Annotated in this window: 48 protein-coding genes and 2 pseudogenes (2 of these 50 only partly in view); 23 read left to right on the top strand and 27 right to left on the bottom strand. The window is 71.6% G+C overall.

The window, feature by feature from the left end; all coding sequences use genetic code 11:
* Together ACZ561_RS17955 and ACZ561_RS17950 are read right to left on the bottom strand one after the other, a co-directional pair.
* On the bottom strand, positions 1-30 hold the 5' portion of the coding sequence (locus tag ACZ561_RS17955; RefSeq protein ID WP_470995688.1) for a hypothetical protein. The gene continues 582 nt to the left of window position 1, outside the view; only the first 30 of its 612 coding nucleotides appear in the window; it begins with the start codon at positions 28-30; its stop codon lies beyond the left edge, outside the window.
* A 169-nt stretch (positions 31-199) separates the two neighbouring features.
* A complete protein-coding gene (locus tag ACZ561_RS17950) occupies positions 200-943 on the bottom strand; it encodes a class I SAM-dependent methyltransferase (RefSeq protein WP_470995685.1) in 744 nt (247 codons plus the stop codon).
* Positions 944-1156: 213 nt separating this feature from the next.
* Here ACZ561_RS17950 and ACZ561_RS17945 point away from each other — a divergent pair, with 213 nt between their 5' ends.
* Complete coding sequence (locus ACZ561_RS17945; RefSeq protein ID WP_470995682.1) at positions 1157-1942, top strand: sulfite exporter TauE/SafE family protein; 786 nt, start codon at positions 1157-1159, stop codon at positions 1940-1942.
* A gap of 89 nt (positions 1943-2031) precedes the next feature.
* On the opposite strand, the gene ACZ561_RS17940 is transcribed toward ACZ561_RS17945, so the two are convergent.
* The gene (locus ACZ561_RS17940; protein WP_470995679.1) at positions 2032-3423 is read right to left on the bottom strand and encodes an MFS transporter; all 1392 of its coding nucleotides are present in this window, start codon (positions 3421-3423) and stop codon (positions 2032-2034) included.
* Between the two features lie 124 nt (positions 3424-3547).
* On the opposite strand from ACZ561_RS17940, the gene ACZ561_RS17935 reads away from it, so the two are divergent.
* Positions 3548-4483, top strand: coding sequence for a LysR family transcriptional regulator (locus ACZ561_RS17935; protein WP_470995676.1), 936 nt, complete (start codon positions 3548-3550; stop codon positions 4481-4483).
* Positions 4484-4507: 24 nt separating this feature from the next.
* On the opposite strand, the gene ACZ561_RS17930 is transcribed toward ACZ561_RS17935, so the two are convergent.
* The 5 genes from ACZ561_RS17930 to ACZ561_RS17910 form a co-directional block, all read right to left on the bottom strand.
* Positions 4508-4966 carry an SSI family serine proteinase inhibitor gene (locus tag ACZ561_RS17930; RefSeq protein ID WP_470995673.1) on the bottom strand — a complete coding sequence of 153 codons (459 nt, stop codon included), beginning with the start codon at positions 4964-4966 and terminating at the stop codon, positions 4508-4510.
* A gap of 322 nt (positions 4967-5288) precedes the next feature.
* Positions 5289-5585 (bottom strand): hypothetical protein, encoded by a 297-nt coding sequence (locus ACZ561_RS17925; protein ID WP_470995670.1) that lies wholly within the window; start codon positions 5583-5585, stop codon positions 5289-5291.
* Positions 5582-7192, bottom strand: coding sequence for a transporter (locus tag ACZ561_RS17920; RefSeq protein ID WP_470995667.1), 1611 nt, complete (start codon positions 7190-7192; stop codon positions 5582-5584). Before ACZ561_RS17920 ends, ACZ561_RS17925 begins: the two co-directional genes overlap by 4 nt.
* Complete coding sequence (locus tag ACZ561_RS17915) at positions 7189-8034, bottom strand: ABC transporter ATP-binding protein (protein ID WP_470995664.1); 846 nt, start codon at positions 8032-8034, stop codon at positions 7189-7191. The genes ACZ561_RS17920 and ACZ561_RS17915 overlap by 4 nt, the downstream gene beginning before the upstream one ends.
* A 57-nt stretch (positions 8035-8091) precedes the next feature.
* The gene (locus ACZ561_RS17910) at positions 8092-8778 is read right to left on the bottom strand and encodes a bifunctional DNA primase/polymerase (RefSeq protein WP_470995661.1); all 687 of its coding nucleotides are present in this window, start codon (positions 8776-8778) and stop codon (positions 8092-8094) included.
* A gap of 263 nt (positions 8779-9041) precedes the next feature.
* Between ACZ561_RS17910 and ACZ561_RS17905 the strand changes: the two genes are divergently transcribed.
* The 3 genes from ACZ561_RS17905 (at position 9042) to ACZ561_RS17895 (ending at position 13473) form a co-directional block, all read left to right on the top strand.
* The gene (locus ACZ561_RS17905; protein WP_470995658.1) at positions 9042-10424 is read left to right on the top strand and encodes a transcriptional regulator; all 1383 of its coding nucleotides are present in this window, start codon (positions 9042-9044) and stop codon (positions 10422-10424) included.
* A 179-nt stretch (positions 10425-10603) separates the two neighbouring features.
* The gene (locus ACZ561_RS17900) at positions 10604-12133 is read left to right on the top strand and encodes a hypothetical protein (RefSeq protein ID WP_470995655.1); all 1530 of its coding nucleotides are present in this window, start codon (positions 10604-10606) and stop codon (positions 12131-12133) included.
* Positions 12134-12258: 125 nt separating this feature from the next.
* A complete protein-coding gene (locus tag ACZ561_RS17895; protein WP_470995652.1) occupies positions 12259-13473 on the top strand; it encodes a glycosyltransferase in 1215 nt (404 codons plus the stop codon).
* 10 nt (positions 13474-13483) lie between these two features.
* Here ACZ561_RS17895 and ACZ561_RS17890 read toward each other — a convergent pair whose 3' ends face one another.
* Positions 13484-14770, bottom strand: coding sequence for an ABC transporter substrate-binding protein (locus ACZ561_RS17890; protein ID WP_470995649.1), 1287 nt, complete (start codon positions 14768-14770; stop codon positions 13484-13486).
* Between the two features lie 204 nt (positions 14771-14974).
* Here ACZ561_RS17890 and ACZ561_RS17885 point away from each other — a divergent pair, with 204 nt between their 5' ends.
* Both ACZ561_RS17885 and purU read left to right on the top strand, forming a co-directional pair.
* Positions 14975-15421, top strand: a complete 447-nt coding sequence (locus ACZ561_RS17885) for an SCO4402 family protein (RefSeq protein WP_158994551.1) — start codon at positions 14975-14977, stop codon at positions 15419-15421.
* Positions 15422-15467: 46 nt separating this feature from the next.
* Positions 15468-16319 carry a formyltetrahydrofolate deformylase gene (purU, locus tag ACZ561_RS17880; RefSeq protein WP_329117428.1) on the top strand — a complete coding sequence of 284 codons (852 nt, stop codon included), beginning with the start codon at positions 15468-15470 and terminating at the stop codon, positions 16317-16319.
* 441 nt (positions 16320-16760) lie between these two features.
* Here the strand turns inward: purU and ACZ561_RS17875 are convergent, their stop codons facing one another.
* Positions 16761-18044 carry a maleylpyruvate isomerase N-terminal domain-containing protein gene (locus ACZ561_RS17875; RefSeq protein WP_470995645.1) on the bottom strand — a complete coding sequence of 428 codons (1284 nt, stop codon included), beginning with the start codon at positions 18042-18044 and terminating at the stop codon, positions 16761-16763.
* Positions 18041-18622: a sigma-70 family RNA polymerase sigma factor gene (locus ACZ561_RS17870; protein ID WP_376432063.1), complete on the bottom strand. Its 582-nt coding sequence runs from the start codon at positions 18620-18622 to the stop codon at positions 18041-18043. The genes ACZ561_RS17875 and ACZ561_RS17870 overlap by 4 nt, the downstream gene beginning before the upstream one ends.
* Positions 18623-18843: 221 nt before the next feature.
* On the opposite strand from ACZ561_RS17870, the pseudogene ACZ561_RS17865 reads away from it, so the two are divergent.
* Both ACZ561_RS17865 and ACZ561_RS17860 read left to right on the top strand, forming a co-directional pair.
* Positions 18844-19209: pseudogene (locus ACZ561_RS17865) on the top strand (STAS domain-containing protein); the annotation flags it as partial.
* A gap of 153 nt (positions 19210-19362) precedes the next feature.
* A complete protein-coding gene (locus ACZ561_RS17860; protein WP_470995642.1) occupies positions 19363-19881 on the top strand; it encodes an EF-hand domain-containing protein in 519 nt (172 codons plus the stop codon).
* Here ACZ561_RS17860 and ACZ561_RS17855 read toward each other — a convergent pair.
* Positions 19868-21391, bottom strand: coding sequence for a class I adenylate-forming enzyme family protein (locus ACZ561_RS17855; protein ID WP_470995639.1), 1524 nt, complete (start codon positions 21389-21391; stop codon positions 19868-19870). The genes ACZ561_RS17860 and ACZ561_RS17855 overlap by 14 nt on opposite strands.
* Positions 21392-21542: 151 nt before the next feature.
* On the opposite strand from ACZ561_RS17855, the gene ACZ561_RS17850 reads away from it, so the two are divergent.
* From ACZ561_RS17850 to ACZ561_RS17835, 4 genes are all read left to right on the top strand, one after another.
* Positions 21543-22733 (top strand): amidohydrolase family protein, encoded by a 1191-nt coding sequence (locus tag ACZ561_RS17850; RefSeq protein ID WP_376432057.1) that lies wholly within the window; start codon positions 21543-21545, stop codon positions 22731-22733.
* Positions 22733-23869 carry an acyl-CoA dehydrogenase family protein gene (locus ACZ561_RS17845; RefSeq protein ID WP_470995636.1) on the top strand — a complete coding sequence of 379 codons (1137 nt, stop codon included), beginning with the start codon at positions 22733-22735 and terminating at the stop codon, positions 23867-23869. Before ACZ561_RS17850 ends, ACZ561_RS17845 begins: the two co-directional genes overlap by 1 nt.
* A gap of 14 nt (positions 23870-23883) precedes the next feature.
* Complete coding sequence (locus tag ACZ561_RS17840) at positions 23884-24747, top strand: acyl-CoA dehydrogenase family protein (RefSeq protein WP_470995633.1); 864 nt, start codon at positions 23884-23886, stop codon at positions 24745-24747.
* Positions 24748-25137: 390 nt separating this feature from the next.
* Entirely contained in the window at positions 25138-25596 is a 459-nt protein-coding gene (locus ACZ561_RS17835; protein ID WP_470995630.1) for an ATP-binding protein, read from the top strand.
* Positions 25597-25821: 225 nt separating this feature from the next.
* Here ACZ561_RS17835 and ACZ561_RS17830 read toward each other — a convergent pair whose 3' ends face one another.
* Complete coding sequence (locus tag ACZ561_RS17830; RefSeq protein WP_470995627.1) at positions 25822-26790, bottom strand: cyclase family protein; 969 nt, start codon at positions 26788-26790, stop codon at positions 25822-25824.
* A 71-nt stretch (positions 26791-26861) separates the two neighbouring features.
* Here ACZ561_RS17830 and ACZ561_RS17825 point away from each other — a divergent pair, with 71 nt between their 5' ends.
* Both ACZ561_RS17825 and ACZ561_RS17820 read left to right on the top strand, forming a co-directional pair.
* Positions 26862-27776: an SDR family NAD(P)-dependent oxidoreductase gene (locus tag ACZ561_RS17825; protein ID WP_470995624.1), complete on the top strand. Its 915-nt coding sequence runs from the start codon at positions 26862-26864 to the stop codon at positions 27774-27776.
* 110 nt (positions 27777-27886) lie between these two features.
* Entirely contained in the window at positions 27887-28936 is a 1050-nt protein-coding gene (locus ACZ561_RS17820; protein ID WP_470995621.1) for a Zn-dependent alcohol dehydrogenase, read from the top strand.
* A 22-nt stretch (positions 28937-28958) separates the two neighbouring features.
* Here ACZ561_RS17820 and ACZ561_RS17815 read toward each other — a convergent pair whose 3' ends face one another.
* Positions 28959-29930 carry a GlxA family transcriptional regulator gene (locus ACZ561_RS17815; protein ID WP_470995618.1) on the bottom strand — a complete coding sequence of 324 codons (972 nt, stop codon included), beginning with the start codon at positions 29928-29930 and terminating at the stop codon, positions 28959-28961.
* A gap of 96 nt (positions 29931-30026) precedes the next feature.
* Here ACZ561_RS17815 and ACZ561_RS17810 point away from each other — a divergent pair, with 96 nt between their 5' ends.
* Positions 30027-31295 carry an MFS transporter gene (locus ACZ561_RS17810; protein ID WP_470995914.1) on the top strand — a complete coding sequence of 423 codons (1269 nt, stop codon included), beginning with the start codon at positions 30027-30029 and terminating at the stop codon, positions 31293-31295.
* Between the two features lie 88 nt (positions 31296-31383).
* On the top strand, positions 31384-32703 hold the full coding sequence (locus ACZ561_RS17805; protein WP_470995615.1) for an MFS transporter: 1320 nt from the start codon (positions 31384-31386) through the stop codon (positions 32701-32703).
* A 43-nt stretch (positions 32704-32746) separates the two neighbouring features.
* On the opposite strand, the gene ACZ561_RS17800 is transcribed toward ACZ561_RS17805, so the two are convergent.
* The 5 genes from ACZ561_RS17800 to ACZ561_RS17780 all read right to left on the bottom strand — a co-directional run bounded on the left by ACZ561_RS17800 (position 32747) and on the right by ACZ561_RS17780 (position 41696).
* On the bottom strand, positions 32747-33346 hold the full coding sequence (locus ACZ561_RS17800; RefSeq protein ID WP_470995612.1) for a flavin reductase family protein: 600 nt from the start codon (positions 33344-33346) through the stop codon (positions 32747-32749).
* 165 nt (positions 33347-33511) lie between these two features.
* Positions 33512-37192, bottom strand: coding sequence for a hypothetical protein (locus ACZ561_RS17795; protein WP_470995610.1), 3681 nt, complete (start codon positions 37190-37192; stop codon positions 33512-33514).
* A gap of 161 nt (positions 37193-37353) precedes the next feature.
* A complete protein-coding gene (locus ACZ561_RS17790; protein WP_470995911.1) occupies positions 37354-38157 on the bottom strand; it encodes an enoyl-CoA hydratase/isomerase family protein in 804 nt (267 codons plus the stop codon).
* On the bottom strand, positions 38148-40379 hold the full coding sequence (locus ACZ561_RS17785; RefSeq protein WP_470995607.1) for an acetate--CoA ligase family protein: 2232 nt from the start codon (positions 40377-40379) through the stop codon (positions 38148-38150). The genes ACZ561_RS17790 and ACZ561_RS17785 overlap by 10 nt, the downstream gene beginning before the upstream one ends.
* Positions 40380-40541: 162 nt before the next feature.
* The gene (locus tag ACZ561_RS17780) at positions 40542-41696 is read right to left on the bottom strand and encodes a flavin-containing monooxygenase (RefSeq protein WP_470995605.1); all 1155 of its coding nucleotides are present in this window, start codon (positions 41694-41696) and stop codon (positions 40542-40544) included.
* Between the two features lie 191 nt (positions 41697-41887).
* On the opposite strand from ACZ561_RS17780, the gene ACZ561_RS17775 reads away from it, so the two are divergent.
* Entirely contained in the window at positions 41888-42340 is a 453-nt protein-coding gene (locus ACZ561_RS17775; RefSeq protein ID WP_470995603.1) for a DoxX family membrane protein, read from the top strand.
* Positions 42337-42741 (top strand): Zn-ribbon domain-containing OB-fold protein, encoded by a 405-nt coding sequence (locus tag ACZ561_RS17770; protein ID WP_470995601.1) that lies wholly within the window; start codon positions 42337-42339, stop codon positions 42739-42741. The genes ACZ561_RS17775 and ACZ561_RS17770 overlap by 4 nt, the downstream gene beginning before the upstream one ends.
* Here ACZ561_RS17770 and ACZ561_RS17765 read toward each other — a convergent pair.
* Complete coding sequence (locus ACZ561_RS17765) at positions 42730-44652, bottom strand: serine/threonine-protein kinase (protein WP_470995599.1); 1923 nt, start codon at positions 44650-44652, stop codon at positions 42730-42732. The two genes, ACZ561_RS17770 and ACZ561_RS17765, sit on opposite strands and share 12 nt — an antisense overlap.
* 356 nt (positions 44653-45008) lie before the next feature.
* Here ACZ561_RS17765 and ACZ561_RS17760 point away from each other — a divergent pair, with 356 nt between their 5' ends.
* Together ACZ561_RS17760 and ACZ561_RS17755 are read left to right on the top strand one after the other, a co-directional pair.
* Positions 45009-45398, top strand: coding sequence for an SSI family serine proteinase inhibitor (locus ACZ561_RS17760; protein ID WP_470995597.1), 390 nt, complete (start codon positions 45009-45011; stop codon positions 45396-45398).
* 263 nt (positions 45399-45661) lie between these two features.
* Positions 45662-46042 carry a VOC family protein gene (locus ACZ561_RS17755; protein ID WP_470995595.1) on the top strand — a complete coding sequence of 127 codons (381 nt, stop codon included), beginning with the start codon at positions 45662-45664 and terminating at the stop codon, positions 46040-46042.
* Positions 46043-46110: 68 nt separating this feature from the next.
* Here the strand turns inward: ACZ561_RS17755 and ACZ561_RS17750 are convergent, their stop codons facing one another.
* The 3 genes from ACZ561_RS17750 to ACZ561_RS17740 form a co-directional block, all read right to left on the bottom strand.
* Positions 46111-48336, bottom strand: coding sequence for an FG-GAP-like repeat-containing protein (locus ACZ561_RS17750; protein ID WP_470995593.1), 2226 nt, complete (start codon positions 48334-48336; stop codon positions 46111-46113).
* Positions 48337-48440: 104 nt separating this feature from the next.
* Positions 48441-50672, bottom strand: coding sequence for an FG-GAP repeat domain-containing protein (locus ACZ561_RS17745; RefSeq protein WP_470995591.1), 2232 nt, complete (start codon positions 50670-50672; stop codon positions 48441-48443).
* Between the two features lie 158 nt (positions 50673-50830).
* Positions 50831-51337, bottom strand: coding sequence for a mycothiol transferase (locus ACZ561_RS17740; protein ID WP_470995589.1), 507 nt, complete (start codon positions 51335-51337; stop codon positions 50831-50833).
* A 370-nt stretch (positions 51338-51707) separates the two neighbouring features.
* On the opposite strand from ACZ561_RS17740, the pseudogene ACZ561_RS17735 reads away from it, so the two are divergent.
* A pseudogene (locus ACZ561_RS17735) lies at positions 51708-52927 on the top strand (RNA-guided endonuclease InsQ/TnpB family protein).
* Between the two features lie 37 nt (positions 52928-52964).
* On the opposite strand, the gene ACZ561_RS17730 reads toward ACZ561_RS17735, so the two are convergent.
* On the bottom strand, positions 52965-53381 hold the full coding sequence (locus tag ACZ561_RS17730) for a MarR family winged helix-turn-helix transcriptional regulator (protein WP_470995586.1): 417 nt from the start codon (positions 53379-53381) through the stop codon (positions 52965-52967).
* A 52-nt stretch (positions 53382-53433) separates the two neighbouring features.
* Between ACZ561_RS17730 and ACZ561_RS17725 the strand changes: the two genes are divergently transcribed.
* Positions 53434-54081, top strand: coding sequence for a TIGR03086 family metal-binding protein (locus tag ACZ561_RS17725; RefSeq protein ID WP_470995583.1), 648 nt, complete (start codon positions 53434-53436; stop codon positions 54079-54081).
* A 16-nt stretch (positions 54082-54097) separates the two neighbouring features.
* Here the strand turns inward: ACZ561_RS17725 and ACZ561_RS17720 are convergent, their stop codons facing one another.
* The 3 genes in view from ACZ561_RS17720 to ACZ561_RS17710 are tightly spaced (each overlapping or abutting the next) and all read right to left on the bottom strand, a layout consistent with a single transcriptional unit that may run on beyond the window.
* On the bottom strand, positions 54098-54619 hold the full coding sequence (locus ACZ561_RS17720; RefSeq protein WP_470995580.1) for a hypothetical protein: 522 nt from the start codon (positions 54617-54619) through the stop codon (positions 54098-54100).
* Complete coding sequence (locus ACZ561_RS17715) at positions 54616-56679, bottom strand: hypothetical protein (RefSeq protein ID WP_470995577.1); 2064 nt, start codon at positions 56677-56679, stop codon at positions 54616-54618. The genes ACZ561_RS17720 and ACZ561_RS17715 overlap by 4 nt, the downstream gene beginning before the upstream one ends.
* Positions 56679-57112 carry the 3' portion of a hypothetical protein gene (locus tag ACZ561_RS17710; RefSeq protein WP_470995574.1) on the bottom strand. It continues 10 nt past the right edge of the window, so only the last 434 of its 444 coding nucleotides appear in the window; its start codon lies off the right edge, out of view — the gene reads right to left on this strand; the stop codon is at positions 56679-56681. Before ACZ561_RS17710 ends, ACZ561_RS17715 begins: the two co-directional genes overlap by 1 nt.

The raw sequence follows: 57112 nt of genomic DNA, 5'->3' as shown, positions 1-57112 counted from the left end.
CTGCGACCAGTCCGGTACGGGGTGTGTCATGCGACCGCATTCTTCCCGGGCCCGCCCCACGAACCGGTGTCGGCCCCTCCACCGCCGCAGGCGCCACTGCCTGGCTGCCCCGGACGGCCGACCTGATCCGAAGCAAGCGCCCAGCGGCTGAGCGCCGGGACGAGGACACGCCGTTGCGGCCGACCGGCCGGTCAAGCGGTCAGGCGCGGCAGCGCAGCATCTCCAGCGGCGGGTGCGCGAGGAGGTCCGCCCAGAACTCCTCGCCGTACTCACGGATGCCGGCTTCGGACACCGTCAGCGGAACCCACTCCACCGCACCGAACCCGGCCGCCTCCAGACACTCCTCGTAGACCTCCCGGCGCGGGGCCGCGGCGACGATGCTGATCGGCCGCGGGTCGAGGAGAGCCGTGACCCGCACGCGCGGCCCCGTCTCGAGCTCCTCGCCGAGCGGCTCGCAGAGGAACCCGTACGTGTCCAGGGACGCGCAGTCGAACGCGTAGTCGGGCTTCTGGGCGAACACGAAGAACTCCCCACCCGGGACAAGGCTCTGGTGGATGTTGCGGCACATCCGCTTCATCGCCGCGATGTCCTCGGCGTAGTTGAGGCACTGCACTGCCAGCGCGATGTCGAAGCGCCGGTCGAGGGACCCCAGCTCCTCCACGGCACCGACCTCGTACCGCACACCCAGCGGGTCGCGCTCCTCGACCTTCCGCGCGGCGGCGATCATCTCGACGGAGATGTCGACACCGAAGACGTCCGCGGCGCCGCGCCGCTTGAACTCCCTGCTGTAGAAGCCGGTACCGCACGCCAGGTCGAGAACCGACTTGCCACGCACGTCCCCGACCATGCCCAGGAAGCTCGGCACCTCTCCGTATCGCGTCAGCGGCAGGGACTTGAACCCTTCGAATGCTTCGCCGATCTGGTCGTACTGCTGCACGCTCACGTGCCGCCCCCTCGTGTCGCTCGGTCTGTACGTGGCCACGCCGGCCTTCGGGTCGTCAGTGGCTCAGAGTCTCCTCCGCCACCTCCGGGTGCCTGTACTGGCTGATGAACCAAAGAAGTTGGCCTGGTGAACCCCGGATCACCCAAGGCCCACCCGACGGCAGGCCGGGCAGCGACGCCATACTGATCCGATGATCTGCGCAGCGGTCGCACCATGACCTGGACGTCCGGCCTCCTGGGCTTCGCCGCCGGGCTGGTCATCTCCGTGGTCACCGCGCCCGCAGGCGTCTCCGGGGCGGTGTTCCTGCTGCCCGTCCAGGTCAGCCTCCTCGGTGTCCCCTCGCCCGCTGTCACACCGACGAACCTGCTCTACAACGTCGTCGCCGGACCGGGCGCCCTCCTGCGGCATGCCCGCGACGGACGGCTCGGCGGGCCGTTGAGCCGCCTGCTGCTGGCCGGGACCGTCCCCGGAGTCGTGATCGGCGCGATCATCCGCGTGTTCGCCGTCCCCGGCCCGGCCGTCTTCCGCCTCCTGATCGCCGTCTTCCTGCTGCCCCTCGGCCTGTGGCTGAGCTGGCGCACACTGCGACCGGCCCCCGCGGAGCGGCCGGTGCGGCCGCTGTCCGCGCGGTCGACCGGCGGCCTGGCTCTGGTGGTCGGGGCCGTCGGCGGGATCTACGGCATCGGCGGCGGTTCCCTCCTCGGCCCGATCCTCGCCGGACGGGGGACACCCGTCGCCGAGGTCGCCCCCGCCGCGCTCGCCACCACCTTCGTCACCTCGGTCGTCGGCGCCGGAACGTACGCGCTGCTGTCTCTGACCGCCGAGGGTTCCATCGCCCCCGACTGGTCGCTCGGAATCGCCTGCGGTCTTGGCGGACTCGTCGGCGGCTACCTCGGCGCCCACCTCCAGCCCCGCCTTCCCGAGACCTTCCTACGGCTCCTGCTCGGCGCCCTCGCCACCGCCATCGGCGCCCTCTACGCCGTCCAGGTCCTGACCTGACCCCGGATGACGAGCAGGCACCTCCGCACGCTGCCGTTCCATGGGAAATCGCGCGACGGGGCCGGGAGTTGCGCGGGTGGCATCGCCGATCACGACGTCGACCCCGCGTGCCCGGCGTCCGCTCCCCGAGCGGTACGTCTCCGGGCGAGGACGACGGGAGTACGGCCCACCTGCTCACCGGCCGCCCGCCCGCGACCGGCCCGACGTCCCCCGCCCGAGCGCGGCAGCAGGAACGGGGTGGCCAGGAGCAGCACGCCGCCGATGCCGATCGCGACGCGTGCGTCGGTGACGGCGGCCAGGGCGCCCCACAGGCCGGTCAGTACGGCGACGGCGCCGGTACCGGTCACTTTCCAGGCCACCAGGACCCGGCCGATCCGGTCGGCCGGCACCCGCTGGAGGCGCTCGGTCGCGAACAGCGGGTTGAACACTCCCATGCAGGTGATCAGGGCCAGTTCGACGGCGATGACCAGGACCACACCGGCGGCCCCGGGCATGACGAAGAACAGCCCGACGGGCCACAGAGCACGCAGGACCCCGGAGACGATCAGGACGCGGCTGCGCCCGTGGCGCTCCGCCAGGCGCGGGGAGAGGCGAGCGCCGACGAACCCGCCGACGCAGGGCAGGCCGAACGCGAGCCCGTACTGCCAGGCCGCCCAGCCCAGGTCGTCCAGGAGAAGGACGGCCAGCAGTGGTTCGGTGGCCATGATCAGCGCGTTGACGGCCACGGTGTTCCAGAACAGCGGGCGCAGCCGCCGGTCGCCGTGGATGAGCGTCCAGCCCGTGACCAGGTCCGACGCCCGGCACTTCCCGCTCCCGACGCGCTCGCCCTCGCCCCGCTCGCCCTCGCCCCGCTCGGAGTCACCTTCACCCCGCGCGGAGTCGCCCTCGCCCCTCTCGGGCCGAGCTTCCTTCTGCCGGATCGCGCCGATCCCGAGCGCGGACAGCAGAAATCCGACCGCATTGGCGATCACCGTGACCGCCGGGCCCAGCAGGCTGATCGCCGCCCCGCCCAGGGTCGGGCCGACCGCCGTGGCGGTCCAGGTGGTCGACTCGAAGCGGCCGTTGGCGACCAGCAGGTGGTCCGGGCGCACGAGCTGCTTGAGGTAGGCGCCACTGGCGGAGGTGAACGCGATGTTCGACGCCGCACCGATCACGGAGACGACCAGCAGCTGGGTGTAGGTCAGACGGTCGGTGACGTACGCGGCCGGGATCGTCAGCAGGGCCCCGAACCGCACCAGGTCGGCGGCGATCATGACCGGCTTCTTCCGCCGGGCGTCGACCCATGGGCCGAGCGGGAGCGCGAGGAGCGCGCCGACCGCCAGGCCGGCGGCCGTCAGCGCCGAGACCGCGGCCGGGCCGACGCGGAGCACCTGGATCGCGATCAGGGGGAACGCGCCGAACCCCAACCAGGTGCCGACCGTGGACGCGGCGTACGCCGACCACAACCATCCGAACGAGCGGCCGAGCCTCTGCCGTGCCATGGAGCACCCTTCGTCACAACCCGTCGTTGACGGCGAGGATTGGACCAGGGGGACCGGCCTGCGATCCAACAACCACGGCATCGGTGAGCCACAACCACAGGTTGTGGACGCATAGGCTCGAAGTGTGGACATCGAAGCCGTGCGCACCTTCGTCGCCGTCACGGAGGCCGGGCAGTTCCAGGAGGCCGCCGTGGAGCTGCGCATCACTCAGCAGGCGGTTTCCAAGCGGGTGGCGAGCCTGGAGCGCGCGCTCGGGGTGACGTTGTTCGTCCGTACCGCCCGCGGCGCCCGCCTCACCCTGGACGGGCAGGCGTTCCTCCCGCACGCCCGCGAGGTCCTGCGGGCCGTGGAACGGGCGGCGGCTTCGGTACGGCCCGGCGAGCGGGCACTGCGCGTGGACGTGCTGCAGCGGCGCATCTCCCCGGCCTTGGCCCTGCGTGGCTTCTACGAGTCCCACCCGGGCACGGATCTGGACGTGGTCACGCTCTCGGACGCGAACGCGACCAGGGCGATCGAGGCGGTGCTGGCGGGCGAGGTCGACGCGACCTTCCGTGCCGTGGCCCCGGACGACCTGCCCGAGGGGATCAGCGCCGAGCGCGTCCTGGACGATCCGCTGCAACTGCTCGTCGGACCGCGCCACCCGCTGGCCTCGGCCAGGTCCCTGACCCCGGCGGAGCTGTCCGGGCACCGGATCTGGATCCCGGGCATCAAGCCGGGCACCGAATGGGGAGCCTTCTACGACGAGCTCACGGAGGCCTTCTGCCTCCGTATCGACGCGGTCGGCCCCGATTTCGGGAGCGAGGCACTCATGGACTCGATCGCCGACTCCGCCGCCCTGGCCACGCTCGTCGGCAGCGGAGACAGCTTTGTGTGGCCGACGGGCCATGACCTGCGGCGGATCCCGATCGAAGGGCCGGCGCCGGTCTATCCGCATTCGTTCGTGTACCGGACGGCCAACCCGCACCCGGTGCTCGCGGCGCTGCGCGGGCATCTCGTGCAGGCCCGCCCGACGCCACCGGCCGACGCCTGGACGCCGAGCTGGGCCGGCTCGGGCTCCTGACGTCGGCCGCGGCCTGTCGAGGCGTCAGAACGAGAAGACCGAGCTCCTCGCCATGCCGACGTTCATCTCGCACGCGTTGCCGTACGTGGCCGTCCAGCTGATCCGCTTGCCTTCCCATACGCCGTCGCCGGTGAGCGTGACCGGGTCCCAGATCTTCGTACAGGGGCTGTTGCTCCAGGCCACGGTCAGTTCGGCGAGGTCTCCGTCGACCGACGTCAGGTCGGCGCAGGCCAGTTCGGGAGCCGGGTGGGTACCGCTGGGCGTGGGGGCGCAGTTGAGCGTGACCGCCCTGGCGACCGTCGCCGTCGCCGCGTCCTCGCCCCTGCCGATCGCGAGCACGAGCGCCGACGGCGGGTAGAGGCCGGTCGGCGCGGCGGTCGGAGGAACGGGCTCGGCCTGGGCGGGGCTTGCCGCGACGCCGATGAGGGCCAGGCCGGTGGCGAGAGCGGTGGTGAGAGCGGTGTTGCGGAGGACGTAACGCACGGGGGTGTCCCTTCGAGGCGGGTGCTACCTGATTGCGCGCCGGAGTCTTGCCGATGCGGAGGGTGATCGCCAATCGCCCGCCACTTTCCGGCCGCACCCCCTTTCCCGCACCCGACCGACCGGTCGTTCAGGCAGTTGGGAAGGGGTGCGGCGAGCCGCCGGCAGCCGCCGAAAACGGCTCCGCGCCTTATTGGTACAAGCGCGAACGACCCTTTGACCTGCGGGGATCCGAAATTGGTTCTCCATTGGAGCAAATGCGAAGGGTCCCGTTCGACTGGAAGGCCTCCAGTCGAACAGGACCCGCGTCCGCTTGTTCGCGCTCTCAGAGCGCCATGTGCCTCTTGTACTCCTCCGGCGGCTCGGCGAGTTCGGGGCGGTCCCGGTGGTAGAAGTCGCCGAAGACCCGGCCCATCGCCCAGTGCCACGCCTCGTCGTGGAAGACGAGGCCCCGGTACGGCCTGTCCGGAGGCTCGTACGCGTAGAACTCCACAGCCTCCGCCCCGGCCTGCGCCTTCGTGAGGCCCCCGTACCGGTGCAGCACCCAGGCGAAGCCGCGGCGCTCGCTCGCCAGAATCCGGACGTACTCCTCCTCGTCCTCGGACCAGGGGGAGGTCGTCACTTGCTCACCGCCGCCAGGATCTCCGGCAGTCGCCGCGCCGTCCTGGGCGCCGCGATCTTCAGTCCGGCCCAGGCGATCAGCGCGCCGTACAGCGCGCCGCCCGGGAGCAGGAGCCAGAGCAGGGAGTCCTGGTCCGTCACGTTGAGGTAGATCGTCGCCCCGATCACCGGGCCGCACAGCAGAGCGCCCGCGATCATTCCGCCGAAGATCGACATCCAGGCCAGCCCGCCCTGCCCCGGAGCGACGTTCTTGTACGCGCTGTCCTGGGGGATCGAGTACGGGAACATCGCCGAGCTCACCGCGCCCGTCGCCAGCATCGCGCCGAGCAGGGCGAGCGCCACGCCGAGTGCGTCCGGGAGGGAGGACCAGTCGCCGAGGAGCGCGGCGGTCCCCGTCGTCACCAGGACCGTGAACGGCAGCGTGACCAGCAGCAGGGCCAGGGCCCGCGCCCGCAGTTCGGCGTACGCGTCCTCCGTCGTGGAGATCGTCTGCGCGACCATCCAGAACGCCGAGGTGTCCTGCCCGAACTGGTTGTACATCTGGATGCCGAGCATTCCCGAGGCGAAGCACGCGAAGTAGAGCGAGCCCGTGCCCTGGAGGGCGTTGAACAGCGGCACGATCGCCCCGACCGCGAGCGAGGAGACCCACGCCCCCTTCGTCTTCGGGTCGCGCCACATGTAGCGCAGGCTGCGCTCCATGACCGTGCCCGTACGCCCGCCCGGCAGCATCCGCCCCAGGAGTCCCGTACCGGCACGCTCCCGGCCCGCGTCGGACGCCGCGCCGATCGTCGAACCGTCAGGCGTCGTCATCAGCTGCACCAGACTCCGCTGCCACCAGTACAGCAGCGCCCCCAGCGCCACAACGGTCATCAGCAGTTGGGCCGCGGCCATCGTGTAGTCACCCTTGCTCGCCGAGTCCACCGCGGCGATCGCCGACGAGGGCGGCAGCCAGCTCACGACCGCGGCCGCCGGTTCGAGGGAGGACATGCCCCCGGCCCGACTGAGCTGCTGGGCGCCGAAGTTGACCACCTGCATGCCGACCGCGATCATCAGGCCGCTCAGGATCGCCAGGTCACGGCCCTTGCGCGAAGTCAGCAGCCGTACGTTGGCAGCGGCGACCGCCCGCGACAACGCCACGCACACCACGACCACCAGCGGCACCGCGAGCACCGCGGCCGCCACCCCCGCCGCGCCGTGCGCCAGCGCCAGGCAGGCGCCCAGCGCTATGCAGAGCGTGAACAGGGGCCCGACGCCGACCAGCGAGGCCACGAGCAGCGCGCGCACCAGCGGCCGGGGCCGCAGCGGCAGCATCACGAGCCGGGACGGGTCGAGCGTCTCGTCCCCGCCGGGGACGAACAGCGGCATCACGGTCCACGACAGTGCGAGCACCGCGGTCAGCAGCACCACGATCGAGCCCGTGTCCGCGTTGCCGCGCATCAGCACGAACGCGAGCAGCATCGCCGCCGCGAAGACGGCCGTGATCACGATCGAGGTGATGTACGCGGCGGTACGGCCGGCCGACTGCCGCAGCCCGTTGCGCAGCAGCGACAGCTTGAGCCGTACGAAGACCGAGGTCAGGGAGGCAGGGGCCGGAGCGACCGCGGTCATCGGGCGGTACCGCCGCCCAGCCAGTCCAGGGAGTCGCCGGCGGCCTCGCGCCCGTTCGCGCCCACCAGCTCCAGGAACGCGGCCTGCAACGAGGGCGCGTCGCCCCGCACCTGCGCCAGCGGGCCCTGGGCCCGGATCTGCCCGGCGGCCATCACCGCGACCCAGTCGCACAGCGACTCCACCAGCTCCATGACATGGCTGGAGAAGACGACGGTCGCACCCGAACCGGTGTACCGCTCCAGAACGCCCCGGATGGTCTGCGCGGACACCGGGTCGACGCCCTCGAACGGCTCGTCCAGGAAGAGCACCTCGGGGTTGTGCAGCAGCGCCGCGGCGAGCCCGATCTTCTTGCGCATGCCGGTCGAGTAGTCCACGACCAGCTTGTTCTGCGCCCCGGAGAGGTCCAGGACGTCCAGCAGCTGGGCGGCCCGCTTGTCGACCTCGGCGCCGGGCAGCCCCCGCAGCCGTCCGCTGTACGCGAGGAGTTCACGGCCCGAGAGCCGCTCGAAGAGGCGCAGCCCCTCCGGCAGGATGCCGATCCGGGCCTTCACCTCGGCCACCGACTCCGGGTCGCGCCACACGTCGTGACCGGCGACCAGGATGCGCCCGGCGTCGGGCCGCAGCAGGCCGGTGATCATGGACAGGGTGGTGGTCTTGCCGGCGCCGTTGGGTCCGACGAGACCGATGAACTTGCCCGCGGGCAGCACGAGGTCGATGCCGTTCACCGCGATCTGCTGTCCGAAGCGCTTCCACAGCCCCTCGACACGAACGGCGGGCACCGCACCCGATCCCGGTGCGCTGCCCGCCTGTTCGAACACGCCGTCAGATGCCTGGTCAGGCATTTTCCGTCAACCCCTTGGTCGTCCCCGTAAGTACGAGCACACCCTAAGGGGGACCGCCTACGGCCGACGCGCCCTGGCAGCCGCCGCTTCCCGGCCGCACGCGTAGGCGAGCGGACTGATCAACTCGTCGGCGTCCGGCAGCCAGCGGTTCGCCGCGGTGGGCCGCCGTGCCCACTGCACGGCCCCGGACCCGCCGACCCGGGTGGGCGGCGCCGCGACGTAGTGACCCTCGCCCCGGGTGACCAGGTCGATCGAGGCGGGGGCCCAGCCCAGCTTGCGGACCAGGTCCGGGACCTTGGTGGCGGCGCCGGGCAGGACGAAGAAGAGCATCCGTCGGTCGGGGGTGCAGGTCACAGGGCCGAGTGTGAGCTCCATGCGCTCCATCCGGGCCAGCGCCAGGAAGCCGGCCGACTCGGGCACGTCGATCGCGTCGAAGGTGCGGCCGGTCGGCAGCAGGATCGACGCCTTGGGCTGCTTCGACCACATGCGCCGCGCCCCGACGGCGCTGCCGGTCGCCTGTGTCGACCAGTCGGGCCTGGCCGGGTGGGCGCCGGGGGTGGCGCAGCTCTCGACGCCGCAGGAGCAGCGCTCCCTGCCCTCCACGGCTTCCAGCCAGGTCCCGGGGAACACGTCCCAGTGCCGCTCTTCCGCGTACCGCACGGCGCAGTCCAGCAGCAGCTCGCCTCGCTGCTTGGGGATGTGTGCGGCTTCCGTGACTCCGATGGTCTCTTCCACGGTGAGCACAACTCCCGCCGTCACCTGGGGTTACGGGCGCGGTGACGAGCGGTGTGGAGCATCGATCCTGCATGCGGGGCGCATGGGTGCACGGGTGGGGGCGCGCGTGGGCCCGGGAAGCGGCGGGTGGGTAGCCACCATCGGGGGGTGTCGCCCAGGGTTCTGCACGACTGGGTGACGCGTCCGGTTTCGCGTGTTCACATCGGCATTGACCGGATATCCGCCGGGCAGTGATCAGTTCTCGGATCGCTCTCCGGCCTCAGGGGGTACTCATGGCAGCCAGGCCACTCGTTGCCCGTCAGCCGAACGAACGGCTGCAGGCGCTGATTCAGGAGGCCGCGTGTTCCAATGCCGGCCTCGCCCGCAGGGTGAACATGGTCGGGACCGAGCGCGGTCTCGATCTGCGCTACGACAAGACGTCGGTGGCGCGCTGGCTGCGCGGGCAGCAGCCGCGCGGCCGGGCGCCGGGGATCATCGCGGAGGCGCTGGGCCGCAAGCTGGGCCGCACGGTCACCATCGACGAGATCGGAATGGCGAACGGCAAGAACCTGGCCTCCGGCGTCGGGCTGCAGTTCGCGCCGACCGTGCTCGGTGCGATCGAGCAGGTCTGCGAGCTGTGGCGCAGCGACGTGGGGCGCAGGGACTTCCTGTCCGGTTCGACGGTGGCGGCCTCCGCGCTGGTGGAGCCCAGCCGGGACTGGCTGATCACGGGCGCGGACGCACAGGTGGCCCGGTCGGCCGGATCGCGGGTGGGCGTCTCGGACGTGGAGGCGGTCCGGGCGATGACGAGTGCGCTGGTCGACCTGGACCGGCGGTTCGGCAGCGGACACGTCCGGCCCGTGGTGGTGCACTACCTGAACAGCGTGGTGGCGGGGATGCTGTCGGGCTCGTACCGGGAGGCGGTGGGCCGGCAGCTGTTCGCGGCGGTGGCGCGGCTCACGGAGCTGGCCGGGTACATGGCGGTGGACACCGGGCAGCCGGGGCTCGCCCAGCGGTACTACATCCAGGCGCTGCGGCTCGCGCAGGCGGCGGGCGACCGGGGTTACGGCGGGTATGTGCTGGCGGCCTCGATGAGTCATCTGGCCGCTCAGCTCGGGAACCCGCGGGAGATCGCGCAGCTGGCGCGGGCGGCCCAGGAGGGCGCGCGGGGGCGGGTGACACCGAGGGCGGAGGCGATGTTCTGCGCGGCGGAGGCCCGGGGGCACGCGCTGCTCGGGGACGTCCACTCCTTCGAGGCGGTCGCCGGACGGGCCGTACGGGCGCTGGAGCAGGCCGATCCGGAGTCGGGTGACGACCCGGACTGGATCGCGCACTTCGACCACGCGTATCTGGCGGACGAGCTGGCCCACTGCCACCGGGACCTGGGCCGTTCGGAGGCGGCGGCGCGGGCGGCGGAGGAGTCGCTGAGCGGCCATCCGCAGACGCGGGCGAGGCGCAGGGCGATCGGTCTGGTGCTGCTGGCCTCCGCGCAGGTGCAGCGGCGCGAGGTGGAGCAGGCCTGTCACACCGGGACGCAGGCGCTGGAGCTCCTGGCCACACTGCGGTCCTCGCGCGGGGCGGAGTATCTGGACGATCTCAAGGAGCGGCTGGAGCCGTACGCGGGGGAGCCCTCGGTGCGGGAGTTCGGGGCGCGCATCGAGCTGTTCGCGGCCTGACGCCGTGTGACCACGGTCACCGTTCCGGTCACTCCGCGGGTCCGATCGGCCACGGTGGTGCGGCAGTTGTGTGTGGGGTTGTTGTGGGTCTGTTACCGGACTCACACGTGTGTGCGCGGCCCCGGACGCACCCGGTAGCGTGAGCCGACGATTCCGTAGGTCCATCAGTAGGAGTCCCGGTGACGCAAAGCGGACAGGGTCCGGAGCCGCAGTATCCGGCGGTACGGCCCACGCACGAAGGTGTCGTGCTGCCCGCCGAGGGTGGCGTGGAGACCGGCCCGGCCGCCGGCCCGGCCGGCGGACAGCCGTGGGGCGGCGCCTGGGGTCCCGGTGGGGCGCCGCAGGGGCAGCCCCTGCCGCCGGCCCAGCCGCTGCCGCCGGAGGCCGTGCCGGGCGGGGCCGCGGACATGCAGGCGACGCAGTACATCGCGCCGGTCCCGCCGCAGGGCGCGCCGCCTGCCGCCGGACCGGGGTCGCCGCCCGGCCCGATGCCGGGCGCCATGCCCGGGGCGAACGGGGACATACCGGGCGCGCACCCGCTGCCGTCCCACCGTCCGCCGGAGGGCGGCTACGGCTTCCCGCCACCGGCCTCCCCGCAGAGCGGTTACGGATACCCTCCCGCGGCTCCCGGACAGGGCGGCTACGGATACCCTCCGGCGGTACCCGCGCAGGGCGCCGGAGACATGCAGGCGACTCAGCACATCCCGCCGGTCGCCGCGGCACAGGGCGGGCCGGACACGCAGTTCCTCGGCACCGGGCCGCTGCATCAGCAGCCCGGCGCTCCCGCCCAGCCGGCCGGCGCATCCGACGCGACCCAGTACATCGCTCCCGTGCCGCCGCAGCTGCCCGGCGAGCGGCAGCCGCCCGCCGAGTTCGACAACCTCTTCCGCAGCGACGCGACGCAGCACCTGCCGCAGCCGCCACAGCACACCCAGCCGCCGCGGGCGCAGCAGCAGTACAGCCCCCAGCCGCCCCCGCAGCAGCAGTTCCACCAGCCCGCCCAGCCGTCCCCGTTCCAGGGCGCCTATCAGCAGGACGCGTACCAGGACGCGTACGACGACGAGCCCGAGCCGCGCCGTAAGTCGCCCGTCGCCCTCATCGCCGCCGTCGTCGTCGGCTGCGCGATCGTCGGCCTCGGCGCCGGCGCGCTGCTCAGCGGCGGCGACGACGACAAGAAGGAGAAGGACCCCGGCCAGAACGTGGCCGCCACCTCCGGAGCCCCGTCCACGGGCACGACGGAGAAGGCCGCCGACCCCGCCGAGTCGCAGGCGAAGGCGCTCGACAAGCTGCTCGCGGACAGCAACAACAGCCGTGACGCGGTGATCCGTTCGGTCGAGGCCATCAAGCAGTGCAAGAACCTCGACCAGGCCGCCGCCGACCTGCGTGGCGCCGCCCAGCAGCGCCGGGATCTGGTGACCCGGCTGCAGGCGCTGTCGGTCGACCAGGTGCCGGACAACGCCGCCCTGACCACCGCCCTCACCAAGGCGTGGCAGGCCTCGGCCGCCGCCGACGACCACTACGCCGCCTGGGCCGACCAGATGAAGCCCAAGAAGGCGTGCAAGGGCGGCAAGGCCCGCTCCACCAACCAGACGGTGGCGGCGACGAACAAGAGCGGGGAGGCGACGACCTCCAAGCGCCAGGCGGCCACGCTGTGGAATCCGACCGCCACGAAGTACGGGCTGCCGCAGCGGACTCCCACCCAGCTGTAGAGGAAGGGGAGTTGCCACCCTTTCCATGATCAACACATGACGCGCCGGGGGCCTTGCGGCAAGGCCCCGCCCGTGGCGCACAATCTCCGGGCTGGGTAGGGGAACGCCGGAACGGGGAGTCGCGCATGCGCGTGTTGGTGACGACGTACGGGGCGCGTGGCAGCGTCGAACCGATGGTGGGGCTCGCGGTCCGGTTGCGGGAGCTCGGCGCCGAGGTGCGGGTCTGCGCGCCGCCGGACGACGAGTTCGTGGAGCTCCTGGCCGGTGCCGGCATTCCGCTGGTGCCTGTCGGCCGGCCGGTGCGTCCGATGGTGACCACGGTCGTGCCGGGTTCGGCGGTGGGTCTGGCGCAGCGTGCCGCCGAGTTGATCGCCGCGCAGTTCGGCCCGGTCGCCGCGGCGGCCGAGGGGTGCGACGCGCTGGTGGCGTGCGGCCCGCTGCCGGTCACGGCCGGCGCGCGGTCGGTGGCCGAGAAGCTGGGCATCCGCTATGTGCACGCGAGCCACCAGCCGGTCATCCTGCCGTCGCCGCACCAGCCGCCCCCCGCGCGCCGGGGCCGTCCCTTGCCGCCGGGGGTGAGCGACAACCTGGAGCTCTGGGACATGGACGCCCGGAACGCGAACGACATGTTCGGCGAGATGCTCAACTCCCACCGGGCGGCGATCGGCCTGCCGCCGGTGGACAACGTCCGCGACTACGCCTTCTCCGACCAGCCGTGGCTGGCGACGGACCCGACACTCGGCCCGTGGCCGCCGACCGGCCTCGATGTCGTACAGACCGGCGCATGGTTCCGGCCGGACGAACGCCCGCTCCCCGACGCGCTGTTGTCGTTCCTGGACGCCGGAGCACCGCCGGTGTACCTGGGCTTCGGCAGTACGCCCGTCGGTGCCCCGGAGGATGTCGCCCGGGTCGCCGTCGAGGCGATCCGCTCACAGGGCCGCCGCGCGATCGTCTCGCGCGGCTACGGCGGCCTGGTCCCGATCGACGAGCGGGACGACTGCTTCGCCGTGGGCGAGGCCAACCACCAGGCACTGTTCGCCCGGGTGGCCGCGGTCGTGCACCACGGCAGCTCGGGCACCACGACGACGGCCGCCCGGGCCGGCGCGCCTCAGGTGGTGATCCCCCAGGGGGCGGACCAGCCGTACTGGGCGGGCCGGGTGGCGGAGTTGGGCATCGGCGTGGCGCACGACGGACCGACTCCGACCGTCGCGTCCCTGTCGGCCGCGCTCGCGACGGCCCTCGCCCCCGAGGCCGGCGCGCGGGCGAAGGCCGTGGCCGACCTGATCCGTACCGACGGGGCGACGGTCGACGCGAGGCGGCTGCTCGACGGAGTCCGCTGAGCGAGGAGGGTCAGGGGGCGCTGAGCACGGTTGCGCCGACGTCGACGAAACCGGGCTTCTGCGCCACGAGCTGCCCCTTGCGGACCACCTGGAAGGTCACCTCGTGGTTGACGATCCGGGGGAAGCGAGGGGCGCCGAGCATGTCCTCGTAGTGCCAGCGAAGTTCGGGGGTGAGGCCGCCGGTGTCGATCTGGACACCGCGGTCGAGGGCGTGCGCGACGGCCCCCGCGGTGATCGTGTCCTTGTCGAGCGACTCGATCACCTTCTTCAGGACGGTGTACGCGATCCAGGTCGTCTGCACGCCCGCGTCGGCCGGGTCGACCCGGTTGTCGGCGAACGCGTGCTCCTTGATCACCTTGCGCATCGGGGTCCAGCGCGCGTCGTTGGCCTCCGGGTACCAGCCGGTGACGTACGCGCCCTCGAAGGGGCTGTGCGCGCCGCCGGTGCGGTCGATGACGGGTTGGCTGACGCTGCCGAGGACGGAGGAGATCCGCACCCGCTCCTCGCTGTTCCCGTCGTCCCCTTCGCCGCCGGACTCCTCGTCCTCGGGCAGGCGCCGGAAGGAGTCGAAGAACGTCTGGGTGCGCTCGCCGAGGACGGCCGCGACACAGCCTTCCTCGCCGCCGGCCTTGGCGCGGGCGCGGCCGGCCTGCTCGGTGTACTCGGCGGCGTCCTCAAGCGCCGGGATGTCGGTGGCGTTCTTGTGACGGCCCTTGCTCAGGCCGGAGTTGAGGAGATCGGGCAGCTTGTCGCCGGCGAGCGTGTCGGGCCGCACGAGGGAGACCTTGCGGCAGGACTCGGCCAGCTGCATCCCGTGGCCGGCCAGGAGGGAGGCCTGGCCGCCGTTCACCGGGTAGGAGAGCGGGCTGGTGAACTCGTCCTCGGAGATTCCGTAGCCCCCGATGTACGGGATGCTCGCGGCCTCCAGCGGTGCCATGAAGGCCCGGCCGTTCTGGCTGTAGGAGCCGACGACGGCGACGACGTTCTCGCGGACGGCCCGGCGCGCGCAGGTCGCCGCTCCGGCGGAGGTGTTCAGCTCGTTGCAGGTGAGGATGCGCAGCTCGTGGCCGTCGATGCCGCCGTTGGCATTGACCCAGCGGGCGTATGCCTGGGCCATGGCGGGCATCCCGGGCTGGTTGGTGGCACGAGTGCCGTCCGGTGCCCAGGTCATCACCGTGACGGGCTCCCTGGATCCCCCCGTGATCCCAGGGAGCACGCCACAGCCGGTGAGCAGCGACGCTCCGGCCGCCGCCGTCGTGACACATGCGAGGAGTGAGGTCAGTCGCCTACCGGTCATGGACACGCACACTTCCGCCTCACGGGTAACGCAGAAGTGTGCGGGGTTCAACGCGGGGTGACGCGAAGGTGAATTACGGGGGTCGGTGGCGGTGGGGGGAGGGGGCCGGTCGGCCGATCTTGAAGGGGAACGTACGATCGAACGGTGTCCAGTCCAGTCTCAGGTTCGGTGAACTCTTCCCGTCGCGGCCGTCGCTCCCCCACCATGGGCGGCATGCCGCTCAACGACATGCCGTGGTGGCGCTGGCGCAGCAATGTGCGCTCGGCGCTGCACATGCTCTCCGATCCAGGGTTCCACGAGACGACCTGGCTGGCCGGTCACGACGGGTACGGCGACGTCACCGACGCCGTCTACCGTCTGGTCGAGGACACCTGGCTGGACAACTGGTCCGCCGAGAAGTACGTCGGAACGATCTTCCGCGACTCCGGTGAGGCCGCACTGGTGGACGTGGCCGTGCTGCGGGTGCTGCGGATCATGCACCAGGTGGGGCCCGACGCGCCGTTCTCCGCGTACATGGAGCACCACGGGTGGCCGGAGGCCGTGCGGGCCGCCCGCGAGGCGCACGTACGGATGGCGTCGGCGGACGGCGAGGACCCGGACACGCCCCCGCGCTCCCTGGACGTGCTCCGTATCATGACGCGGTCCGCCTGACGGACGGCGGCCCTGCCGTTCCGGCGGGGTGTGGCACCCTACGGGGATGACCGACCAGTACGTCCTCACACTTTCCTGCCCGGACAAACAGGGCATTGTGCACGCGGTGTCGAGCTATCTCTTCATCACGGGATGCAACATCGAGGACAGTCAGCAGTTCAAGGACCGGGACACGGGTCTCTTCTTCATGCGGGTCCACTTCTCGGCGGAGACGCCGGTGACCGTGGAGAAGCTCCGCGCGAGCTTCGCGGCGGTGGGCGACTCGTTCGCGATGGACTGGCACATCAACCGGGCCGACGAGCGCATGCGGGTCGTGCTGATGGTGTCGAAGTTCGGCCACTGCCTGAACGATCTGCTCTTCCGCTCGCGGATCGGAGCGCTGCCGGTCGAGATCGTCGCGGTCGTCTCCAACCACACGGACTTCAAGGAGCTGGTGGGCTCCTACGGCCTTCCGTTCCGCCACATTCCGGTCACGAAGGACACCAAGTCGGAGGCGGAGGCGGAGCTTCTGGAGCTCGTCCGCGAGGAGAACGTCGAGCTCGTCGTCCTCGCCCGCTACATGCAGGTGCTCTCCGACGACCTGTGCAAGCAGCTGTCGGGCCGGATCATCAACATCCACCACTCCTTCCTGCCGAGCTTCAAGGGGGCGAAGCCCTACCACCAGGCGCACGCGCGCGGCGTGAAGCTGATCGGCGCGACGGCCCACTACGTGACCGCGGACCTCGACGAGGGCCCGATCATCGAGCAGGAGGTCGAGCGGGTGGGCCACGAGGTCACCCCGGACCAGCTGGTGGCGATCGGCCGCGATGTGGAGTGCCAGGCGTTGGCGCGAGCGGTGAAGTGGCACGCGGAACGCCGCATCCTGCTGAACGGCCGCCGCACGGTGGTCTTCACGTAGCCAGCCCACGGGCGGGCGCCCACCCTCAACCGGGCCGACGGCAGACGTCCCGCCGGGGCGGGCGCACCCGCAACCCCGGCCACCCGCCGTTGTGGGCACCCGTGCCGCTGGAGGGGGCCCACCCCGTGCATCTCCCTCGCTACCCCCGTTGTGGGCACCGTCCCGCAGCGCGGTGCCCATCCTCACTCCCAACCGGTTGTGGGCAGGCGTTCCGCAGGGCGGAACGGGTGGGCACAACCCGACGGCGGCGCCGCACCTGTGCGCACCGCAGGCACGGGGAGCCTGGGCCCGGCAAGGGCGCCGTCCCGTGTGCCCACCCGTCCCGCCCAGCGGGACGATTGCCCACACGAGGGTGGGGCGGCGGACGAGGGGGCGTGGGCGCCGCCCCGGCGGAGCGGGCACCGACCACGGGCGGGGGGTAGGGCCCCCGGCGCCCGCGGCCTACAGGCGGCTCAAGGACGCCGCCGCGAAGAGGACGTCGCGGATCGCCTCGCGGTCCCCGTCCTGCCCCGCCGCCGCTTCCTCCGGTGGAACATGGCCCGCCACCAGCTGGCAGAACTCGACCCCGTCCATCGCCACCTGCGCCACCGCGTGGTCCGGCGAGCCGAGGGCTCCCGGGGAGTCCAGGGCGATGTACCAGTGGCCGCCGCCCGAGCCCTCGACCTCCAGATGGAGCGAGCGGCCGGGCGCGCCCGCCGTCACCAGGTGGCGCGGCGGGGATGCCAGGCCGGCGCGGCGCCGGTCGGCCAGCGCCGCCGGAAGCAGCCGGGCCGCCAGGTCGATCATGCCGTGCAGATGCGCCCCGCTCGGCGGCTCGTACGGATACGCCACCGCGTTCGCGATGTCGTCCGCGTGCACCCAGCACTCGAACGCCCGCTCGAGGAGCGAGTCCCGCATCGGCAGCGCGAAGTCGCCGTACGTCACCGTCAGGTCCGCGACACCCCGCCCGGCGAACGACACCGTGCGGATCAGCGTGTGGCTCTGTTCCCGCCACGGCTCGCGCACCCCGCGCGTCGGCGGATGGTACGAGCCCTGCCAGTACGTCTCCGTCCGCTCCGTCGGCGACACCTCCGTGGCCGAAGGCCCCAGCGGGTCGTCCAGACCGAGCGCCGCCGACACCAGGCCGTCCACCGTCAGCAGATGCCCGATCACGCCGGCCACCGTCGTCTTGCGGCTCACCGGGCGCTCGCCCTCGAACCACTTCAGCCGCACCGGCGCGTGCCACTCCGACTCGCCGATGTCCCGCAGCAGCGCGTCGAGCCGGGCCGTCTCCGCGTCGTACGACGTTGCCCAGGCGGGCACCGGGATACGGGCGGGGCGCCGGCCGAGACAGTTCTCCAGGACCCGGGAACGCAGCAGCGGATCGAGGTCCAGGTCCCGCTCGGAGTGCAGCAGCCCGACCGCGTCCCGCAGCCTCAGCGCCTCGTCCGCGCACGGCGCGCAGACGGTGAGATGGTCCTCGACGGCCTGGGTCTCCTCGGCCGAGCACGCGGACAGCGCCCACGCCCCGAGGAGGGACTTGAGCACACTGTGCGGCGGCACGACCGGCACGACCGGCACGACCGGCACGACCGGCACGACCGGCGGGGCGGGTTCCTCCGGCGGCTCGGGCGCGTCCACCACAGGCCGTCCCGTCAGATCCGCGTGGTCGTCCGCGGCCGACCGTGGTCCCGGTATCCACGGAGCGCGCGCGACCTCGTCCGGGTCGCCGTTCGCCCCGGTCACAGAGTGCGTCCGTAGCCGGGCGGTGAGGTCCCCTCCAGTGGGCGGGTGTTCGCGGTCGACAGCAGCTGCAGTCCGAGCCGCAGCCGGCGCCGCGCCTCGTCCTCCGTCACACCGAGGTCGGCGGCGGTCTGGCGGTAGTCACGCCGCTGGAAGTACGCCAATTCCAGCGCGGCGCGCAGCGGCGCCGGCATCGACGTGACGATGTAGTCGGCGCGGGCGGCGACCGAGGCGCGGCGCACCTTCAGCTCCAGCTCCTCCGCCGACCCCTCGCCGGTCTCCGCGTACGCCGTCGCCTCCGTCTGCCGCAGCCGGTGCACGGCCTGCCGCTGGGTCAGTTTGGCTACCCACGAGCGCATGTTGCCCTGCTTGGGGTCGTAGGCGTCGGGGTTCTCCCAGATGTAGCCGAAGACCTCGCGGGTGACCTGGTCGGCGGCGCTGTCGTCGTCGAGCACCCGGTGGGCCAGGCTGTGGACGAGGGAGGCGAATCGGTCGTAGAGCTCGCCGAGCGCGGCGGCCTCACCGCGCGCCAGCCGCTGCTGCATCCTGCGGTCCCAGCGCGGTGGTGTGTCCTTCGCCATACGAAGCCCTCCGGAGCTCTTCGGCTGCCCTCCCGACCCGAGTTCACCATCCAAAGTAATGCGCCCGACCGGCAGCGCACCCGCCTTTGTGGCAAGTACACCCTCACAGGGCCTGGTGATGGTAGAGAAAGCGTCACCTTTCATCCGGGGTGTTTCGTTCCGCCGCGGCGGGGCAGCGGGAGGAGACAGGAAGCACTGCCTCCGTTTGAAGGGCGCTAGTTGTGACGCTCCACGTCGAGGAAGACGAGCGGGACCCCTGGACCGTACTGCGCATCCAGGGCGAGCTGGACCTGGTGACGTCACCGCTGGTCCGCAGACGCGTCCACGACGCCGTCGCGGGCGGCCGACACGACGTGGTCCTCGATCTGTCGGGGGTGCTGTTCTGCGACTCCAGCGGCGTGGGAGTACTGATCGCCGCGCGCCGTCTGATGCGCTCCTGCGGCGGGCGGCTGCGGGTCGTGCTGCCCGCGCGCGGTGCCGTGGAGGGCTCGCACGTCAACCGCGTCCTCGCCGCGCTCGGCGTCCGCCGGCTCTTCGAGGTGTACGCGGACGCCACCGACGCGGTGGACGAGCTTACCCGGCCCCTGCCCGTGGACTCCCTCGTCGGACAGACCACCTCCGTGCCCGCTCAGCCCGTCCGGTCACGGAACCACGAGGCGCGCCGTCTCTCCGCGTAGCGGCTCGGCTCCACACAGCCGCCCCTCTCGGCACGAGGGCCCCCTTCGTCGTACGCTCCGCCCATGGAGCCCATGGAACCCGAGCAGGACCAGGACGCCGGACAGCTCTACCAGCGCCGGATCGCCCGCCGTTTCGCCGCCTTCGACCAGGACGGCGACGGGACGATCTCGCGCGAGGACTTCAGTACGGCGGCGAAACGCCTTCTGACGGAGTTCGCGGTGTCGTTCCGCTCCGACCGGGGACAGGCGCTGTGCGACGGTGCCGAGGCCTTCTGGCAGGGCATGGCCGGGATCGCCGATGTCGACGGCGACCAGCGGGTCAGCCGCGAGGAGTTCGCCGGCGGGGCGGTGAAGCGGCTGCACGACCACCCCGAGCGCTTCGCCGAGATCGCCCGGCCCTTCCTGCACGCCGTCCTCGCCATCGCCGCGACCCCCGCCGACGTGGAGCGCGCTCTGCTCGCGCTCGGTGTCGACACGGAGCCGGCGGCCCTGAGCGCCCGGACGCTGCCGACCGTCGCCTCCGGTCAGGTCGACGAGGCCGCGGCGGTGACCGCCTTCGCCCACTACTTCATGACGGAGTGACCCGGCTCCCGGCGTAGCGCTCGCGCAGCTTGTACTTGAGGACCTTCCGCAGGGTCTCGTTGCGAGGCAGGGCCTCCACCACCTCCAGCTGCTCCGGCAGCTTGTGGACGGAGAGGCCCTCCGCGCGCAGGAACCCCGTGACGGCCTCCAGGGTCAGGGGCTCGGCGCCCGGCGGCTGCTCGATCACCGCGCAGACCCGTTCGCCGCGCTCGGTGTCGGGGAGGCCGACGACGGCCGCGTCGCCGACCGCCGGGTGCCGGTGCAGGAGGTCCTCGATCTCCTTGGCCGAGATGTTCTCGCCCTTGCGGATGATGATGTCCTTGATCCGGCCCGTGAGGACGAGGTGCCCGCTCGCGGTCACATGTCCCACGTCACCCGTGATCAGGAAGCCGTCCTCGTCGAAGGCGGCCGCCGACTGCGCGGGGTCCAGATAGCCCCGGCAGACCGCCTCGCCGCGCAGCCGGACCTCGCCGCCCTCGGAGATCCGTATCTCCATGCCCTCGGGCGGCCGGCCCTCCGTCGTCGCCAGGTTCTCCGCGGTGTCGTCCGGCGCACCCATCGTGATCATGGGAACCTCGGTCATCCCGTACCCGTGGGTGAGCTGGCAGCCCATCTCCCGTACGACGGCGTGGTAGATCTCCGGCGGCTTCGGCGCCCCGCCGCCCGCGAGCAGCCGCAGGCTCGGGATCAGCTTCTCGCCGGGCGGCAGTTTCCGCTGTTCGGCGAGGAACATCGAGTAGAAGGCCGTGGACCCGCCCGCCACCGTCACGCCGTGCCGCCGGTACTCCGACAGCGCCTCGGGCAGCGCGAACTGCTCGAACATCACCGCCGGGAAGCCGTAGAGCAGGAGCATCACCGTGTAGTCGGGCCCGGCGATGTGCGCGTACGGGAAGGCCATCGAGCCGATGTCGTCCTCGCTCAGACGCAGCGCGTGGGCGAGGCAGGCGCCGCCCGCGATCAGGGAGCGGTCGGTGTGCAGGACGCCCTTGGGGTCGGAGGTCGTCCCCGAGGTCCAGTAGATCCACCGCACGTCGGTGCCGCTCTCGGGGGGCGGCGGCAGGACCGCCGGATCGCCGTCCGGCAGGGAGCCGTACGCCTCGAAGATCCCGCGCGCCCCGAGCCGCCGCGCCATCTCCGTGTGGTCGAAGCCGCGCCACACCCCCGGCACGGCGAAGAAGTCGGCCTTGGACTCGCGCAGCGCGAAGCCGACCTCGCGGTCCCGGTAGAAGGGGATGACCGGGGACTGTACGGCTCCGATGCGGGCCAGCGCGAAGGAGAGGACGGCGGTCTCGATCCGGGTGGGCAGCTGCCAGGCCACGACGGTGCCGGGCCGCACCCCCGTCCCGTACAGCCCGGCGGCGCACCGTTCGGCGCGTTCACGCAGCTCACCGAAGGTGAGAGCCCGGTCCCCCTGGAGGAGGACGGGCCGCTCGGGAGTGAGGGCGGCGCGCCGCTCGACCAGCTCCCAGAGGGTGCGGGAGGTGCCCAGGGTGTGTGCGGTGTCGGTCACGACGATCCCCTCTCCGTCCACAACTGACGGCCAGTCAGATTGCCTGGAGAGCGTAGAGGCGCGCCGCTTGTCGGTCCAGGGGTCCGGGGCTAGCCTGAGACCGATCAGTATCTGACGGGTCATCAGAAATGCGGGAATGGGAGAAGGTCTCATGACGGAACTTCCGCGGATCATCAGCGTCGACGACCATGTGATCGAGCCGGCCCACCTCTTCGAGACCTGGCTGCCGGCCAAGTACCGCGACCGCGGGCCCCAGCCCCTGACCGCCGGGATCGGGGAGCTCGCCTACGTCGGCGGGAAGTACCAGATCACGATGGACCCGGACGGGCCGCCGACCGACTGGTGGATCTACGAGGACCTCAAGTTCCCGTACAAGCGCAACATCGCCGCCGTCGGCTTCGACCGTGACGAGATGACCCTGGAGGGCATCACCCGCGAGGAGATGCGGCGCGGCTGCTGGGACCCCGTCGAGCGGCTCAAGGACATGGACCTCAACCATGTCGAGGCCTCGCTCTGCTTCCCCACCTTCCCGCGCTTCTGCGGCCAGACCTTCGCCGAGGCCAAGGACAAGGAGGTCGCCCTCGCCTGCGTCCGCGCCTACAACGACTGGATGGTCGAGGAGTGGTGCGGCGACAGCGGCGGCCGGCTCATCCCGCTCTGCATCATCCCGCTCTGGGACATCGACCTCGCCGTCGCCGAGATCCGCCGGAACGCGGCCCGCGGCGTGAAGGCCGTGACCTTCTCGGAGATCCCGACCTATCTGGGGCTCCCGTCGATCCACTCCGGCTACTGGGACCCGTTCTTCGCGGTCTGTCAGGAGACGGGCACGGTCGTCAACATGCACATCGGCTCCAGCAGCCAGATGCCCGCCGCCTCGCCCGACGCCCCGCCCGCCGTCCAGGCCTCGCTCAGCTTCAACAACGCCATGGCCTCGATGATGGACTTCCTCTTCAGCGGGGTCCTGGTCAAGTTCCCGAGGCTGAAGCTGGCGTACAGCGAGGGGCAGATGGGCTGGATCCCGTACGCCCTGGAGCGCGCGGACGACGTCTGGGAGGAGCACCGGGCGTGGGGCGGAGTGAGGGACCTCATCCCCGAGCCCCCGTCGACGTACTACTACCGGCAGATGTTCTGCTGCTTCTTCCGCGACAAGCACGGCATCGCCTCGCTCGACGTCGTCGGCAGGGACAACGCCACCTTCGAGACCGACTACCCGCACGTCGACTCCACCTTCCCGCACACCAAGGAAGTCGCCCTCGACCACGTCAAGGGCCTCGACGACGAGACGATCTACAAGCTCATGCGCGGGAACGCCATCCGCATGCTGGACCTGGGCATCGTCTGATGGACCTCGCGTACGACGAGAAGGAGGAGGAGTTCCGGGCCCGGCTGCGGGAGTGGCTGGCCACGGCGCTGCCGGCGCTGCCGCCGAAGCCCGACCCGCTGGACTGGCCGGGACGGCGCGCCTACGACTGCGGCTGGCAGCGGGCGCTGTACGACGCCGGGTACGCGGACGTGCACTGGGACGCCTCGCCGACCCAGCGGCTGATCTTCCTGGAGGAGACCGAACGGGCCGGGGCCCCTTATGTCGGCGCCAACTTCGTCGGGCTGCTGCACGCCGGGCCGACGATCGCCGCCGAGGGGACGCCCGAGCAGCGGGAGCGGTGGCTGCCGCCGGTGCTGCGCGGCGACGAGGTGTGGTGCCAGGGCTTCAGCGAGCCGGACGCCGGTTCCGACCTGGCCTCGCTGCGGACGAGAGCGGTGCGGGACGGGGACGCGTACGTCGTCACCGGCTCCAAGATCTGGACCTCGCACGCCGAGGTCGCCGACTGGTGCGAGCTGCTCGTACGGACGGACCCGGGGGCGGCCTCGAAGCACCGGGGGATCAGCTGGCTCGCCATGCCCATGGGCGCGCCGGGCATCACCGTGCGGCCGTTGCGGACCCTCGCCGGGTCGACGGAGTTCGCCGAGATGTTCCTCGACGAGGTCCGGGTGCCCGTCGCCAACCGGATCGGCGAGGAGAACGACGGCTGGCGCGTGACGATGGTGACGCTCTCCTTCGAGCGCGGGACCGCCTTCGTGGGCGAGGTCGTCGCCTGTCGGCGGGTGCTTGCCGAACTCGCGGGGGCGGCGCGGGAGAACGGTACCTGGGACGACCCGGTGATCCGGCGCGGGCTCGGCCGGCTGAGCGCCGAGTTCCGGGCGCTGTGGCGGCTCACCCAGTGGAACGTCAGCGAGGCGGAGGCGACGGGCGGGGTGCCGGGGATCGGCGGCTCGGTCTTCAAACTGCGGTACTCGCACGCGCGGCAGGAGCTGTACGACACGGCGGCGGCCGTCCTCGGTCCGGACGCGCTCGACCTCGGACGGGAGTGGAACCTGGACAGGCTGTCCTCGCTCTCGTACACGATCGCGGCCGGTACCAGTCAGATCCAGGCGAACATCGTGGCCGAGCGGATCCTCGGCCTGCCCAAGGGGCGGTGAGGGGTGGTGGTCTCGTGGACTTCCGGCTGACGGACGACCAGAAGGCGCTGAAGGCGGGGGTACGGGAGCTGCTCGCCGGCCGCTTCGACCGGGATGCGCTGCGGGCTTCCGTCGAACGCGGCACGCTCGACCGCGCGCTGTGGCGGGAGCTGGGGGCCGCCGGTCTCTTCGCGCTGCGGGTGCCGGAGGCGGAGAGCGGTGTGGGGCTGGGGCTGCCGGAGGCGGTGCTCGTCTTCGAGGAGGCGGGGAGGGTTCTGCTGCCGGGGCCGTTGGTGGCGACGCACATGGCGGCGGGGGTGGTTGAGGGGGCTGCCGAGGGGGAGGTCGTCGTCGCTGCCGCCGACGGCGGGCTGGTCGAGTGGCTCGACGAGGCGGACGTGGTCCTGGGGGACGTCGCCGGGGCCGTGGCCGTGCGGTCGGTGGATCCGCTCACGCCACTGCATCGCGTGCCGGCGCCTGTGGCCGTGCCCACAACGGGGGTGGCGGAGTTGCTCACCGCTGCCGAACAACTCGGCAGTGCTACGCGCACCACCGAGACGGCCGTCTCGTATGCGCGTACCCGGGTGCAGTTCGGGCAGCCCATCGGGGCCTTCCAGGCCGTCAAGCATCTCTGTGCGCAGATGCTGGTGCGGACCGAGGTGGCCCGGGCCGCCGTCTACGCGGCCGCCGTCACCGGTGACACCGTCGAGATCGCCGGGGCGAAGCTGCTTGCCGACGAGGCGGCGGTCGACTGTGCGCGGGACTGTCTTCAGGTGCACGGCGGCATGGGGTTCACGTGGGAGGCCGATGTACATCTGCATCTGAAGCGGGCCTGGGTGCGGTCCCGGCGTGGTCCGTCGAAGGCGCAGGCGGAGGAGGCGGAGGCGGCTGCCTTGTAGGCGGCCGCTCACGGAGCGTCGATACCGGGTTGTGTCCTTCGGCCGGTCCGTCACGGCCCGGAGTCGGGGTTCCGCTCCGGTACGCTCCGTGGGATGCGAGTGGTTGTGGGCCCGGATCGTCCCGGTGTCGCCGATGCGGCGGCTCCGGACCGGGCGATGCCCGCCGTTCGTACCCCGTGGAGGCGCTGGGCGCCCTCCTGTTCGACTCCCCGCAGCGTGCGTCGCACAGTATGGACCATGCGTACTCCTTCGCGCTGGAATATGCCCGAAGCGCTTGTTGCGGTGACTGTACGTCAACCATGCTGTCTCACAAGGGAATCACGGTCCGTGAGGACGTCGATGGCTGTGAGGCGCGAGGCGATGTGTCCGCCGGTTCGGATGGTGTGAGCGGTGCAGGTGCTTCAGGTTCAGTTGGAGGTCGGGCCGGACCCGGCGGAGGTGGGGCGCGCCCGGCGATGGGCGCGCTCAAGGCTCGCCGGATCGGGCATAGGGGATGACGAACCGCTGGCCGAGACGCTGGTGCTGCTCATCTCCGAACTCGTGACCAACGCCGTGGTGCACACGGGCTGTCCGGCCGTGCTGAGGATGCTGTTCGGCGAGGGCTGTCCGGACGCCGGGACGGTACGGGTGGAGGTCGCCGACACGAGCGACCGGCCGCCGCTCCCGCGTCACGCGCAGGGCGAGGACACCAACGGGCGCGGTCTGGAGCTGGTGGACGGCCTGGCCGACCGATGGGGCTGGCAGCGTGAGGGTGCCGGCAAGAGCATCTGGTGCGAGGTGGACCGCGGGGCGCCGAAGGAGTCGTCGGTGTCGACCGTCGCCACACCTACGGCTTCGGTGCACTGTTGACGGTTCGTGGCGTTTTGTTCACTCTGGGGTGAGCGATTCGACGTGAGGGGACGACGAGGGCCGCACAAGGTGCCCTCGACGAGTGCGGGTCGTGTCCAGGGTGGCGGCTCCCCCGCAGTGCTTCGCACGCGGGGGCACCCCCATTCGCTGCGCTCGTCGTGCTCGGGGCGCGCGAGTGCGCCGCCACCCGCGTCACGAATTCCTTCGACCCCTCGACCCCTCGCTTTAGAGAATCGCGACCGGGGCCACCGGTGTGCCCGTACCGCCGACGAAGGGCTCGGGCATCGCGGAGAGCAGGAACGCGTACTGCTCCCTCTGTGCACAGGCTGTGGACAGACTTTCCAGATTCCAGTTCTGACCCTGGAGCATCCCCATCTCGACAAGGTCGAGGGCGTGGACGGGCAGCCAGAGGTTCTCGATCTCGGGCGGGAAGATCTCGAAGGTGAGCGTGTCGTTGGCGACGGCGGCGACATCGCGGGCGTGGAACCACTCGGGCGTACGGATGGAGAGTCCGGGGGAGGGGAAGGCGTAGGCGTGCTTGTCCCCCGCCAGGTACTGCTGCATCTGCCCGGTCCGCACGAGGACGATGTCGCCGGCCCGGACGGTGACACGGCCGAATTCCGCGGCTTCGTCGAGGTCTTCGGGGGTGACGGCGTGGTCACCGGGCAGCCGGTCAAGGCCCTTGGCGGCGGCCACGTCGAGCAGGACGCCGCGGCTGACGATGTGGCGGGCGGTGTGGATGCCGCTGAACTCGGAGCGGCCGTGCGGGGTGATCGTGGCGGCGGGACGGCCGTTGTAGATCTTTCCGGAGTGCGAGACATGGGTCAGGGCGTCCCAGTGCGTGGCCGCCTGGAGGGCGAGGGTCACGGCGTCGTCGCTGGTGGCGACGGTGCCGGGACCGAAGAGCTCCTGGTTGACCTGGACCATGACGTGGAGGGGGTTGACCCGGCCCGGGATCATGCCGGTCTGGACGCCGTCCTGTCGGAGGTCGAGGGCGAGGGGGACGCGGTGCCCGGAACGGACGGTCGCGACGGCCCCCCGTACGACCTCGTCGGTGATCAGGTTGAGGGTCCCGATCTCGTCGTCCCGGCCCCAACGTCCCCAGTTGTTGACGCGCTTGGCGATGTCGTGGAATTCGACAGGGAGCTGCGAGGGAACTGACATCGGGGCCTCCAGGGTCTTGTTTTCCTGCATCTGACGGACCGTAGAATCCTGTCGACGAACGAATCTAACGGACCGTCAGAAAATGCGGGAAGGGGCCGGGCGTGGGGAACTTCTTGGCAGGCAAGGTCGTCGCCGTCACGGGCGCGGGGCGGGGGATCGGGCGCGCGGTCGCCCTCGCGTGCGCGGCGGAGGGGGCGAAGGTCGTCGTCAACGACTACGGCGTCTCCATCGAGGGCGGGGAGCCGACGTCGGAGGTCGCGCTGTCGGTGGTGAAGGAGATCGAGGCGGCGGGGGGTTCGGCGGTCGCGGTCGCCGACGACATCTCGACGATGGCGGGCGGTCAGCGGATCGTGGACGTGGCGCTGGCGGAGTACGGGCGGATCGACGGCGTTGTGTGCGTGGCGGGGATCCTGCGCGAGCGGATGCTCTTCAACATGTCCGAGGAGGAGTGGGACCCGGTCGTCGCGACGCATCTGAAGGGGACGTTCACGGTCTTCAGGGCGGCGTCGGCAGTGATGCGCAAGCAGGGCGGGGGGACGCTGATCGGCTTCACGAGCGGCAACCACCAGGGATCCGTGGCGCAGGCGAACTACTCGGCGGCGAAGGGCGGGATCATCTCGCTGGTGCGGTCGGCGGCGCTGGGCCTGCACAAGTACGGGGTGACGGCGAACGCGGTGGCGCCGGTGGCGCGGACGCGGATGTCGGCGAACGTGCCGATGGAGCTGAAGGAGATCGGGGAGCCGGAGGACGTGGCGGCGCTGGTGGTCTACCTCCTGTCGGAGCGGGCGCGGGCGGAGAGGATCACGGGCCAGGTGTACACGATCGCGGGCCCCAAGATCGCGGTCTGGGCGCAGCCGAGGGAGCTGCGGGCGGGGTACGCGGAGGGGGGTGCGTGGACGCCGGAACGGATCGCGGACTTCCTGCCGGGGACGGTGGGGGTGGACCCGATGCCGCTGCTGGCGCGACTGGAGGAGATGGCGCGGGCGGCGGCGGAGGGCTCCCGCCCGAACGGGTAGCCGGGGCCGTGACCCTGCCCCCCGTGTGGGCAATCGTCCCGCTGCCCCGCCCACCCCCGTGTGGGCAATCGTCCCGCTGCCCACAACTCGTCCGACGAAGGAGTACGTCCATGCGCGGTGTCGTTTTCGATGGCAAGCACGTCCAGGTCGTCGACGACCTGGTGGTTCGGGACCCCGGGCCCGGTGAGGTCCTCGTCGGCGTCCGTGCCGCCGGCCTCTGTCACAGTGATCTGTCCGTCATCGACGGCACGATCCCGTTCCCCGCCCCCGTCGTCCTCGGCCACGAAGGCGCCGGAGTCGTCGAGGCCGTGGGCCCCGGCGTCACGCATGTCGCCGAAGGCGACCACGTCGCCCTCTCCACGCTCGCCAACTGCGGCGCCTGCGCCGACTGCGACCGTGGCCGGCCCACCATGTGCCGCAAGGCGATAGGGATGCCCAGGCAGCCCTTCTCCCGCGCCGGCACCCCGCTCTTCCAGTTCGCCTCCAACTCCTCCTTCGCCGAGCGGACCGTCGTCAAGGCCGTCCAGGCCGTGAAGATCCCCGAAGACATCCCGCTCACCTCCGCCGCTCTCATGGGCTGTGGCGTCCTCACCGGCGTCGGCGCCGTGCTCAACCGCGCCAAGGTCGACCGCGGCGAGACCGTCGTCGTCATCGGCACCGGCGGCATCGGCCTCAACGTCCTCCAGGGCGCCCGGATCGCCGGTGCCACGACGATCGTCGCCGTCGACACCAACCCGGCCAAGGAGCAGACCGCCCTGCTCTTCGGCGCCACCCACTTCCTGACCTCGACCGACGGTGTACGGGACGTTCTTCCCAACGGCGCCGACCACGTCTTCGAATGCGTCGGCCACACCGGCCTCGTCCGCACCGCGATCGACCTCCTCGACCGGCACGGCCAGGCGATCCTCCTCGGCATGACCGCGCCCACCGCCGAGGCGAGCTTCCTGCCCGCGGCGATGTTCCTGGACAAGTCGATCCTCGGCTGCCGCTACGGCTCCTCCCGCCCACAGAAGGACATCGCCCTCTACGCCGAGCTGTATCGCCAGGGCCGCCTCCTCCTCGACGAACTCGTCACCGAGACCTATCCGGTGGAGGACTTCACCAAGGCCGCCGAGGACGCCGAGCAGGGGCGCGTCGCGCGGGGGGTGCTCACCCTCTAGCCCCGTCAGGACTCCGCGAACCTCAGCCCACCGCGCCCGCGCGGAACGTGCGCCGGTACGTCGTCGGGGTCACGCCGATCGCCGCCTGGAGGTGGGACCGCAGCGACTGGGGCGTGCCGAAGCCCGCGTCCCTCGCCACCTGGTCGACCGGCAGATCCGTGGACTCCAGGAGGTGACGGGCGCGTTCCACCCGCTGCTGGGTGAGCCACTGGCCGGGGCTGATGCCGACCTCCTCACGGAAGCGGCGCGTGAACGTCCGTACGCTCATCGACTCCCGTACCGCCAGGTCCCGCAGCTGGATCGGCTCGTGCAGATGGGCCAGCGCCCAGGCGCGCGCCGACGTCGTGGTCGCCGTGCCCGCCTCCGGAAGGGGGCGGGCGATGTACTGGGCCTGCCCACCGTCCCGGTGCGGCGGTACGACGGTCCTGCGGGCGACCTCGTTGGCGACGGCGCTCCCGTGGTCGCGGCGCACGATGTGCAGGCACAGGTCGAGCCCGGCGGCCACGCCGGCCGAGGTCAGCACGTCCCCGTCGTCGACGAACAGCACGTCCGCGTCGACCCGTACGTTCGGGAACAGCCGCTGGAAGTGGTCGGCCGACGCCCAGTGCGTGGTGGCCGGCCGTCCGTCGAGGTAGCCGGCGGCGGCGAGCACGTACCCGCCGGTGCAGATGGACACCAGCCGGGTCCCGGGCCGGATGTGCGCGAGGGCGGCCGCCAGCTCGTCGGTCAGCCTGCCCTCTTCGTAGACGGGGCCGAGTTCGTACGAGGCGGGGACGACAACCGTGTCCGCCGTCGCGAGCGCCTCCGGACCGTGCTCCACCTGCACGGCGAAGTCCGCGTCCGTCCGGACCGGACCGGCCTCCTGGGCGCAGGTCACGATCTCGTACAGCGGCCGGCCCTCGGCGTCCTTGGCGCGGCCGAAGATCCGGTGGGGAATGCCCAGCTCGAAGGGGAGGAGGCCGGGCAGGGCGAGGACGGCGATGCGGTGCGGCACAAGAAAGTCCTTTGTGGTCCAGACCACTTGGTGCTAGAAGTCGGATCCGTGACGACGGACAAGCAGGCGGACGGGCGAGCGGACGGACGGGCGGACATGCCGGCGGACGGACGGGCGGAGCAGTACTCGTACAAGTCCGAGGACCGGCAGCGCATTCCCGGACCCGTCGGGGCTCCGGCCCTGTGGAACCGTAACTTCCGGCTCTTCTTCGTGGCCCGGGCCGCCGCCGTCTTCGGCGAGGGCATGGTGCCCGTCGCCCTCGCCGCCGGTCTGCTCGGTGCCGGACACTCCGGCTCCTCCGTCGGCTACGCGCTGGGTGCCTGGATCGGGCCCTTCGCCCTGTTCGTCGTCGTCGGCGGGGTCCTCGCGGACCGGTTCACCGCTCGCCGGATGATGATCCTCGCCGATCTGGTGCGGCTGCCGGGCGCGGCCGTCCTCGCCGTCTCCTTCGGCGTCGGCAGCCCGCCCCTCTGGGCGGTGTACGCGCTCAGTGCCGTCAGCGGCATCGGTGCCGCGCTCTTCCAGCCGGGCGTCGCGTCCACGATCCCGCGTATCGCCCCCGACGTGCAGCGTGCCAACGCCGTCCTGCGGGTCGTCGAGTCACTGATGACGATGGCGGGTCCGGCCGCCGCCGGAGTCCTGGTCGCGCTCACCGGCGGCGCGGGCGCCGCCTTCGGCCTCAACGGCGCGACCTTCGCGGTCAGCGCGGTCTGTCTCACCCTGATGCGGATTCCGGCAGCCCCGTTCGACTCGGTGCGGCGGGGCTCGCTGCGGGCCGAGATGGTCGTCGGCTGGCGGGAGTTCACGGCGCGGACCTGGCTGTGGGGCGTGATCGCGATCTGGACGGTCTACGGATTCACGGTCGCGGGGCCGATGGTGCCGCTGACCGCGACCCTGGTGACCGGGGACCACGGCTCGGCCACGTACGGCGTGCTGATGGCCGTCGCCGGCGCGGGCAACGCGGCGGGCGGGCTCCTGGCCCTGCGGCTGCGGCCCCGCCGCCCGCTCGCGGCGGGCGCGGTCGCCCTGCTCGGCCTCCCGGTCAACCTCGTCCTGCTCGGCTCGGGAGCGCCCGTCGCGCTGCTCGGGGCGGGGCAGTTCCTGGGCGGGGCGGCCTTCGCGTTCTGGCTGGTGATGTGGTCGACGTCGGTCCAGACGCATGTGCCGCAGGATGCGCTGAACCGCATGCACGCGTACGAGGTGGCCGGCTCGCTCCTGATGATGGCGGCCGGCCGGGCGCTGGCGGGTCCGGTGGCGGAGGCCGTCGGCACGGAGGAGCTGCTGCTGGCGGGTGCCGGGATCGCTGTGCTGGTGGTGGTGGCGCTGCTCGTGGTCCGGCCGATCAGGACGCTGCCGCGGGCGTAGTCCCTGGAGACGGGCTCGGAGCGGACGGTGGCCCGATCCTTGTGAAAGCTGTCATCCGGGCCAGTGGTGGGCGTGGTCCCCGATCACGATGCTGTGTGACGTGACCCAGACAACCGAGACCCCCGCACCCGTCGGCAGGCGCTCCACTCGTACTCCCCGTGTCCACCGCGCCTGGTTCGTCGCGGCGGTCACCTTCGTCACGATCATCGGTGCCGCGGGCTTCGCCTCGCTGCCCGGCCTGCTGATCGAGCCGCTGCACGGCGAATTCGACTGGTCGCGCGGCACGATCGGCTTCGCGGTGTCGGTGAACCTCGCGCTGTACGGCCTGACGGCGCCGTTCGCCGCGGCCCTCATGGACCGCTTCGGCATCCGCAGGGTCGTCGCGGTCGCCCTCACCGTGATCGCGCTCGGGTCCTTGCTGACCGTGTGGATGACGGCGTCCTGGCAGCTCGTCCTCTACTGGGGGATCCTCGTCGGCCTCGGCAGCGGCACGATGGCGCTGGCGTTCGCGGCGACGGTGACGAACCGGTGGTTCGTCGCCCGCCGCGGTCTTGTGACCGGCATCCTCACGGCGGCCGGCGCCTCGGGCCAGCTGGTCTTCCTGCCCCTGCTGTCGTGGCTGGTCGAGAACCACGGCTGGCGCCCGGGTTCGGTGACCGTCGCCCTCTCCGCGCTCGTGATCGTCCCCTTCGTCTGGCTGCTGCTGCGCGACCACCCGGCGGACGTGGGCCTCGCACCGTACGGCGGCACGTTCGCGCCGAAGCCCGCCCCCGTCACCGGCGCGGCCCGCCGGGCCGTGACCGTCCTCCTCGAGGCGGCCCGGACCGGCCCGTTCTGGCTCCTCGCCGGCACGTTCGCCATCTGCGGCGCCTCGACGAACGGACTGGTCAGGACCCACTTCGTGCCCGCCGCCCACGACCACGGGATGCCGATCACCGCGGCGGCATCGCTGCTCGCCGTCATCGGGGTCTTCGACGTCGTCGGCACGATCGCGTCCGGCTGGTTCACGGACCGCTTCGAGGCGCGGCGCCTGCTCGCCGTGTACTACGCGCTGCGCGGGATCTCGCTGCTCTTCCTGCCGATGCTCCTGGCGCCGTCCGTGCACCCGCCGATGGTCTTCTTCATCGTCTTCTACGGTCTGGACTGGGTGGCCACGGTCCCGCCGACGATCGCCCTGTGCCGCGAGCACTACGGAGAGGACAGCGCGATCGTCTTCGGCTGGGTCCTCGCCTCCCACCAGGTGGGCGCGGCGGTGGTCGCCTTCGCGGGCGGCGCGGCGCGGGACGTCTTCGGCTCGTACGACGTGGTCTGGTACGCCTCGGGCGCCCTGTGCGCGGCGGCGGCGCTGATGGCCCTGGTGATCCGGCGCCGGGAGGGCGCGGACGTCAAGGAGCCGACGGCCGCCTGACCGTACGCCCGCGCCCGCTCCTACCGTTCCGGCCGTTCCCGCTCTAGCCGGTGAACCGGCGGAAGCGTCCCCGGTGGAAGAGCAGCGGCTCGCCGTCCGTGTCCCGGGTGCCGAGTGCCTCGACCCGGCCCACCACGATGAGATGGTCCCCGCCCGTGTGGACCGTGGCGATCGTGCAGTCGACCCAGGCAGGGGCCCCGGCGAGGCGCGGGGAGCCCGTCACCGGGGCGCCGTCGTACCCCACGCCCGCGAACTTGTCGGCCCCGCTCTTCGCGAACCCCCGGCACAGCTCCCCCTGGTCCGCGCCCAGGATGTTGACGCAGAAGACGCCCGCGTGGGCGATACGGGGCCAGGTGGTCGACGTACGGGCGACCATGAAGGCCACCAGCGGCGGGTCCAGGGACAGCGAGGCGAAGGACTGGCAGGCGAAGCCGGCCGGGCCGTCGGGGCCGGGGGCGGTCACCACGGTGACGCCGCTCGCGAAGTGCCCGAGCACCCGCCGGAACTCGGCCGGGTCGACGGGCAGCCGCTCGTCCTCCCGTACCGCGCGGAGCCGGGGCCTGGGGAGTGGTTCGACGGCCGTGGGCGATCCGGCCGACCTGAGGTATCGGACGGCGGTGGCCGCCATCCCTGCGTGTCCCATCACACCGTCCATTGAAGCTGACGATCCGTCAGATAGGAACCCTTCGGCCCACCCAGGACTCTGCCCGAGGCTCAGCCCGGCCCCGGTCCAGGACCCCGCACACGGAAGAACCCCGGGACCGGCCGTTCAGGCCCGTCCCGGGGTCCCCGAGGATGCGACGTCGGACTAGGCGGCGACGCCCGCCGTCGACCTGGTCCAGACGACACCCGAGTCGTGACCGGTCCGGTGCGCGACGACCCGGACGGCGATCTTCATTCCGCGCTGCGCCTTCGTCAGCGTCAGCGTGGCCCGTGTCGCCCCGGAGATCGGCCGCCCGTTGGCGTACCACTGATACGTGTACGACGTCGGCGCCGGCGTCCACGTACCCCGGTTCAGCGTCAGGGTGCGGCCGACCTTGACCGTGCCCGTGATGGACGGCGCCGTCGTCGTCTTCGGTGCGAACCCCTTCGCGACGGTGTACGCCGCCGTCGTGGCCGACGCGCTCAGGTGCCCGGTGCGGTGCGCCGTCACGGTCACCGAGAGCTTCTTCCCGACGATGGACGCGGGGGAGAAGTAACTCGCCCCGGTCGCCCCCGGGATGGCGACGCCGTTCGCCCGCCACTGGTACGTGAACGAGGTCGGCGCGGGCGACCAGGTGCCCAGTACGGCCGTGGTCTTCACGCCGACACGGATGCCGCCGGACATGGACGGTGCCTTCACCGCCTTCGGCGCGACGCCCTTGGCGACGGCGACGGCCGCGCTCGAAGCCGTCACGGCCGGGTGCCCGGTCTTGTGGGCGGTCACCGCCACCGACAGCTTCTTGCCGAGCAGCGAGGCCGGCGCGGTGTACGAGGACGCCGTGGCGCCGGCGATCGCGACCCCGTCCGCCTTCCACTCGTACGTGTAGGAGTCCGGCGTCACCGACCAGGAGCCGTTGCCGGCCGTCACCGCCGCGCCGACCGCCACCGCGCCGGCGAGGGCCGGGGCGGCGGTGGACCGGTTCGGGGCGAGGACGTCGAACGAACCCTTGGCGTACTCCGTGCCGTTGACCGTGTGCACGCTCATGTACAGGGAACCGACCGGCGCGCCGGTCAGGTCCAGGGTGGCCGTCAGGCTCTTGCGGTCGGGTGCCACGGTCACGGTCGTCGACCGCACGGAGAAGCCGTTGCCGGAGAGCCCGACCTGGTCCTTCTCATGCAGGGCGGTACCGGTCAGCGTGACCGTCACCTTGGCGCCGGAGACACCCGCCGCGGGTGTCACGGTCCCGATCGACTTCTCCTCCAGGCCGCAGATGCCCCGGCAGACGCCGTCCACCCGGAAGTCCGCCTGGGACGCCTTCTCGGGCAGCCCGATGACGAGCGTGGTGGGGCCGGCCACACGGGGGTAGGCGTTCGCGAGCGCGCACTCCCAGCGGTGGCCCGCGCTGGAGATGAACCCCATGCAGCCGTTCCTGCGGCTCGCGTGGTCGTACAGCCAGGGGGTGACCGTCTGCTCGAAGGTCGTCGTGGGCGTGATCTTCAGGTCGAACCGGTCGCCGGAGGCGGTCGGCAGGACGGCGCACACCGCGGTCTTCTGTTCGGTCAGGGCGCCCGCCAGCGGCCCGAAGCCGTAGGTGACGTTCGGGACCTTGACGCACTCGGGCGCGGGCCCGGCGGCCGTGCCGATGCGCAGGGCGTCCAGACGGTACGAGTCGGCGGCGGCCTTGCCCTCCGGGACCATCACGAGGGCCTGGTAGCGGGTGGAGCCGGTGGCGGCGCATCCGGACGCGAAGAAGTCGCAGACGGCCGTGCCGTCCGCGCCGTACACGACGGCTCGCGCCGTGCCCAGCGCGTCCCGGACGTTCAGGTGCAGGGTGTCCTCGGCGTCTGCCGTGGTCACCTGGTGGCACAGGAAGGTGCCCGGGGCGAACGGAGTGCCCCCGGTCGACGGGCCGCCGACCGGTGCGGCCGGTGTCGCCACGCAGCCGCGCGCGGTGGCGGTGACGTCGCGGCGGGTCAGGGCGAACTCGGCGGGCACGTCACGGCCCTGGAAGAGCACGGTGTGCGCGAGCCCGGGAGTGAGCGCGCAGGTGGTCCACGTGCCGTAGTACGACCGGACCGTGCAGACCTGCTCGCCGGTGGCGTCGAGGACGCTGACCTCGGCGGACGAGGTGCCGGAGACCGCCTGGATCTGGAGGTTCTCCCGCACGGAGTGGTCGTCCGCCGGGATGGTGAGGCAGTCGGCGAAGACGCCGTCGCCCGTCTTCACGCTCATCCGGGCGGGGGAGGCGGTGAAGTCGCCGGCCACGAACGTCCGGCAGGCGCCGGCCACGTCCGTGCGGTGGACGACGAGCTGGTAGTCACCGGTCGCAGGGACCGTCTCCTCGTTGGAGACCAGCGCGCGGTACGGGGCGGTGCCGCCCAGTGCGCAGGTGCCCTCGCGGAGGGTGGTGTCGTCGCAGAACGCGGCGCCGGTGGCGTCGACGATCGTGACCTCCGGGTCCGGTGCGCCGGACTTGTACGAGGTCAGTACGCCGATGTGGGCGCCCTGCGGCACCGGCAGGTTCAGGCAGTCGACCTCACCGGCCGCGCCGAACGAGCCGGTGAAGGTCTGCGCGAGCGGGACGTCCGACGTGCAGCCGGCGGCCGAGGAACGGTCCAGGACGAGGACGGCGCCGGCCGTGAGCAGGGTGTGGGCGGTGCCCGCGGTCAGCGTGCAGGGCGATCCCGCCGCGCAGGCCGTCGTGCCGTCGGCCGCGTAGACCTTGAGCGCGGTGCGCTCGCCGGACTCCGAGACGCCGTGGACGTCGTACCGGCCGGTCGTGGCCGGCGTGAACGTCTTGCACTCGGTCTGCGGGGAGACCTGGGTGGGCGCGGTGCCGTAGGCGTTGACGGGCACGGACGCGCAGCCCGCCGGAGTGGACAGCCGACGGATCTTCAGGCTGTACGAGGCGGGGAAACCGTTCTCGACGTCGCGGACCTCGGCGAGCACCCGGTAGCCGCCGTTGCCGGCGGGCAGGACGCAGCCTTCGCTGTCGTCCTCGTTCCAACGGGGGCAGATGCGCCGGCCGCTGTCGTCGGTGATCCAGTGGACGGCCTGGCCGTACTTCTCGAGCCGGAAGTCGCTGGTGATCCGGTCACCGGCCTTCGCGGCGAAGCTGCGGCAGACGATCCCGAGCCGGCTGACGGCCTCGCCGGTCAGCGGTGCGGTGTCGTACCCGGTGCTGCCGGCGTCGGTGCAGTTCGTGGACGGCAGCAGCGGGACGACGGCGGCCTGCGCCTCGCCGGGCTCCCAGCCGGTGTTGTGGACGCTCAGCGTGTACGTGCCGGTGGTCAAGTCGCACCAGCCGCCCACGCCGTAGAACGGGTCGTAGCAGTCGACCTGCGTCTCGCCCTGGGAGACCTGGGCGTACGCCTGCTGGTGGATGCCGCCGCCGAGGAGCACACGGTGCGTGCCCGGCTTCTCTACGGTGAAGGTGAAGCAGGCCGACTCGTTGGCGGCGATCGTGGCGCGGCCGACGGCGTCACCGGGGTCGCCCAGCGGGGCGAGCGCGAGCGCCGGGCAGGCGGCCTCGTCGGTGGTGTCGTTCTCGGTGGCGTCGGTGGCGTCGGTGGCGTCGGTGGCGTCGGTTGCGGGATCGGCGGTGGCGCCGGCCGAGGCGGGCGCGTCCGTGGCGTCGCCGGTGGCCGGAGAGTCCGTGGCCGGAGAGCCGGTGGCGGAAGAGTTCGTGGCCGGAGAGCCGGTGGCCGGAGAGTCGGTGGCGGCGACGGTGGCCGGGAGCGACTGTGGCGTCGCGGCGACCGCGACCCCGCCGAGCCCGATGGGCAGCAGGGGCGCGAGCAGCGCGGCCAGCAGAGTCAGGACGAGCAGGATCGGTGCGGTCGGCACCGTGGATCTCTCACGCGTACGCGCGAAGTCGGGCATTCCGTTCCCCCCGGAGCGGTCTTTGTCATATGCCCGACACACGATACGGTCCGCAGCCGACACCCGGCGCCACATATGTCCGGGGGCCGGGGGGCGCCTGGCGGGGCGGCTCGCGCGGGGTGTCCTCAGCGCCCCTCGTACCGGGGCGTGCGCCGCTCCACGAAGCTCGCCACCCCCTCGTTCGCGTCCCGCGTCGTCATGTTGATCTCCTGCGCCGCCGCCTCCGCCGCGAACGCGCCGGCCCGGTCGGTGTCCAGGGACGCGTTCACCAGCTGCTTGGTGAGCGCGAGCGCCCGGGTCGGGCCCTGGGCCAGCCGCTCGGCCCACTCCCGCGCGGTCTTCTCCAACTCCTCCGCCGGGACCACCCGGTTCACCAGACCCAGCTCCCGGGCGTCGTGAGCCGTCACGGCGTCGCCGAAGAACATCAGCTCCTTCGCGCGCCGCGGGCCGATGAGCCGGGGCAGCAGATACGCCCCGCCCCCGTCCGGTACCAGCCCCCGCCGTACGAACACCTCGATGAACCTCGCCGGCTCCGCCGCGAGCACGAGATCGCAGGCGAACGCCAGATGCGCCCCGATCCCGGCCGCCGTCCCGTTCACCGCCGCGATCACCGGCTTCTCGCAGTCCAGTACGGCCCCGATGAGGCGCTGCGCCCCGAGGCGGATGGTCCGCGCCACGTCCCCCGGGACTCGCTCGCCCGACGACGGCGCGCCCCTCAGGTCCGCCCCCGCGCAGAAGCCCCGCCCGGTCGCCGTCAGCACGACGGCCCGTACGTCCGGGTCGGCCGAGGCGTCCCCGAGAAGCGAGATGATCCGCTCACGCTGGTCCCAGGTGACGGCGTTCATCGCCTCGGGCCGGTTGAGCGTGATCCACGAGACGCCGTTCTCGACGGAGTGCAGAACGTCTTCCACCAGGGCTCCTATCGGCAGACCGCGAGGGCGTCGAGCGCCACCGCGCCCTGCCCCCGCGGCAGCACCATCAGCGGGTTGATGTCCAGTTCGGCGAGGTCGCCGTCGAGCTCCAGGGCCATCCGCTGCACCCGCAGCACGACCTCCACCAGCGCGTCCACGTCCGCCGGCGGAGCCCCCCGTACGCCCTTCAGCAGCGCCTGCCCGCGCAGTTCGCCGAGCATCTCGCGCGCCTGGTCCTCGCCGAACGGCGGCACGCGTACGGCCGCGTCGTTGAGGACCTCGACCAGCACGCCCCCCAGGCCCACCGTGACCGTCGGCCCGAAGAGCGGGTCGCGGGTCACGCCCACCACCATCTCGACCCCGCGCCCCACCATCTGGCAGACCAGGATCCCGTCGAGGTCGACGTCCTCGTAGCGGGCGATGTCGGTGAGTTCGCGGTACGCGTCCCGCACCTGGCTCGCCGAGGTCAGCCCGACCTTCACCAGACCCAGCTCCGTCTTGTGCGCCAGCTGCGCGCCGGACGCCTTCATCACCACCGGGTAGCCGACGAGCCCGGCCGCCCGGACGGCCGCCGCGGCGCTCGTCACCAACTGCTCGCGCGGCACCCGGATCCCGTACGCCCGCAGCAGCTGCTTCGCCGCGTGCTCGCTGAGTTGCCGGCCGGGCCGCATCAGGGCCTGCGCCTTGCGGAAGGAGGGGGAGGGGGTGCGGGGGGCCTCGTCGAAGGGCGAGCGGTAGGCGGTGGTGAAGCGGTGGTGGTCGAGGTAGGCCTTCACGGCGCCGATGCAGTTGGAGAACGTACGGAAGGTGGCGACGCGCGACGATCCGAGCAGGGTCTCGCGGTAGGCGGCCTCGGTACCGACCGGCGAACCCCACACCACGCACACCAGCTTGTCGGTGGCCTCGGCCGCCTCCACCAGGTCCTGCGCGAGCTTGTCGCTCATCGGCGGGAAGGGGCCCGTGATGGGACATATCAGCACCCCGACGGACGGGTCGGCGAGGATCGCGTCGATGATCTTCCGGCCGCGCCAGTCGCCCACCGGATGGCCGCCGTTGTCGACCGGGTTGGCGACGTTCAGATACGGCGGTATCCACTGGTGCAGCTCGTCCTGCTTGGCCTGCGGCAGCGTCGGCAGGCGCAGGCCTGCGGCCGTGGCGAGGTCGGAGAAGTGCGCGCCGGTGCCGCCGGAGATCGAGTAGACGACGACACCGTCGGCGACGGGTTTGCGGGCCCGCGCCAACAGGGCGGCGGTGTCCTGGAGTTCGTCGAGCCCGTCGACCCGGATGACCCCGAACTGCCGCATCGCCGCGTCGACGACCTGGTCCGCGCCGGTGAGCTTGCCGGTGTGCGAGGCGGCCATCCGTGCCCCGGTCTCGGTCCGCCCGACCTTCACCGCGACGACGGGCACGCCCTGGCGTGCGGCGCGGTCGGCGGCGAGGAGGAAGGAGCGGCCGTCCTTGAGCCCCTCGACGTAACAGGCGATCGCCCCGACCTCGGGCCGGGTCGCGAAGTACGAGATGAAGTCGGCGGTCTCCAGGTCCGCCTCGTTGCCGGTGGGCGCCCAGTGGGAGAGCCGTACCCCCAGCTCCTGGAGGGTGTGCACGGGCCGCCCCTGGTGCCCCGACTGCGTGATGAGCGCGATCGCCGGGCCGTCGAGGTCGTCGCGGAAGCGCTCGAAGGCGTTGAGGTTGGTATTCGGGCCGAGCAGACGGATCCCGGAGCGCCGTACGGCGTCGGTGAGACGTTCCTGCGCGGCGGCGCCCTCGTCGCCGGTCTCGGCGAAGCCGGAGGCGAAGGCGACGGCGAACCTCACCTTGGCCTCGCTCAGTTCCTCGATGACGGGGAGCGGATCGGCGACGAGGAGGACGGCGAGGTCGACGGGCTCGGCGAGTGCGCCGACCGAGGGCACGCAGTCGATCCCGAAGACGCTCGTACGGGTGGGGTGCACGGGCACGAGCCGGGCGCCGACCCGCTCGGCCCAGGCGATGAGCTGCCGTGTGATGCCGGTGTTGGGCCGCCCCTCGGCGTCGGATGCCCCGACGACGGCGACGGACCCGGGCCGGAAGAACCGGTCGAGGTCGGGCACGGGGGCGTGCAGCGGCCGCCCGCTGACGTCCCGGTCGCCGTCCACGGCGGTGACACCGTGCACGGCGACGCCGGGCGTCCCGGAATGCTCCCCGCAGGCGACCACACGGGCGCGGAGATCGGTGGTGAAGGTGCCGTGAGTCGATCCAAGCATCGTTCCGCCCACTCTCCCGCTCGTCGTTCTGCCGCAGCGCGTCACCTGACACTCAGTCAGATTACAGAACTGACGCTCAGTCAGGAATGACTGCGACAGGGCCAATGAACGGAAGGGCGGGGGCGGGGGTCGCCGAGTGGGCGTTCCCGGGCCGCCGGCCGCCTACCGGCCGGCCGACTTCCGGATCGCGCGGGCGATCTTCTCCGCGTCGATCGCCATCTCCCGGAACATCCCGCTGATCGGGTTGGTGAACCCCGTGAAGTACAGCCCCGCCGCCTCGCGCGGAGCCCGCGCGCCCCGCACCGCCGGCCGCCCGCGCTCGTCGAGGACGCCGAGGTGCCCCACGAGCGGCTCCAGGGCCCGCCGGTATCCGGTCGCCGCGATCACGGCGTCCGGGGTGATCGCGGAGCCGTCCGCGAGGAGGACCTTGTCGCCGTCGAAGGAGTCGACCGCGCCGACGATCTCCACCTTCCCCTTGCGCACGGCGTCGATCAGACCCACGTCCTGCACGGGGACGGCCCCTTCGCGCACCCGCGAGTAGAGCCCCGTGTCCGGCCGGGGCAGCCCCTGCTCCGACAGGTCCGGCACCGAGACGCGGCACATCAGCTCGCCCATCCTGTCGACCAGGCGTACGGGCAGCCGCCGCACCAGGATGCCGGTGCGCTGAGCCGGCCACCCGGCCGTGGAGCGCCGCACGATGTGCGGCACGGTGCGCACCGCGAGCCGTACCCGCGCCGCTCCGCCCGCGGCGAGGTCGGCCGCGATCTCGGCCCCGGTGTTCCCGGCGCCGACGACGAGGACGTCCTTGCCCTCGTACGGCCCCGGGTTCCGGTAGGCGTTCGCGTGGATCAGCTCGCCGCCGTACGTGTCCAGGCCTGCCCACTCGGGCAGCCGCGGGGTGTGGTTGTACCCGGTGGCGACGACGACGGCCCGGCCGGTCAGCTGCCGGCCACCGGTGGCGTGCAGCAGCCAGTCCTCACCGACGCGCTCGACGCGGGAGACCTCGACGCCGGTCACGATCTCCAGCTCGTGGAACTCGGCGTACTTCTCCAGGTACCGCACGACGTCCGCGCGCGCGACCCAGCGGCCGAAGGAGCGGGGGATCGGCAGTCCGGGGAGCGCCGAGAGGCGGCGAGTGGTGTGCAGCCGCAGGCGGTCGTAGTGCGCCCGCCAGGAGGCGCCGACCGCCTCGGACTTCTCCAGGACGACGGCCCGGACGCCCTGCTCGCGCAGGGAGGCGGCGACGGCGAGTCCGCCGGGTCCGCCGCCGATGACGTAGACGGGGTGGTCGGGTCTGGAACGGGGGGTGTTGGTCACGAATGCTCAGCGTAACGAGATGCTCACTTGTTGGGTCTCGGTCAAGAGGGGAATCGGTTGCGAAACGGTCACGTGTGGGTGGGGTGTGGGGGGAGTGCGCGGGGGTGTGCGGGGGTCTTGCGCAGACGCCACCGCATCCGCTGAACTGACGTACCGTCAGATCAGGACCGGGGAGGGGCAGGTATCGACCGATGCAGACCATCTGGCTCACCGGCGCGGAATGGCTCGCCGTCCTCCGTATAGGCCTCGGCCTGTGGTGGCTGGAGAGCTGGCGCCACAAGGACAAGAAGGGCTGGTTCGAGCGCGGCACGGGCATCGCGTGGGCCGCGGACGTCGCCGGCAAGCACCGGTGGCCGTTCGTGCGGAAGGGCTTCGACTCGATCGTCGCGCCGCGCCCGAAGACGATGGCGTACGTCGTCGTCTACGCCGAACTGGCCCTGGGTCTCGGCCTGATCCTCGGCCTCCTCACGCCCGTGGCCCTGATCGGCGGCCTCCTCCTGAACCTCCTCTACCTCGTCCTGATGATCCACGACTGGGCCGAGCAGGGGCAGAACGCGATGATGGCGCTGATCTCGCTGGTCGCCCTCTTCGCGATGTCCTGGCAGACCTGGTCCCTCGACCACGCGATCGGACTGTTCCGATGACGGCCGCCGACCCGGACATCGACGCCTTCACCCGCCCGTACTGGGACGCGGCGGCCGGGGGCCGTCTGCTGCTCATGCGCTGCGAGGCCTGCGGCCGGGCGCACCACTACCCGCGCGAGTTCTGCCCGCACTGCTGGAGCGAGGACGTGCGCTGGGAAGAGGCGAGCGGCCGCGCCACGCTCTACACCTGGTCCGTCGTCCACCGCAACGACCTCCCGCCGTTCGGGGGCCGGGTGCCGTACGTGGCGGCGGTGGTGGACCTGGCGGAGGGCCCGCGGATGATGACGGAGGTCGTGGGGGTGGCGGAGGCGGACCTCCGGATCGGGATGGATCTGGAGGTCACGTTCCGCATGGAGGGGGAGGTCCGGGTCCCCGTCTTCGGGGCGTCGTCAGAGGGCTGAGATGTTCCGCCAGAGCTGAGCGCGGTCGCCGGAGTCGCAGGCGTACGTCGTCAGGAACGGCGGCCCGACGATCATGCACTCCCCGTTCTGCACGTTCATGATCGTCCGGCCGGATGACGTCGAGGCGTGGACCTTCCATGCCTGGCTGCTGGAGCCGTTGCAGGCCGCGACGCCGACGCCGCCGGGGTTCCCGCCCGACTGGAGGCAGTGCCCGGTCTTCTTGTTGACCAGCCGGAAGGTGCCGTTGGCGCCCGGCGAGTAGGTCCATGAGTAGTGGATCGGGTTGCCGCCGCCGTCGTCGGCACCGCACGTGTGCGTGTTGGCGAAGTCGCCGTAGCCGGGGTTGTACTCGCCCACGCACTGGCCGTTGGAGACGTTCTCCAGGGAGTACGTCCCCGAGGGCGCCGAACCGCCGGACGACGGTCGGGGCTTGGGCTGCGTGGTCGTGGAGCCGGAACTGCCTCCGGTCGAGGAGGACCCGCCGCCACTTCCGCTGCCGCTCCCGGGGACGGTGCCTGTGCCGCCCGCCGCCGTACCCCCGCCGCCTGCCGCCGCGCCACCGGCGCCGCCCGTGGCGGGTCCCGGTCCTTGGCCCGAAGGGGATCCCGATGCGGAGGCGGAGGGAGGAGTGGACGGGGGAGTGGTCGCCGGTGCCGGCGCGCCGGGTGCGGGCTGCGAGGCGGTGGCGGCGGGCGGCGCCGCCGTCGCGTCGGGGCCGCCGCCCTGTCGGCCGATCTCGTACGGGCCGAGTGCGACGGTCAGCGTGGTGCCGGTGGCCACCACGACGGGGACCGCGACCAGGACGAACCGGTTGCGCCGCTCCCGCCACCCGCGTGCCGCGGTGGGGCCGGTGACGGCGGCCGCGTCGGGGCCGGCGGTCGCGGGCTCCCTCGGGCCCCGCGGGGTGAGCGCCACCGTCCCGATGTCCTCGACCTGGCCGCCCTCCCCGGCGTCCCCGAACTCCGCGAGCTGCTCGGCCGTGGGCGCCCCGGCGGCGAAGGCCGCCCGCTCCTCGACCCGTTCGGCGACGGCCGACGGCCACCGGACGCCCTCCGCGTGGCCGCCGGTGAGACCGACGAGTTCGGCCGCCGTCGGCCGGTCCGCCGGGTCCTTGGCGAGGCAGGACCGTACGACCTCCGCGAGCTCGGGCGCCGTCTCCGCGAGCTGTCCGAAGTCGGGCTCCCCGTGGACGACCCGGTAGAGAAGGCCGGGCCCGGAGCCGTCACCGAAGGGCGGACGGCCGATGGCGGCGTAGAGGAGGAGGCTGCCGAGGCCGAAGACGTCCGCCGCGCCCGTCAGTTGAGGATCGGCGACGGCCTGCTCGGGAGCCATGTAGGCGGGCGTCCCGATGACCATGCCGGTCCGGGTCAGCCGGCTCTGGTCGGCGGCGCGTGCGACGCCGAAGTCGATGAGGGACAGGCCGTCGGGCGTCAGCATGACGTTGGACGGCTTGAGGTCGCGGTGCACCATGTCCGCGGCGTGCACGGCCTTCAGCCCGGCGGCCGCCTGATGCAGGAGCCGCCACAGGGCGTCGGGGGGAAGCGGGCCGCCGTGCAGCCTGATCGCCTCGTTGAGGGTGACCCCCGGTATGTACTCGGTCGCGAACCACGGCGGTTTCGCCGTGCGGTCGCTGGCGAGCAGCTTCACACTGGCGCCGCCGGGCAACCGGGCCAGATTGTCGAGCTCGTGCCCGAAGTGGTTCAGGAAGTCCGCGTCCTCGGCCAGCACGGGCAGCACCCGCTTGACCGCCGCGAACTTCCCGGGCACGGCCCCGAGATAGACCCGTCCCATGCCCCCGGACCCGAGGACGCCGAGTAGTCTGAACGCACCGATCTGCCGGGGATCCCCCGACTCCAGTGGCGTGGCTCCGCTGCCGGTCAGATGTGAGTTGTTTGCCTGCTCCCCCTGCATGGTCAGCAGGATAGCGGAGCTATCCTGCGATCCGAACGACCCGTCAAGTCACAGAACGAGTGCGGAAGTTGCGGGTGTGGGTGGGGGTGGCGGGCCCGGACGCGTTCGCGAGTCTCCGGCTTCCGGCCGTCCTGGCCGTGACGGAGGCCGGTGACCGGCCCCGGCAGCGGGAGGTCTCCGGCTTCCGACCGTCCTGGCCGTGACAGTGGCCGGCGACCGGCCCCGGCAGCGGGAGGCCCGTGCGTGCCGGACGCGGCGGCGGCTGTCGGCGTGCCGTCCGCGTCGAAGAGGATGAACTTCCCGGTCATACGGGTGGAGCCCGGTGACCGGGCAGCGGCGCGCTCGTTTGCCGGGGCATGAAGAGCACCCTTGCTTTCGCCGTGGCCACGGCCACCGTCGCGGGCCTCGGCCTCGCGGGCGCGGAGGATGCCGCGCCGACCCCGCCCACCAGGATCTTCCTCACGATCACGTCGGGTGCGACCGGCGACGTGAGGGAGGTCTATCTCGGGTGCGGCCCCACCGGGGGCAACCATCCGCAGGGAGAGGTCGCGTGCGGCGCCCTGAACGACGCGCGCGGGAACTTCGAGAAGCTGAAGGGCGACGCCGACGTGGTCTGCCCGATGGTCTACGAACCGGTGGTGGCGGAGGCGCAAGGCACCTTCGACAACGTCCCGGTGGGCTGGAAGAAGGAGTTCGGGAACACCTGCGAGCTGAACGCCAGGACGGGCACGGTCTTCGCGTTCTGACGCGCCACGACCTGGCCGGAAACGTCGTCGTACCGCTGACGCGATATTCACCTGCGGCCTCGGCCGGCGATCCGTAAGATCATCCGACGTGAACACCGGATCGGCGCTTCGACGCCACACACGGATCGGCTACCCGGTGGTGGACTGATCGCACGGCGGGGGCGCTCGACGCACCCCGGCCCTCGCGGTTCGGCACGCGGACCTCCCAGTGCTCCTGCACTTCGCGTCCATCTTTCGTGTCGAACACCATCGAGGTCAGCCGTATGTCAGTCACGTTCAACCACACCATCATCGCCGCCAAGGACAGCAAGGAATCGGCGTTGTTCTTCAGGGAGCTGCTGGAGCTTCCCGAAGCGCCGTCCTGGGGGCCGTTCACCAACATCCAGCTCACCGACGGCGTGCTGCTCCAGTTCGCGACGCCGCCGCCGCACATCGAGATCCAGATGCAGCACTACGCCCTCCTGATCGACGACGAGCTGTTCGACCGGGCGTACCGGCGACTGTGTGACCGCGGCGTCGAGCACTGGGCCGATCCGCAGATGCAGCGCTCGGGCGAGATCAACAACGAACACGGCGGCCGGGGCGTGTACTTCAAGGACCCGGCCGGCCACGCGATCGAGCTGATCACCCGCCCGTACCTGTAGACCGAAGGACCCGGGCACCCGGGCGTGACGCGGTGACCACGTCACGCCCGGGGCCGCGGGCCGTCGGCTCAGACGACCGAGGTCGGCCTGCTGTTGGGCATCGTCGTGGCCTGGCGCTGCCCGAAGGGGGCGCTCCAGCTTCCGGTGCCCTTGTACAGGTAGCTGTTGGTGTCGCCGGCGTTGGTCGCGAACAGGTCGGGTCGGCCGTCGCGGTCGGCGTCGCCGATGCCGACGATGTGGCTGTAGCCCTGCCAGCCGGGTCCGATCTTGATACGGGAGGCGAAGGTGCCGTCGCCCTTGCCGAGGTAGAGCCACAGGACACCGGCGGTGTCGCGGGCGACGAGGTCACCCGCGGCGGCTCCGGCGATGTTGCCGGTGGCGGTGATCAGGTTGTAGCCCTGCCAGCCCGTACCGATCTTCACGCGCGTCGTGTACGGCGTCCGCCAGCTGCCCGTGCCCTTGTAGAGCCACATGGCCCCGGCGGCGTCGGTGGCCACGAGGTCGGGCCTGCCGTCACCGTTGAGGTCGCTTCCGGCGGCGATCTTGGTGTAGCCGCCCCAGCCCGTGCCGATCTTGTAGCGGCCGGCGAAGGTGCCGTCGCCGTTGCCGAGGTGGTGCCACAGGACGCCGGCGGTGTCGCGGGCGACGATGTCGCCGTGGGCGGCTCCGGCGATGTTGCCGGCGGCCTCGATCTGGTTGTACCCGCCCCAGCCGCTGCCGACGAGCTTCTCCTCCCCCGACGACAGCCAGGGGTTGTAGTGGTCGAAGTGCGAATCGGCACGCCACAGCCGGCCCGACCCGTCGCGCAGGAGCACGTCCGGGGAGCCGTTGTCGTTGTAGTCGTGCGGGGCGGGCTTGCGGACGACCTTGAACGTACCGGTGGAGATCAGGGTCGGGCCGATGCCGCTCATGGGCTCGGCGCTGAGCTCCCACGTGTAGTCGCCGTTGAAGGCGCTCTGGTTGGGGGTGTGGGTGCCGGGGTCGATGTCGCCCACCCAGTCGACACGCATGACCCCACCGTCCAGCTGGACGTCGTGGAATGCCTTCGTCTTCCCTGTCCGCACGTGGCGCAGGGTCACCTTGGCATTCACGTTGTACCGGGTCACCTGCCATTCGAGCGGTACCCGGCCGCGATTCCGGTCGAGGTCGATCACGGCAGGGACTTCGGAGCGCAGCAGGCCGATCTTGGTGGGCTCTCCACTGCTCGCGACGAACGTGGCGGTAGGTGCCCCGTCGGCTCCCGGGGCGATCCGATAGAGCCCCTCGCCCTGCTCGACCGTGCCGCCGCGGACGATCTGTGCGCCGTCGGGTGCGACGGCGGCCGAGAGGGCGTGGTCGAGGAGCTTGCGGGCGGGGGCGGACGCGTCCTTCAGGCTGCGGGCGCTCAGGGCGTCCAGAGCGTTCGGCTCGAAGGCCTCGAGGCCGACGCGCGTGCCGTACGTGACCCAGTCGCCGACCAGACCGACTTCGACGTCGCTCTGCCACCAGGTGCGGCCGACGTTCATGCGCTGGGACTGCCGGGTCGCGCGGTCGACGGCCACCACGGTCACGTTCTTCGTCACGCCGTCGTGCTCGACCCAGGCGAGGTGCGTCGCCGAGACGGCGAGGTCGCCCTTGGCGGCGGCGGCCGGAAGCGCGTACGTCTCGGTCACCGCGTTGGTGGCGAAGTCGAGCAGGGCCACGTACTTCGTGGCCGCCGCATCCGTGCCGACGGAGTAGGTCAGCAGGGCGTGATCGGCCGTGCCCGGCTTCACGACGATGCCCGTGGCGTCTCCCGGCAGACCGGCCGTCATCCTGCCCGTGCCACTGGCCGTGGTGTGCATGTGAAGGAGCCTGTCCCCGTTCACATTGACCACGGTGGTGAACAGGGCCGTGCCCGCGGCGCCCGCGTATGTGGTCTCACTGTCGAGAGACACCGAGCGCAACCGCTTCCCGGCCGCCATGTCCGTAAGGCTGGCGCCGGTGGCCCAGTGGTCGGCGACGATGTCCCCCGAGCCGGTGCTCTCGTCCGTCCAGTCCATCGGCTTCACGGGGGAACCGTCCGCCGGGACCCAGTGCCGCGAGGCGAGGGATCCCGGAGCCCTGGTGACCGTCAGGTAGCCCGTGGCGCCCGCGCCGACGATGGTGCTGTCCTTGGGGTACGGCGCGACGCTCGTGGTCGCCGCTTCCGTCACGCCCTCGGCGGCGGGGGCGGCGATCGCCGGGGCGGTCAGTGCGGCCGAGCCGACGGTGACGGCGAGCACCGTGACGACGGCGGCTGCGAGCCGCCGACGGGCGGGACGTGCGTAGGACAAGAGTGTTCTCCTCAGGAAGACCAGGCGCACCTTGTGTTGCGGCGAGTCAGACTCTTGATCACGAGTGAAGGTTGTACGCGCGTTCGATGGTCAGGCGGAGGCGATCAGGCGAGGTGGTTGTGCGAGGACGATGTGCCCCACGAGCCACCGATCTCCTCGGGCGCGCGGAACGGGGCGCTCCAGCTTCCCGTGCCCCTGTAGAGGTACGTCGGACCGTCGTTGCGGCGTGCCACCAGGTCGAGACGGCCGTCGCGGTCTGCGTCCCCTACGCCGACGAGCTGGTTGTAGCCGCCCCAGCCGGCGCCGATTTTGATGCGGGGGGCGAAGGTGCCGTCGCCCTTGCCGAGGTGGAGCCAGAGGACGCCGGCTGTGTCGCGGCCGACGAGGTCGCCGGCGGGGGCTCCGGCGATGTTGCCGGTCGCGGTGATCTGGTTGTAGCCGTGCCAGCCCGTACCGAGCTTCACGCGGGCGGCGAAGGGGGTGCGCCAGCTGCCGGTGCCCTTGTGCAGCCAGACGGCGCCTGCGGCGTCGGTGGCGAGGAGGTCCGGCTTGCCGTCGCTGTTGAGGTCGCTTCCGCCGGTGATCTTGTTGTAGCCGCCCCAGCCTGTGCCGATCTTGTAGCGGCCGTCGAAGGTGCCGTCCCCCTTGCCGAGGTAGTGCCAGAGGACACCGCTCTTGTCGCGGGCGACGATGTCCGCGTGGGCGGCTCCGGCGATGTTGCCGACGGCCTCGATCTGGTCGTAGCCGTTCCAGCCGGTGCCCAGCGGTGCGGACTTGGACACCTGGAGGTTGCCGCTGTTCCACGAGTGGGTGTCGTCGCGCCACAGTCGGCCCGACGAGTCGCGCCGGAGCAGGTCAGGGGAGCCGTTGTCGTTGTAGTCATGCGGGGCGGGCTTGCGGGTGACCGTGAACGTGCCGGAGGTGACCAGCTTCGGGCCGATGCCGTTCATGGGCTCAGCGGTGAGCGTCCAGGTGTAAGCCCCGTTCGGCGCGCTGCTCGCCGTGCCGTCGTCCAGCGTCTCGCCGGGCCAGTCACCCCAGCCGAGACCGTCGAACAGGGTGGCGGCCGGATCGGTGTCGGCGCCGACGAGCAGGTGGATCTCCCGAGTCGCCCCGGTCCGGGTATGGCGCAGCGTGACATCCGCCAGCACGTTGTACCGCGACAGCGGCCAGGCCATCGGTACCACGCCGCCGTTGCGGTCGAGGTCGATCAGGGCAGGGAAGCGCGGGCCGCCCCGCAGCGCGACCTTGGTGGGCCGGCCCGTGCTCGCCACCAGTGCAGCGACCGGAGTGCCGTCGGCCCCGGGGGAGATCCGGTACAGCCCCTCGCCCAGAGCCACCGTGCCTCCCCGTACGAGCTGGGTGCCGTCGGGGGCGGTGACGGCCGACGTGAGGTGGTCCAGCAGCTTCCGCGTCGTGCCGCTCTCCAGGGACCGTGCGGTCACCGCGTTCAGGGCGTGCGGGTCGTACGAATTGAAGCCGTCGATCTGCCCGTACGTCACCCACGCACCCACCAGGCCGATTTCGACGGGACTCGTGGAGGCGCCCAGCCGGATCTCCTGCGTCGTTCCGGAGGCCCGCTCGGTGACGACCACTCTCGTGTCGGTGGCGGAGCGGTACTCCACCCAGGCCACGTGGGTGGCCGACAGCGCGACGTCCGAGGTCGGCCGCTGCGGGGAGACGATCTCCCGGGTCTGGGTGACGGCGCCGGTGGCGAGGTCCAGCAGGGCCCAGTACGCCTTGCTCGTCGCGCCCGTCCCGGTGCGGTAAGTCATCAGGGCTTGGCCGGGAATGCCGTCTGCGACGTGCACCGTCGTCGCGTTCGTCGGCAGGCCGGACACCGTGCGGCGGGACTGCGTGCCGCCGGCGTTCTCGACGAGGTGGACCTCCTCGCCCCCCGTGCCGTTGGGGACCCGTACGAAGAGGGTCGCGCCGACGGCTCCGATGTCCACGGTGTCGCTGCCGACACTCAGCAACTCTGCACGCGTGGACATGTCCTTCAGCGTGATGCGGCTGGCCGTCTTCTCGACAACGGCGTCCGACGCCTTGGCGGCGTAGACCCATGAGGTCCGCGGGAAGGTCGTGGACGATCCGTCCGCGAAACTCGTCCAGCGCTGATCGGGATGACCGTCGCTCAGGAACCCCGTCGCACCCCCGCCGATGATGTCGGCGTCGAGCGGGAACGGCACCGGTGCCTGTTCCCGCGCCACGTCGGCCGAGGCGAGCGCCGCCGGCGCCGCCGCCGCCGGGCCGGTGGACAGGGTGCCGGCGGTCACGGCGAGTGCGACCGTCACCGCGACGGCGAGTCTGCGGCGGAAGACGTGAGAGTGGTGCAACGGACGGGCCCTCCCCATAGGCGAACGCGCAGATCCCACTCAGTGGGGGACGGCGATCGGAAGACACGGAAGCGGCCGGAGGTTCCCCCCATCCGGATCTTCGCCCTCCGTGGACTGTGGCCGGAGGATAGCAACCCGGCCGACACCCGTCACGATCTTTACCGCCGCTCCACCACACCCCGTACGTACGCCGCCTGGCCCGCGTGCTGGTTGTCCTCCGCGATCACGCTCACCAGGCGGACGCCGAGGGTGACCGGTGGGTCCCAGGCGTCGTCCACGACGCGGTCGAGGTCGGTGTTGGTCAGGGTGCCGAGGTGTTCCAGGGTCCGAGCGTGGACGGCGTCGTAGTAGCCGAGCAGCAGGTCCGCGGGGGCCCGGACCTTGGCGACCTGGGGGCTGGAGTGGCCGTACCCCGTGGCCCCTGCGCCGAACGGGAGGCCGAAGCGGGTCTTCCAGCCGTCGGACGTCCATACCTGCTCGCTGTCGAACGCGCCCGCGATGTGGTCGTCCTGGATCCGCGTCAGGTGCCAGACCAGCCAGGCGATCGAGTTCGCGTCCTCGTCGATCCGTAGCGCCAGCTCGTCCTCCGACAGGCCCTCGACGGCTCCGTGCACGGCCTCCTGGACGCGGCCGAACACGTCCAGCAGCAGATCGGCGCTCCTCATGTCACTCACTCCTCGCTCGACGGTGCGGTGTGCTCCACCCAGTGGGCCATCGAGGAGGTGCCGGGGCCGGGCCGCACGGCCGGTGACGGGGCCGGGAGGCGGCCGAGTTCACCCTTTCTCGTGAGGAGGCCCCGGTTTCACGCCGAATCCCATCGTGGTGCTGCGGCATGGAGCGTCGCGGTATTCGGTTCAGGGTGCGGAGCGTCTGTACGGCTGCCGGTACGAGCGGGAGTGACGCGAACGCGTGTGCCGATAGTCGCCGGTTGGAGTGGTGGTAGGGGGATCGGGTACGCGTGTGCGGCAGTCGTGCGTATGGTCGCTGAGAGTGTTCGGATGCCATGGCGTTTCGGCTGGGAGCGTGAGGGGTGGGATGGCGCAGGTGAATGCTGCTGCGGAGGCCGGGCTGGCCCGGTACACCTACCGGCTTCGCGTGTCGTCCATCGCCCGCACCTCCCTGGCGGCGGAGTGGGACCGGTGCCGGTGGGTTTGGAACGAATGCGTCGCCAAGTCCAGGGCGGTGCACTTGCACAACAAGGCCACCGGTCAGAAGATCACGTGCGGCCCGGCTCAACTCGACAGGATGCTGACCGAGGCCCGCGCATGTACGCCGTGGCTGCGTGAGGGCTCGTCGGTGTGTCAGCAGCAGTCATTCGCGACTTCGGTCGCTCCCGCGCCAAGGCACACAAGGACATTCGGGAGCGGTTGCCCTTGGCGCGCCGGGCCGGGATGCCGAAGCACAAGAAGAAGCGGGAGGCTCTGCCGAGTCTCAACTACACCAAGCGCGGTTTCCGTCTGAAGAACGGCAGGTTGCATCTGGCAGGCGACATCGTCCTTACGGTGGTGTGGTCGCGCGAGCTGCCGGCAGAGCCGTCCTCGGCGCGTGTGTACCAGGACAGCCTTGGGCACTGGTATGCCTCGTTCGTCGTCGCCGCAGAGGTCCAGCCTCTGCCGTGGACCGGCCGTGTCCTCGGTGTGGACTGGGGTGTGAAGGAGACCGCGACCACCACGTCCGACACGCATGACTTGCCACACGCCGAGCATGGCAAGAAGGTGAGAGAGCAGCTGAGCCGATACGACCGAATGATGGCCCGCCGCAGGCCGGAGAAGGGGCGGCCTGGATCGAAGGGCTATCGCGGGGCGAAGAAGTTGCGGGCGAAGGCGCACAAGAAGGTCGCGAGGCAGCGTGAGGACACCAGTCGTAAGTGGGCCAAGAAGGTCGTCCGCGACCACGATGTCCTTGCGGTGGAGGACTTCCGTCCGAAGTTCCTCGCCAGGACCACGATGGCCCGCAAGGCAGCTGACGCCGCCATCGGCGCCACCAAAGCCGCTCTGATCGAGATGGGCCGCAAGCACGGGCGGGACATCCGCCTTGTCCGTCCCGCGCACACCACGATGGACTGCGCGCAGTGCCATGCGAGAGCCAAGCATGCGCTGCCGCTGGGTGAGCGCACCTACACCTGCACGGCATGCGGAGCCGTGTCTCCCAGGGACAAGAACTCCGCACGCGTGATGCTTGTCCGGGCTGGTCTCGACCCGGCTGGTGCTGATGGCGGAAGACCTCCTGGAGCGCTGTTCCAGGAGGCGGCCTGAGCCAGGAATCTCCTCCCTCAGGGAGGGGAGGATTCAACTACTCGGTCGTCAGGATCCGCAGGGCCCGGACGAACGCCTCCCGGTCCCCCGCCGGGAGCCGGGACAGCACGCTTTCCTCGCCCTTCTGGATCTCGGACCGCACGGTGTCCCGCAGCTCGCGGCCCTCGCGCGTGAGCGAGAGCAGGCGAGCCCGACGGTCCTGGGGGTCGGGGCGGCGGCGGATCAGGCCGCGCGTCTCCAGGTCGTCGAGGACGGCGATGATCCGGGTCTTGTCCGCCCGGATCGCCTCCGCCAGGGCGGCCTGGGTGCGGATGGGCGTCTCGTCGAGGTGCAGCAGGACCGCGTACGCCCACATGGTCACGCCGTGGGCGTCCAGGACCGGCTGCTCCGCCGCCATCAGGGTGCGGCCCAGCGGCACGACCATCGCGGCGAGATCGGGGCGGGGCTCTTCCATGGCCACGAAAATACCCGTTGACAATTCATAAGCCCGTGCAGATCGTAAGCACATGCGTATTTCTTCAGATGGTGCGGGCCCCACGGAGCGGTTCGAGCGGTTACGGCTCCTCCACGCGCGCGCGGTCCGCGACAGCGTCGTCCTGGTGCATCGGGTGACCCCCGGCGACCTCGACCGGCCGACGCCCTGCGCCGGATGGACGGTTGCCGATCTGCTCGCCCATATGACGGCCCAGCACCTCGGGTTCGCGGCCGCCGCCCTCGGCGACGGCGCGGATCTCGCCCACTGGTCCGTCCGCCCCGTGACCGACACCGTCGAAGCCGTCGCGCGGTACTCCGAGGCCGCCGAGCACGTCGTCGCCGCCTTCGCGGCCCTGGACGCCCCGGACCGGCCCTTCCTCCTGCCCGAGTTCACGGTCGACCGGACGTTCCCGGCCAGCCGCGCCGTCGGCTTCCACTTCATCGACTACGTCGTCCACGGCTGGGACATCGCCCGCGGCCTGGACCTCCCGTACGACCCCGGACCCGACGTCCTCGACGCCGCGCTCCCGATCGCCCTCTCCGTCCCGGACGGCGACACCCGACTCGCCCCGGACAGCCCCTTCCGCCCGGGCATCCCCCTACCCCCGGGCGCGGCCACACTGAACCGGATCCTCGCGGCCCTCGGCCGCACACCGGACGCGCCGATCGGCGGCCACTAGCCGGCTCCGGTCCGTCTCAGGCCGAGCAGCCCACCTTCCTCTGCACCGCCGGGAAGTACGCCGTCATCAGCCGCGTCAGCGCACCCCGCCGTTCGACCGCGTCTTCCGTCCCGTCCGGAGGGAACATCTGCGCCACGAACTTGTGCGGCTCGCCCTGGTACGTACAGGAAGCCACCGCCAGCACGGTCGCGTCCGCCACGCGGGCATCGTCGCCGACGGGGATCCGGTCGGAGCCGACGAGCAGCCGCTCGTGGACCTTCATCGGGTCCTCGGTCGGCTCGATCACGTCCGCCCTCACCGTGAGAACGGTCTGCTCGTCCACCGTGATCGAGCACCGCGGGTTGGCAGGCCGGGAGGCGTACGTCGACTGCTCCACCGTTTCCCCCGGCGGGAGGAACGGCGCCAGTACGGCCGGGTCGACCGGTACCCCGCACACCTCGGCCGGCACCGTGTACCCCCTGCTCTCCCCGCACCCGGCCAGCGCGCCGAGCAGGAGAACAGCCGCCCCGGCCCGCGCAGCCCGCGCGCGACCGCTCACTGGTCACCCGCCAGGCCCTTGGCGCGGTTGTTGCCGTTCAACGCGGCGAGGTTGATCTCGTTCTCCAGGGTGTAGGCGTTGTTGCCGTGACCGGGGTTGGCCTGCGCCCACTCCTGGGAGAGGGCCCGCAGCTGGTTCTCCCGGTGCTCGAACGTCTTGCCGTTCTGCTCCTGGATCCCCTTCTCGATACGCGCCTGCTCGTCCAACTGCCAGTTGTAGGCCAGGGCGTCGACCCCGCGCTGAGCGGCGTCACCGACCACCGGGATGAAGTTCACCGCGCCGCCGAAGCCGTGGTACATCCACTTCGCCTCCCACGACGGGTCGTCCTTGTCCGCCTTCAGCGCCTGGTAGCGGGCCTCCTCCAGGAAGCCGACCGAGTTGCCGGCCCGCTGGAGGGTCTCCTTCGGGTCCTCCGGACGATCCGTGTGGATGTCCTGGAGGATCTCCCGGTTCATGGCCTCGTTGAGCATCCCGTACGCGTTCTGGTCCCGGGACAGCTGCTTGCCGACCTCCAGGAGCTGACCGCGGTCCAGTTGCCGCGGGTCCTTCGCGTCGTCCGAGAGCGAGCTCGCGGTGTGGTGGACGATGTCGCTGTGGCTGGAGAGGACCTTGGCCATGTCGTCGCGCATCTCCGAGGGGAACGCGTCGCCCCGCGCGGAGAGGAACTCCAGCGAGCGGTCCAGGACCTTCCGGTGCTCCGGGGTGAGGTCGACCTGCTGCGCCGTGGGGTCGAGCGGGTTCACACCGGTAGCGGCGGAGACCAGGGCGGCGCCCGTCGCCTCCCGCGCCGAGTTGCCGTCCTTGTCGTCGAGGGGCGTGTCGTCGAAGACCTGCCGGTCCCCGAGGACGTACTGCGCGTTGTCGTGGGGCTGTGTCGTGCCGAAGAACTCGGTCGACGCGTTCGGGCTCGCGGCGAGCGCCCGCATGAGGCCGGTCATCGGGTCGCGCCCGAAGTCCTCGCCGATGAAGTTCATCTTCGGCATGGGAGGGGCACCGGCGTTCCACTGGTTGGCCGGGAGCCGCATCTTCTTCTCGGTGGCGACGAGCGCGTTGCCGTAGTCGTTGAGGAAACGGTTGTCCCAGTCGCCCGTACGCATGAGGTTGCTCATCAGCTGGTAGCCGTACACCTGGCTGCCCCTGGTCTGGATGCGCTCCTCGCCCAGCTTGACCATGTCGTTCTCCCAGGTGCGCATGGTCGGGCTGTCCGACTGTGTCGCGCCGGCGAGCACGAGGGACAGGTTCTGCTGGAAGTCGCCGAAGTCCTGGTGGCGCGAGCGCTGGAGGGCGCCGCCGTCGGACGGGTCGGACAGGTCGGCCCAGAAGTCGAGGACACCGCGCGGGCCGAGGGTGGTGGCGAGCGTCTCCTGGAACAGCCGGTCGTCCTTGTACGCGGCCAGGTCCTTGTTGAGCCGGTCGAACTCCTCGGGCGACATGTCGTCGCCCTTGTTCCTCAACAGGTTCGCGATGCGCTCGGCGTCCTTGAGAGCCGCCGCCGCGCGGTCCCGGTCGTAGTAGGCGGCGTCCGAGAAGCCGTACGGGGTCTGGCTCACGAGCACGGTCAGTGCCTTGGAGGCGGTGCTGTCGCTCTCGGTGGCCTTCTCCAGGATCCCCTGCACCCGGTGGCGCAGCGCGGTCACATCGGCCTGCGAGTGCTCGGGCACGTCCTGCCCGTCGGCGGCCCGGTCGGGGTGGATGTTCATGGTCACGGTGAACCCGCCGTTCCCCGTGCCGACGACCGTCAGGTTCTTGGCCAGGCCCTGCTCGATCGCCTCGGTCAGCTGTGTCCTGTAGGAGGCGAGTTCGGCGTATGTGTCGCGGAGGATGTTCCCGATGCTGGTGGCCTGCGTCGCGGCGTCGGCGAACTCCCCGGCGGTCTTGGTGATGAACGCCCGAGTGACGGTGGCGTTGGACCCCTCCCACGCCGCCTTGTCCGACTTCGCACCCATGCCCTTGCGGGCGTCCCCCTCCAGCTCCCACAGCTTCTTCGCCATGGCTTCCCAGTCACCGACGGCGGTGGACAGCTTGGAGAAGTCCGCGAACCGGAGCGCGTCCAGATCCATCAGTACCGCGCCCTCTCCTCGAAGCCCTTGTCGAGCTGCTCGAACTTGAACCGGGTCGCGATCCAGTACTCGTCGTCCGCGTGGGTCTTCTTCGAGTACTCGAGGTGGTTGGAGATGTGCGCACAGGCGTCCAACAAGGTGCCCACCTGCTCGTTCCACTTGTCGGCCACCGTGGAGAGCGCGGCGCCGAGCGCGAAGTCCGACGTCAGCGAGCCGGCCGCCGCGTAGGTGTTGGCCTTGGCATGGTCCCCATCGGTGTCGAGCCGCTGGTGGAGCGTGAAGGCCGCGTCGCCGACGGCCGCGAGGTCGGCCTGCTCGACGCGCAGCCTTCCCGTACCGCCCGATCCGTCGCCGCCGTCGGCGGGGAGCTGGTTGAGGCGCGTGGACACCGCTTTGTCGGCCGCGGCCGACCTGATGCCCGCCCATTCATCGT

This window comes from Streptomyces sp. NPDC039609 (assembly GCF_055596705.1).
The sequence above is the reverse complement of the archived record's forward strand: the minus strand, read 5'-3'. Positions and strand labels throughout refer to the sequence as shown.

What these genes read in the sequence shown, in the direction of transcription:
- ACZ561_RS17820 (WP_470995621.1), top strand. Translation starts at nt 27,887, where the DNA reads ATGCGCGGTGTCGTTTTCGATGGCAAGCACGTCCAGGTCGTCGACGAC.
- ACZ561_RS17715 (WP_470995577.1), bottom strand. Translation starts at nt 56,679, where the DNA reads ATGGATCTGGACGCGCTCCGGTTCGCGGACTTCTCCAAGCTGTCCACC.
- ACZ561_RS17755 (WP_470995595.1), top strand. Translation starts at nt 45,662, where the DNA reads ATGTCAGTCACGTTCAACCACACCATCATCGCCGCCAAGGACAGCAAG.
- purU (WP_329117428.1), top strand. Translation starts at nt 15,468, where the DNA reads ATGACCGACCAGTACGTCCTCACACTTTCCTGCCCGGACAAACAGGGC.
- ACZ561_RS17730 (WP_470995586.1), bottom strand. Translation starts at nt 53,381, where the DNA reads ATGGAAGAGCCCCGCCCCGATCTCGCCGCGATGGTCGTGCCGCTGGGC.
- ACZ561_RS17810 (WP_470995914.1), top strand. Translation starts at nt 30,027, where the DNA reads ATGCCGGCGGACGGACGGGCGGAGCAGTACTCGTACAAGTCCGAGGAC.
- ACZ561_RS17920 (WP_470995667.1), bottom strand. Translation starts at nt 7,192, where the DNA reads ATGACCGCGGTCGCTCCGGCCCCTGCCTCCCTGACCTCGGTCTTCGTA.
- ACZ561_RS17915 (WP_470995664.1), bottom strand. Translation starts at nt 8,034, where the DNA reads ATGCCTGACCAGGCATCTGACGGCGTGTTCGAACAGGCGGGCAGCGCA.
- ACZ561_RS17725 (WP_470995583.1), top strand. Translation starts at nt 53,434, where the DNA reads ATGCGTATTTCTTCAGATGGTGCGGGCCCCACGGAGCGGTTCGAGCGG.
- ACZ561_RS17940 (WP_470995679.1), bottom strand. Translation starts at nt 3,423, where the DNA reads ATGGCACGGCAGAGGCTCGGCCGCTCGTTCGGATGGTTGTGGTCGGCG.
- ACZ561_RS17945 (WP_470995682.1), top strand. Translation starts at nt 1,157, where the DNA reads ATGACCTGGACGTCCGGCCTCCTGGGCTTCGCCGCCGGGCTGGTCATC.
- ACZ561_RS17870 (WP_376432063.1), bottom strand. Translation starts at nt 18,622, where the DNA reads ATGGCGAAGGACACACCACCGCGCTGGGACCGCAGGATGCAGCAGCGG.
- ACZ561_RS17895 (WP_470995652.1), top strand. Translation starts at nt 12,259, where the DNA reads ATGCGCGTGTTGGTGACGACGTACGGGGCGCGTGGCAGCGTCGAACCG.
- ACZ561_RS17905 (WP_470995658.1), top strand. Translation starts at nt 9,042, where the DNA reads ATGGCAGCCAGGCCACTCGTTGCCCGTCAGCCGAACGAACGGCTGCAG.
- ACZ561_RS17760 (WP_470995597.1), top strand. Translation starts at nt 45,009, where the DNA reads ATGAAGAGCACCCTTGCTTTCGCCGTGGCCACGGCCACCGTCGCGGGC.
- ACZ561_RS17785 (WP_470995607.1), bottom strand. Translation starts at nt 40,379, where the DNA reads ATGCTTGGATCGACTCACGGCACCTTCACCACCGATCTCCGCGCCCGT.
- ACZ561_RS17890 (WP_470995649.1), bottom strand. Translation starts at nt 14,770, where the DNA reads ATGACCGGTAGGCGACTGACCTCACTCCTCGCATGTGTCACGACGGCG.
- ACZ561_RS17805 (WP_470995615.1), top strand. Translation starts at nt 31,384, where the DNA reads ATGCTGTGTGACGTGACCCAGACAACCGAGACCCCCGCACCCGTCGGC.
- ACZ561_RS17765 (WP_470995599.1), bottom strand. Translation starts at nt 44,652, where the DNA reads ATGCAGGGGGAGCAGGCAAACAACTCACATCTGACCGGCAGCGGAGCC.
- ACZ561_RS17800 (WP_470995612.1), bottom strand. Translation starts at nt 33,346, where the DNA reads ATGGGACACGCAGGGATGGCGGCCACCGCCGTCCGATACCTCAGGTCG.
- ACZ561_RS17885 (WP_158994551.1), top strand. Translation starts at nt 14,975, where the DNA reads ATGGGCGGCATGCCGCTCAACGACATGCCGTGGTGGCGCTGGCGCAGC.
- ACZ561_RS17830 (WP_470995627.1), bottom strand. Translation starts at nt 26,790, where the DNA reads ATGCAGGAAAACAAGACCCTGGAGGCCCCGATGTCAGTTCCCTCGCAG.
- ACZ561_RS17860 (WP_470995642.1), top strand. Translation starts at nt 19,363, where the DNA reads ATGGAGCCCATGGAACCCGAGCAGGACCAGGACGCCGGACAGCTCTAC.
- ACZ561_RS17850 (WP_376432057.1), top strand. Translation starts at nt 21,543, where the DNA reads ATGACGGAACTTCCGCGGATCATCAGCGTCGACGACCATGTGATCGAG.
- ACZ561_RS17770 (WP_470995601.1), top strand. Translation starts at nt 42,337, where the DNA reads ATGACGGCCGCCGACCCGGACATCGACGCCTTCACCCGCCCGTACTGG.
- ACZ561_RS17845 (WP_470995636.1), top strand. Translation starts at nt 22,733, where the DNA reads ATGGACCTCGCGTACGACGAGAAGGAGGAGGAGTTCCGGGCCCGGCTG.
- ACZ561_RS17740 (WP_470995589.1), bottom strand. Translation starts at nt 51,337, where the DNA reads ATGAGGAGCGCCGATCTGCTGCTGGACGTGTTCGGCCGCGTCCAGGAG.
- ACZ561_RS17775 (WP_470995603.1), top strand. Translation starts at nt 41,888, where the DNA reads ATGCAGACCATCTGGCTCACCGGCGCGGAATGGCTCGCCGTCCTCCGT.